Annotated in this window: 43 protein-coding genes and 1 pseudogene (1 of these 44 running past the window's edge); 30 read left to right on the forward strand and 14 right to left on the reverse strand. The window is 55.9% G+C overall.

Annotated features, from left to right (window positions below; all coding sequences use genetic code 11):
• Nucleotides 1-149: 149 nt before the first annotated feature.
• Nucleotides 150-2,051 (reverse strand): selenocysteine-specific translation elongation factor, encoded by a 1,902-nt coding sequence (gene selB, locus ABWQ15_RS09735; RefSeq protein ID WP_353908581.1) that lies wholly within the window; start codon nucleotides 2,049-2,051, stop codon nucleotides 150-152.
• Between the two features lie 398 nt (nucleotides 2,052-2,449).
• Here selB and ABWQ15_RS09740 point away from each other — a divergent pair, with 398 nt between their 5' ends.
• From ABWQ15_RS09740 to ABWQ15_RS09765, 6 genes are all read left to right on the forward strand, one after another.
• Nucleotides 2,450-3,493, forward strand: a complete 1,044-nt coding sequence (locus ABWQ15_RS09740) for a proline racemase family protein (protein ID WP_353908582.1) — start codon at nucleotides 2,450-2,452, stop codon at nucleotides 3,491-3,493.
• Between the two features lie 259 nt (nucleotides 3,494-3,752).
• A complete protein-coding gene (locus ABWQ15_RS09745) occupies nucleotides 3,753-4,205 on the forward strand; it encodes a C-GCAxxG-C-C family (seleno)protein (RefSeq protein ID WP_353908583.1) in 453 nt (150 codons plus the stop codon).
• Nucleotides 4,206-4,702: 497 nt separating this feature from the next.
• Nucleotides 4,703-5,587 (forward strand): proline iminopeptidase, encoded by an 885-nt coding sequence (pepI, locus tag ABWQ15_RS09750; RefSeq protein ID WP_353908584.1) that lies wholly within the window; start codon nucleotides 4,703-4,705, stop codon nucleotides 5,585-5,587.
• Between the two features lie 41 nt (nucleotides 5,588-5,628).
• Nucleotides 5,629-7,410: a sensor histidine kinase gene (locus ABWQ15_RS09755; protein ID WP_353908585.1), complete on the forward strand. Its 1,782-nt coding sequence runs from the start codon at nucleotides 5,629-5,631 to the stop codon at nucleotides 7,408-7,410.
• Between the two features lie 21 nt (nucleotides 7,411-7,431).
• Nucleotides 7,432-8,241, forward strand: coding sequence for a response regulator (locus tag ABWQ15_RS09760; protein ID WP_353908586.1), 810 nt, complete (start codon nucleotides 7,432-7,434; stop codon nucleotides 8,239-8,241).
• 259 nt (nucleotides 8,242-8,500) lie between these two features.
• A complete protein-coding gene (locus ABWQ15_RS09765; RefSeq protein WP_353908587.1) occupies nucleotides 8,501-9,583 on the forward strand; it encodes an NAD(P)H-dependent flavin oxidoreductase in 1,083 nt (360 codons plus the stop codon).
• A 26-nt stretch (nucleotides 9,584-9,609) separates the two neighbouring features.
• Here ABWQ15_RS09765 and ABWQ15_RS09770 read toward each other — a convergent pair whose 3' ends face one another.
• On the reverse strand, nucleotides 9,610-10,059 hold the full coding sequence (locus ABWQ15_RS09770) for a DMT family transporter (RefSeq protein WP_353908650.1): 450 nt from the start codon (nucleotides 10,057-10,059) through the stop codon (nucleotides 9,610-9,612).
• Nucleotides 10,060-10,358: 299 nt separating this feature from the next.
• Between ABWQ15_RS09770 and ABWQ15_RS09775 the strand changes: the two genes are divergently transcribed.
• The 3 genes from ABWQ15_RS09775 (at nucleotide 10,359) to ABWQ15_RS09785 (ending at nucleotide 13,901) form a co-directional block, all read left to right on the forward strand.
• On the forward strand, nucleotides 10,359-11,435 hold the full coding sequence (locus ABWQ15_RS09775) for a M24 family metallopeptidase (RefSeq protein WP_353908588.1): 1,077 nt from the start codon (nucleotides 10,359-10,361) through the stop codon (nucleotides 11,433-11,435).
• Nucleotides 11,436-11,460: 25 nt separating this feature from the next.
• Complete coding sequence (locus tag ABWQ15_RS09780) at nucleotides 11,461-12,873, forward strand: APC family permease (protein ID WP_353908589.1); 1,413 nt, start codon at nucleotides 11,461-11,463, stop codon at nucleotides 12,871-12,873.
• A gap of 131 nt (nucleotides 12,874-13,004) precedes the next feature.
• A complete protein-coding gene (locus tag ABWQ15_RS09785) occupies nucleotides 13,005-13,901 on the forward strand; it encodes a LysR family transcriptional regulator (protein ID WP_353908590.1) in 897 nt (298 codons plus the stop codon).
• A gap of 103 nt (nucleotides 13,902-14,004) precedes the next feature.
• On the opposite strand, the gene ABWQ15_RS09790 is transcribed toward ABWQ15_RS09785, so the two are convergent.
• Both ABWQ15_RS09790 and ABWQ15_RS09795 read right to left on the reverse strand, forming a co-directional pair.
• Nucleotides 14,005-15,798, reverse strand: a complete 1,794-nt coding sequence (locus ABWQ15_RS09790; protein ID WP_353908591.1) for an aminopeptidase P family protein — start codon at nucleotides 15,796-15,798, stop codon at nucleotides 14,005-14,007.
• Between the two features lie 105 nt (nucleotides 15,799-15,903).
• Nucleotides 15,904-17,232, reverse strand: a complete 1,329-nt coding sequence (locus tag ABWQ15_RS09795; RefSeq protein ID WP_353908592.1) for a peptide MFS transporter — start codon at nucleotides 17,230-17,232, stop codon at nucleotides 15,904-15,906.
• Nucleotides 17,233-17,583: 351 nt separating this feature from the next.
• Here ABWQ15_RS09795 and ABWQ15_RS09800 point away from each other — a divergent pair, with 351 nt between their 5' ends.
• Entirely contained in the window at nucleotides 17,584-18,735 is a 1,152-nt protein-coding gene (locus tag ABWQ15_RS09800) for a double-cubane-cluster-containing anaerobic reductase (protein ID WP_353908593.1), read from the forward strand.
• 236 nt (nucleotides 18,736-18,971) lie between these two features.
• Complete coding sequence (dapB, locus tag ABWQ15_RS09805) at nucleotides 18,972-19,781, forward strand: 4-hydroxy-tetrahydrodipicolinate reductase (protein WP_353908594.1); 810 nt, start codon at nucleotides 18,972-18,974, stop codon at nucleotides 19,779-19,781.
• A gap of 198 nt (nucleotides 19,782-19,979) precedes the next feature.
• Here the strand turns inward: dapB and ABWQ15_RS09810 are convergent.
• Both ABWQ15_RS09810 and ABWQ15_RS09815 read right to left on the reverse strand, forming a co-directional pair.
• Nucleotides 19,980-20,078, reverse strand: a pseudogene (locus tag ABWQ15_RS09810) (AbrB/MazE/SpoVT family DNA-binding domain-containing protein); the annotation flags it as partial.
• 267 nt (nucleotides 20,079-20,345) lie between these two features.
• Nucleotides 20,346-22,004, reverse strand: coding sequence for a ribonuclease J (locus tag ABWQ15_RS09815; RefSeq protein WP_353908595.1), 1,659 nt, complete (start codon nucleotides 22,002-22,004; stop codon nucleotides 20,346-20,348).
• A 640-nt stretch (nucleotides 22,005-22,644) separates the two neighbouring features.
• On the opposite strand from ABWQ15_RS09815, the gene ABWQ15_RS09820 reads away from it, so the two are divergent.
• From ABWQ15_RS09820 to ABWQ15_RS09860, 9 genes are all read left to right on the forward strand, one after another.
• Entirely contained in the window at nucleotides 22,645-22,983 is a 339-nt protein-coding gene (locus ABWQ15_RS09820; protein ID WP_353908596.1) for a hypothetical protein, read from the forward strand.
• Nucleotides 22,984-23,551: 568 nt separating this feature from the next.
• Nucleotides 23,552-24,742, forward strand: coding sequence for a M20 metallopeptidase family protein (locus ABWQ15_RS09825; protein WP_353908597.1), 1,191 nt, complete (start codon nucleotides 23,552-23,554; stop codon nucleotides 24,740-24,742).
• Nucleotides 24,743-24,859: 117 nt separating this feature from the next.
• Entirely contained in the window at nucleotides 24,860-26,074 is a 1,215-nt protein-coding gene (locus ABWQ15_RS09830; protein WP_353908598.1) for a hypothetical protein, read from the forward strand.
• A 20-nt stretch (nucleotides 26,075-26,094) separates the two neighbouring features.
• A complete protein-coding gene (locus ABWQ15_RS09835) occupies nucleotides 26,095-27,261 on the forward strand; it encodes a M20 metallopeptidase family protein (RefSeq protein WP_353908599.1) in 1,167 nt (388 codons plus the stop codon).
• Nucleotides 27,262-27,308: 47 nt separating this feature from the next.
• Nucleotides 27,309-27,560: a hypothetical protein gene (locus ABWQ15_RS09840; protein ID WP_353908600.1), complete on the forward strand. Its 252-nt coding sequence runs from the start codon at nucleotides 27,309-27,311 to the stop codon at nucleotides 27,558-27,560.
• A 264-nt stretch (nucleotides 27,561-27,824) separates the two neighbouring features.
• Nucleotides 27,825-28,385 (forward strand): CarD family transcriptional regulator, encoded by a 561-nt coding sequence (locus ABWQ15_RS09845; protein WP_353908601.1) that lies wholly within the window; start codon nucleotides 27,825-27,827, stop codon nucleotides 28,383-28,385.
• Between the two features lie 306 nt (nucleotides 28,386-28,691).
• Entirely contained in the window at nucleotides 28,692-29,804 is a 1,113-nt protein-coding gene (locus ABWQ15_RS09850) for a GGDEF domain-containing protein (protein WP_353908602.1), read from the forward strand.
• A gap of 341 nt (nucleotides 29,805-30,145) precedes the next feature.
• Nucleotides 30,146-30,610, forward strand: coding sequence for a GNAT family N-acetyltransferase (locus ABWQ15_RS09855; protein WP_353908603.1), 465 nt, complete (start codon nucleotides 30,146-30,148; stop codon nucleotides 30,608-30,610).
• 79 nt (nucleotides 30,611-30,689) lie between these two features.
• Nucleotides 30,690-31,637, forward strand: a complete 948-nt coding sequence (locus ABWQ15_RS09860) for a 3-hydroxyacyl-CoA dehydrogenase family protein (RefSeq protein ID WP_353908604.1) — start codon at nucleotides 30,690-30,692, stop codon at nucleotides 31,635-31,637.
• Nucleotides 31,638-31,649: 12 nt separating this feature from the next.
• Here the strand turns inward: ABWQ15_RS09860 and ABWQ15_RS09865 are convergent, their stop codons facing one another.
• From ABWQ15_RS09865 to glnA, 7 genes are all read right to left on the reverse strand, one after another.
• Nucleotides 31,650-34,754: a M56 family metallopeptidase gene (locus ABWQ15_RS09865; protein WP_353908605.1), complete on the reverse strand. Its 3,105-nt coding sequence runs from the start codon at nucleotides 34,752-34,754 to the stop codon at nucleotides 31,650-31,652.
• Nucleotides 34,751-35,116, reverse strand: coding sequence for a BlaI/MecI/CopY family transcriptional regulator (locus tag ABWQ15_RS09870; protein ID WP_353908606.1), 366 nt, complete (start codon nucleotides 35,114-35,116; stop codon nucleotides 34,751-34,753). The genes ABWQ15_RS09865 and ABWQ15_RS09870 overlap by 4 nt, the downstream gene beginning before the upstream one ends.
• Before the next feature lie 245 nt (nucleotides 35,117-35,361).
• Complete coding sequence (locus ABWQ15_RS09875) at nucleotides 35,362-37,122, reverse strand: ammonium transporter (protein ID WP_353908607.1); 1,761 nt, start codon at nucleotides 37,120-37,122, stop codon at nucleotides 35,362-35,364.
• Between the two features lie 184 nt (nucleotides 37,123-37,306).
• Nucleotides 37,307-38,710 carry a glutamate synthase subunit beta gene (locus ABWQ15_RS09880; RefSeq protein WP_353908608.1) on the reverse strand — a complete coding sequence of 468 codons (1,404 nt, stop codon included), beginning with the start codon at nucleotides 38,708-38,710 and terminating at the stop codon, nucleotides 37,307-37,309.
• 14 nt (nucleotides 38,711-38,724) lie between these two features.
• Entirely contained in the window at nucleotides 38,725-43,257 is a 4,533-nt protein-coding gene (gene gltB, locus ABWQ15_RS09885) for a glutamate synthase large subunit (protein ID WP_353908609.1), read from the reverse strand.
• 151 nt (nucleotides 43,258-43,408) lie between these two features.
• Complete coding sequence (locus ABWQ15_RS09890) at nucleotides 43,409-43,957, reverse strand: ANTAR domain-containing response regulator (RefSeq protein ID WP_353908610.1); 549 nt, start codon at nucleotides 43,955-43,957, stop codon at nucleotides 43,409-43,411.
• 149 nt (nucleotides 43,958-44,106) lie between these two features.
• Nucleotides 44,107-45,438 (reverse strand): type I glutamate--ammonia ligase, encoded by a 1,332-nt coding sequence (glnA, locus tag ABWQ15_RS09895; protein WP_353908611.1) that lies wholly within the window; start codon nucleotides 45,436-45,438, stop codon nucleotides 44,107-44,109.
• A 452-nt stretch (nucleotides 45,439-45,890) separates the two neighbouring features.
• Between glnA and ABWQ15_RS09900 the strand changes: the two genes are divergently transcribed.
• Nucleotides 45,891-46,478, forward strand: a complete 588-nt coding sequence (locus tag ABWQ15_RS09900; RefSeq protein WP_353908612.1) for an FMN-dependent NADH-azoreductase — start codon at nucleotides 45,891-45,893, stop codon at nucleotides 46,476-46,478.
• A gap of 149 nt (nucleotides 46,479-46,627) precedes the next feature.
• Nucleotides 46,628-47,095, forward strand: a complete 468-nt coding sequence (locus tag ABWQ15_RS09905) for an HAD family hydrolase (RefSeq protein ID WP_353908613.1) — start codon at nucleotides 46,628-46,630, stop codon at nucleotides 47,093-47,095.
• Nucleotides 47,096-47,232: 137 nt separating this feature from the next.
• Here the strand turns inward: ABWQ15_RS09905 and rpoN are convergent, their stop codons facing one another.
• Nucleotides 47,233-48,576, reverse strand: a complete 1,344-nt coding sequence (gene rpoN, locus ABWQ15_RS09910) for an RNA polymerase factor sigma-54 (protein ID WP_353908614.1) — start codon at nucleotides 48,574-48,576, stop codon at nucleotides 47,233-47,235.
• Nucleotides 48,577-48,764: 188 nt separating this feature from the next.
• Between rpoN and ABWQ15_RS09915 the strand changes: the two genes are divergently transcribed.
• The 8 genes from ABWQ15_RS09915 to ABWQ15_RS09950 form a co-directional block, all read left to right on the forward strand.
• Nucleotides 48,765-50,225, forward strand: a complete 1,461-nt coding sequence (locus ABWQ15_RS09915) for a sodium:solute symporter family protein (protein WP_353908615.1) — start codon at nucleotides 48,765-48,767, stop codon at nucleotides 50,223-50,225.
• Nucleotides 50,222-51,901 (forward strand): sensor histidine kinase, encoded by a 1,680-nt coding sequence (locus tag ABWQ15_RS09920; protein WP_353908616.1) that lies wholly within the window; start codon nucleotides 50,222-50,224, stop codon nucleotides 51,899-51,901. The genes ABWQ15_RS09915 and ABWQ15_RS09920 overlap by 4 nt, the downstream gene beginning before the upstream one ends.
• Nucleotides 51,898-53,250, forward strand: a complete 1,353-nt coding sequence (locus ABWQ15_RS09925; RefSeq protein WP_353908617.1) for a sigma-54-dependent transcriptional regulator — start codon at nucleotides 51,898-51,900, stop codon at nucleotides 53,248-53,250. The genes ABWQ15_RS09920 and ABWQ15_RS09925 overlap by 4 nt, the downstream gene beginning before the upstream one ends.
• Nucleotides 53,251-53,519: 269 nt before the next feature.
• Nucleotides 53,520-54,287: a LamB/YcsF family protein gene (locus tag ABWQ15_RS09930; RefSeq protein WP_353908618.1), complete on the forward strand. Its 768-nt coding sequence runs from the start codon at nucleotides 53,520-53,522 to the stop codon at nucleotides 54,285-54,287.
• 40 nt (nucleotides 54,288-54,327) lie between these two features.
• Nucleotides 54,328-55,560: an NRAMP family divalent metal transporter gene (locus ABWQ15_RS09935; protein WP_353908619.1), complete on the forward strand. Its 1,233-nt coding sequence runs from the start codon at nucleotides 54,328-54,330 to the stop codon at nucleotides 55,558-55,560.
• A 60-nt stretch (nucleotides 55,561-55,620) separates the two neighbouring features.
• The gene (gene pxpB, locus ABWQ15_RS09940; protein ID WP_353908620.1) at nucleotides 55,621-56,358 is read left to right on the forward strand and encodes a 5-oxoprolinase subunit PxpB; all 738 of its coding nucleotides are present in this window, start codon (nucleotides 55,621-55,623) and stop codon (nucleotides 56,356-56,358) included.
• Complete coding sequence (locus ABWQ15_RS09945; RefSeq protein ID WP_353908621.1) at nucleotides 56,355-57,299, forward strand: 5-oxoprolinase subunit C family protein; 945 nt, start codon at nucleotides 56,355-56,357, stop codon at nucleotides 57,297-57,299. Before pxpB ends, ABWQ15_RS09945 begins: the two co-directional genes overlap by 4 nt.
• Before the next feature lie 74 nt (nucleotides 57,300-57,373).
• A protein-coding gene (locus tag ABWQ15_RS09950) for a putative hydro-lyase (RefSeq protein WP_353908622.1) crosses the window boundary here: on the forward strand, nucleotides 57,374-57,671 show its 5' end (the start). The gene runs 524 nt beyond the window's last position; 298 of the gene's 822 nt are visible here — the first part of the coding sequence; it begins with the start codon at nucleotides 57,374-57,376; its stop codon lies beyond the right edge, outside the window.

A 57,671-nucleotide genomic window follows, 5' to 3' on the forward strand; every position in this document is an offset into this window, starting at 1 on the left:
AGAACCGACGGGCTTTTCTGCGGAGGGGCAGGAACTGATCACGATTACCCGATTGCGGGAGAGCATAAAGGACGGCGTTCAGGCCCTCTGCATTTTCAGTAGGAATCAAAATGGAATCCGGCTCTCAGTTTGAAAGGGAGACCGGGCAATTACTTCTGCTTGAGCAAAACGCGCGTGTTGCCCTCTGTACGGCGGGTAATTCCGTTTCCGTCCCAGTGCTCCAAAAAGGCCCGGGCAAATTTGAGGGAGATACCAAGCGCATCCCGAAATTCCGTCAGTCCCAATTCAGGCTTTTGCGCAAACAGCTCCAGCATGGTCTGCCTGGCAAGATCATAATGGGCGCGATCCACCAGAAGCTGCGGGGAAAGGGAGACCAGTTCCCCGTCGAACCGCATCCGCGCAATCACATGGGACAGCACTTTCGGGTCAACGCCCAGCGCCGCTTCCACGTGCTCCGCGGTGTCCGGCTGGAGACCGTAACCGTCGTACAGGGCCAGCACCTGTGCCCGGATGGCGGTGGATTCCGGCGTATAGGCCGCCTCAAAGTCCGGCAGCGCCACCACGCTGTTTTCCAGCCTCAGCCTGCCATCACGCGTAAAACAGGAAATTAAGTCATCCGTAATATAAACGGGACTTTTAGACCCAAGACGGCTCCTCATCTCGTTCAGATTCATACCGACTTGCAGCGGATATTGCTGATGATAAGCCTTCAGAATCTCTCGCGTATAATTCCACAGCGCCTCCACCGAAGAAAGGAGCAGGTACCGCTGGCCCAGCTTCAGCACCGTGCCCCTCTCCAGGATCGGCGACAGCACTGCGTCCAGGTCCTCTTCGGTCAGAGCGCAGGCCTGCGCCAACTCCTTGTGCTTCGGCGCGGTTCCTTTTTCCAATACCCGCAGCACAACCTCGTCCGGAGAGCCTGAAGCGCGGGCGCGCAGATTGTCCAGTACAGCCGAGCTTCGGCGCTTGTGGAGGGCGGCGTCCACGTCCAGCAGCACGCCGCCGCCAATCGTTACCGTGGGAGAAAAAAACCGCAGAATAAAGTGGTCTCCGTTTCTTACCGCCAGCGGCTGGTCGAATAAAAGCTGAGCAAAGCCCTGCTGCCCCGCCTCTAAAGTCTCCGCATCCAGCAGGCGCGCTTTGCACAAAAGCTCCGATGTGTCATGATAAAAATGAACTTTCGTCCCGCTTTTCAAAGCGAAAGGTGCGTCATTCAGCATGTTGATCTGCACGTCCAGGCAAGAGGAAAGCGTCATGCTGTCCGGCTTCGCCACCGTGTCGCCCCGCCTGATCCCGTGTCGATCAAGCCCAATCAGATTCAGCGCCGCGCGCATTCCCGCTGCTGCCTGGTCTATGGACCGGTCATGGCTTTGAATACCGCGAACCCGGGCCTTTTCCCCACAAGGATAGATGGTCACCGTCTCTCCTGTTTTGACAGTACCCTCCACCACTGTGCCGGTGACTACCGTGCCAAAGCCGTCTACCGTGAAAACCCGGTCTACCGGAAGCCGGAACGGGCGGACGTGGCTTTTTTCTTCCGCGCCGTCCACCAAAGAGATAATCTGTGCCTTCAGCTCATCAATTCCCTGACCGGTGTACGCAGAGACGGGAATCATGGGCGCCTTTTCCAGAAACGTTCCCTTCACATTTTCCCGGATTTCCTCCAGCATGGCCTCCAGCCATTCCTCCTCCACCATGTCGGTCTTTGTGACCACGATGATTCCGCTCTTGACGCCCAGCAGCGACAAAATTCCGAGGTGCTCCCTGGTCTGCGGCATAAATCCCTCGTCCGCTGCCACTACCAGCAGCACAACGTCCATTCCGGACGCGCCCACCAGCATATTCCGGATGAAGCGTTCATGCCCTGGGACATCTACGATGCTGGCTTCCTGTCCATTTGGCAGCGTCAGCTGCGCAAAGCCGTTTTCAATGGTAATCCCACGCTTTTGCTCTTCTTTCAGGCGGTCGGTATTGATTCCGGTCAGGGCCTTTGTCAAGCAGGTTTTTCCGTGATCCACATGCCCTGCGGTTCCGATGATGATATGCTTCATATCTGTCCTCTGCCTTTCGTCTGTGCCCTATGGCATGTCACTGTCCGGTCCGCTTTGCGCGAGCAGGGTAAAAAAACCAAATTCAGAAGGTTTCCCGGATTTATCACGGAACGCCGATGTCTGCGCCTTGCCCGATTGCGTGGACGCCGGCGTAAAACTCCTTGCTTTTGTTATTGTATAGAGTTCACAAGTTCTTGTCAAGAAACAGAACAAATTAGCGGAATTTTCTGTGCATGATTACAGCCTGCCTCAAGGAGCTACGGTGTATTTGACTTATAAATGCCGTGTATAAAATCAAAAATATGGTTGATTTTCACAAAGCGATACGCCATAATGAAAGCGAGATCTCCCCCGAATTTAAAAAACGAGAATATTACGGAAAGGGATGTTAGTTTTTCATGAAGACATTTGAACCAAAACCAGTCCTGAATACCAAGCGTTTTGAAGCCTGCTTCAAAGCAATCGACGCGCACACGGAGGGTGAATTCTGCCGCGTTGTGTACGAGGGATTCCCCGAGGGGAAAGGTGACACGATTCTGGAGCGCAAGTATTATCTGCAAAAGCATTACGATGAATATCGCAAGGCGCTTATGCTGGAGCCCCGCGGGCATCACGATATGTTTGGCGCAATTCTCTGCCAGCCCGTCCATGAAGAAGCGGATTTCGGAATTTACTTCATTGATACCGGCGGATGGCTGAACATGTGCGGTCACTGCACCATCGGTGCCGTTACCGTTGCGCTGGAGACCGGTATGGTTCCTATGACCGAGCCGGTGAGCCATGTGACGCTGGACGCGCCGGCGGGGCTGATTCACACCGAGGCCCAGTGCAAGGACGGCAAGGTTCTCAATGTCACTTTGACAAATGTCCCCGCTTTCCTGTATAAAGAAAATCTGGAAACCGAAGTCATGGGCAAAAAAATCAAATACGATATCTCCTTTGGCGGCTCCTTCTTTGCTCTGGTGGACACCCAGCAGCCCAGCCTGCAAATCGACATCAACTCCAAGACCGTTCCCGAACTGACGGTACTGGGCATGGCGCTGATGAATAAGATCAACGAGACGGTTGAGATCAAGCATCCCGAGCTGGATATCACCACCGTGGATCTGGTCGAGTTTTACGGCCCCGCCGTCACGCAGGGCGCCGATAAGCGCAATGTCGTGATTTTCGGAGAGGCGCAGGCGGACCGAAGCCCATGCGGTACCGGCACCAGCGCAAAATTGGCCACACTGTACGCGCACAAGCAGATTGAAATCGGACAGCCCTTTATCTACGAGAGCTTTATGGGTACCATGTTTAAGGGCGTCATAAAGGAAGAGGCAAAAATGGGGCCATTCGATGCCGTGATCCCCATGGTTACCGGCAGCGCTTACCTGACCGGCGAAGCTACTTATGTAATTGATCCGACAGACAAGCTGGGCAAGGGCTTTATTGTCGGCTGATCCGCAGGAACCGCTGATTTCAGCGCAGGGCGGAAAGGCGGACTTGTTTCTTGGGATCATCGGGTATCTCTTGTACCCGATGATCCCGGCACAGCACAAGGGCATAATCCCTAAAATTTAGTAACAGCCGGGGAGGCGCCGCTGGTTCCGGCTCCTTCTCGGCTTTTTGCGGAAAGGTCTTGCATGTGCTCCGCTGCTAAAATTGAGCTTGAGGATTTCTACACTTGCGAGCAACCAAAAATTTCGGAGGAATGTCTGAATGGAACAAAAGATTGATTATGCACAATTGCAGGCGGACGCGCTGGATGTGTTCCATCACGGCTTTGCCTGCTCGGAATCCGTGATCTATGCACTTCGCAAAAATTTCGGTTGGACGAATCTTTCAGATGATGCCATTGCTATGAGCACAGGTTTTCCATGGGGACTCGGCGGAGCGGGCTGCCTCTGCGGCGCGGTAGCAGGCGGTACGATGTGCATCGGTTATGTGTTTGGAAGACGGACACAGGGCGATTCTTGCGCCAACAAATGCCACAAGCTGACCTGCGAGCTTGCCGAGGCGGTGCGTGAACGCTTCGGTGCCACCTGCTGCGGCAAGCTGATTCAGGAATTTCCGAATCGGGAGATGGAGTCCCGCAAAGCAAAATGCGCGGAGATTGTCTCCTTCTGTGTAGAGATGACGGCGCACATAATTGAGCGGGAGATGGGGAATTAAGAACAGAACAAAGCATTACTGCTCTTTTTATACAGCTGGTTTTTCGGAAAGAGCGACCGGAGTAAACAATCTCAAGGGAGCGGCAGGCGTTGGTGCTGTCGCTCCCTTGATGTTTTATTAGTGGCAGAAATGCCTCGTGTTAAAGGCGGCCGCCCATGCGGATGTTTTGCCAAGGTATCGTGGAGAACTTGTGTCCATTCCGTTATTTTGGGACGTTACTCACTTATGGTTGCTTTTTATGAGATTCTTTCATAGGCCTCATCTGTACAATTTCACAAAATTCCGGTATAATAAAGCGCGGAAACGGTGCTTTTTTCCAACGGGAGAAGGCGCCGAATAAGCCTGCAAATAAGAGAATGGCTGACTTACGCACGGGCACAAAGACCCTGGAGGATTTCGTCAGACCCCTTGTCCTCTCATTCGAAACAAGATGGAAAAAGGCACGGCTGGATGCCGTGCCCTCAACCAAATACATAGTAACAGGAGGATGCTGCATCATGAAAATCAAGGAAGGGTATATGCCGTTTCACGGGTACAAAACGTACTACCGAATTGTTGGTGAAAAAACAGGCATGAAAAAGCCGCTGGTACTGCTCCACGGCGGGCCGGGTTCGACCCACAATTATTTTGAGGTGCTCGATGCGCTTGCGCAGGCGGACGGGCGCCAGCTTGTGATGTACGACCAGATTGGCTGCGGCAATTCCTATGTGGATGGACATCCGGAGCTGTGGACGGCGGAAACGTGGGTGGCGGAATTTATTGCGATGCGGGAACATCTGGGACTTGATGAAATACATCTGTTGGGACAGTCCTGGGGCGGCATGCTGCTTTTGGACTATGTGTGCAATTACGAGCATAAGGGCCTCAAAAGTCTGATCCTCTCCAGCACGCTGCCTGCCTCATGGATGTGGGGGGAGGAGCAGCAGAGAATGATCTGCGAGCTGCCTCGTGATATGCAGGATGCCATTGCAAAAGCGACTGCTTCCGGTGATTACAGCGATCCGATTTATGCTGCCGCAGAGGATGAGTACATGCTGCGCCACGCGGCGGGCAAAGTGACGGAGGATTCTCCCGAATGCTTGCGCCGCAAGGTGAAAAAAGGAAAAGAATCCTATGTGGTCGGCTGGGGCCCCAATGAATTCACCCCGCTGGGTACCCTGCGGAATTACGATGTGACCAAGCAGCTGGAAGATATCCGCGAGCCGTCGCTTGTGATCAGCGGAGGAAACGATCTGTGCGCACCTTATATAGCGAAATACATGTATGATCGGATTCCCCATGCAAAATGGGAGCTTTTCCGCGCCTGCCGCCATATGAGCTTTGTGGAGGAGAATGAGCAGTATATCGCTTTGATGCGCCAGTGGCTGAATGCTAACGACTGAGCATTGAGGACGGCAGAAACGGAGCGGAGAGGGCGGTTGTGATGGAAACGAAAAGACGAAACAAATTTTTGACCATCCTGCTGACTGCGATCGCGGTGTCACTGCTGCTGATCTGCAGTTATGCCAACCTTCTGCCGCAGGAACAGCTGACGCGGATGACGCCCTATTCCTTCACCGATGACTGGATGCTCTCCTCTCAAGAGGAGACGCGAATGGTGGCGCTGGGAGAAGATTTTCACGTACAGGGCAACACGCTGCATTTGCTCCGCCGTCTGCCGGGATTTTTGAATGCGGACGATGTGCTGATGTTCCGCACATCGCTGATTGCACTTTCCGCCAAGATCGACGGAAAGGAGATCTATCATTATGACGGAACGGGTACGCTGCAATCGCTGACCATGCCGTATTCCTGGCAGTATGTGGATCTTTCCCCCGCCGATGCGGGAAAGGTCCTGACATTGGACCTTTCGTGGAAGGATAATACCGTTGTCTATATAGGCGACTTGTATCTTGACAGCGGCATTGCTTGCCAGCTATACTCGATTTTAAAGGAGCTTCCGTTCTTCCTCCTGAGCGTATCCAATCTCTTTTATGGCGGATATCTGCTATTAAATTTCAACCTTTTTAAAAACCGTCGTTATTACCGGGCGGATTATCGGCTCTTGACCCTTGGCATGGCGGCCATCCAACTGGGCATATGGGACTTTTATCAGGGGCTTTCCGGCCGTGTGCTGGTTGCCATGCCGGACTGGCTTTCCTGGGTTGGGCTGTCGGCCTTGTGGCTTTTGCCGGTGACGCTGGTTTGCTACTTGAACGAGGCGGCGGAGAATCGCTCCATCGTACGCACGGCGCGGCTGTTGTTTGTTTACTATATTGCCTTTTACGCCGCCGTATTTATCGCAACACTCACGGGTGTTCCCGCCATGTCCTGTATGATCTTGCAGCATTTAAACATGATTGTGCTGTTTGTTTGCATAATGCGCAACCAGTACGCTCAGATTGTAAGTAACGGTGTATCCAGCGGACGGCTGACCTCCTTTGCACTGGTAGTGGTCAATTTGATGGTGTTTGCGGCGGATTTTGTGATCTATCATTATCACACGCCGCTGCGCTTCGGACTTTTATCCACAATGGCCTGCATGGGTTATATATACCATGCTTCCATGCTGATCAACGGCGAGCTGCACGCTAAGGCGGCGGAGGCGGTGGAGCTGCAAATTTCCGCAGAGCAGCAAAAGGCCGCCATGATGCTCAGTCAGATCCGTCCGCACTTTATCTACAATGTACTCAATACCATCCGATGCCTGTGCGTGATTGATGCGGCACAGGCGGAGACCGCCATCGTGGATTTTTCGGAATACCTGCGCAGCGACATGAATTTTCTTGAAAAGCAGGAGCTGATTCCCTTTTCCGAGGAAGCGGCGCATACCCGCAATTATCTGAAGCTGGAGTCAATGCGTTTTGGCAAACGCCTGCGGGTGCGCTGGGTGCTGGAGGAGGAGGACTTTCTCATTCCACCCCTGTCACTTCAGCCGATCGTTGAAAATGCGGTTCGCTATGGGGTAACAAAGAAAACGGCGGGCGGTGAAATCCAAATTCATTCGTTTGGAGACACAAAAAATATTTATGTCACTGTGCGCGACGACGGCAACGGCTTTGACGCGCGGCGGGTGCTGGAGGATCCCGCCTTTGACGGCGAACTGCACATTGGAATTCACAATGTGCGTACCCGTTTGCAAATCAACGCCTCCGGTGACCTGCAAATCAAAAGTACACCTACGGGGACGCTTGTAACTCTTATTCTGCCGCGTAAACGCGGTTGACTGTAAGGAAGGAGGACTGGCATGAATTGTATCGTGATTGATGACGAAAGCCTTTCCTTACAATTTATGACCCGTGCTCTGGGCGCCTATGCTCAGATCACGTCGCTGCACGCATTTGAAAACGCGGCGCAGGCACTGACGTTTGCTCGAGGGAATCCGGTCGATATCGCGTTTTTGGACATTGAAATGGCAGAACTGAACGGCATTGAGTTGGGAAGGCAGCTGCGTGGACTGCACCCTGACCTTTATCTTGTGTTTGTCACCGCACACGCCCAATATGCGGTTGATGCGTTTGGCATACGGGGGAATGGATATCTGCTCAAGCCCGCCCATCCGAACCGTATTCGTGAAGAAGTGGAAGCGGCGCAAAAGCAGCTGGTGGGTACGGTAAAGCGAATACGCGCTACTACATTTGGCAATTTTGATGTGTTTGTGGATGATGTTATGGTCAAATTTCCAAATGCGCGGGCGAAGGAGCTCCTAGCTTATCTGATTGACCGGCGGGGTGCGTCGGTCAGTGCGGAGGAGGCAATTTCCGTTCTGTGGGAGGAGCGGCCCCATGACTCCCTAGCCGGCAGTGTGTACCGCAAGACGCTTACCCAACTGCGCCGGAACCTGATGGATGCGGGGATCGGAGATCTTCTGATTGATATGCGCAATCAGCGCAGTGTCAACGTAAAACTGCTGGACTGTGATTACTATCGCTTTTTAGAGGGCGATCCACGGGCGATCCGAGCCTATAACGGCGAATATATGCGTAATTATAGCTGGGGTGAGGAAACCAATGCCATGCTGACGATGCGCTCAGAAGAACTGAGACAGACACTTTAGCCTGGTGAAAAGAACGACCGATTATTTCGGGAAACGGAACGCGTGCGCCCTGACAATCTGTCGGGGCGCACGCGTGATCGTTCGTTCTTTCGCTGAAGCTCGGCTGACTCGCGCTGGCCATCGTCTGCGCTTTTTCTTCTGTTTTACCATATTTGCATGCTTATTGTACGTTAAATTAGTGGTTCTCCGGATATTTATGCATTGCATAAAAAGCCAAAAAAGGGTATACTCCACTTATCCATATTAAGTGAGGTACAAAATGAATCTTCCCAAAATTGAATTGAACGGGCTCACTGCGACGGTGCCCATTGTTCAAGGAGCCATGGGCATCGGTGTGTCCGGAGCCCGACTTGCCGCAGCGGTTGCAAATGAAGGCGGGATCGGAATGATATCCGGCGTCAACATCGGATATCGGGAACCTGACTTCTCCAATCATACGTTTGAGGTCAATTTGCGGGCGTTGGTGAGCGAGATCCGAAAGGCGAGACAGCTGGCTCCGAAGGGAATTATTGGATTAAACTTACTCGTGGCAATGAATCAGTATCAGGAATTGGCAAAAGCTGCGGTCGAAGAGGGAATTGATCTGATCGTTTCCGGGGCGGGGCTTCCGCTGAGGCTTCCCGGAATTGTGAAGGGGTCTAAAACCCGGATCGCGCCGATTGTATCCTCGGGTAAGGCCGCGGAAGTCATTTTGAAATTTTGGAATCAACATTTCGACGCTACCGCAGATATGGTTGTGGTAGAAGGGACAGAGGCCGGCGGGCATTTGGGGTATTCTCCCGAAGTTTTAGCGGGACCGGATAAGCCCAAGCTGCTTGATACGGTAAAAGAAGTGATCGAAGCTGTAAAACCGTTTGGGGAGAAATTTAAAAAGCATATTCCCGTGATCGCGGGCGGCGGAATTTTTGACGGCTCGGATATTGCCGAATGCATTCGCTCTGGCGCAGACGGCGTCCAGATGGCAACCCGTTTTGTGGCGACCGACGAATGCGATGCGGATCGTGCCTATAAGGAAGCATATGTCAACGCGAAGGAAGAAGATATAGTCATCATCAAAAGCCCAGTGGGTATGCCGGGCAGAGCGCTGAACAATGCGTTCATAAAGAGAGTGGCGGAATGCGGAGACGATATAAAGGGCTGCTTCAGCTGCCTGAAGGGCTGTAATCCAAAGGTGGCACCATACTGTATCTCAAAGGCTCTGATCAATGCGGTGACGGGAAAGGTAGATGACGGGCTGATTTTTGTGGGCAGTAATGTGCACAGGGTTAAAGAAATTGTCCCCGTCCGGGAATTGATTGCAGAACTGAAAAGCGAAGCCGAAGCCGCACTGGCGATCTGCTGACAAGCAGCTCCCTGCGGCGACGGTTTTCATCGTATAACCAGATTGGCTCCCAGCAGCAGGAATGCGACGCCGAATATTTTGTAAATATCAATACCGATGTGATTGACCAGCGTATCAATTACAACACCGGTGATGATCTGGGCGGAGAGAATCAGCGTGAGTGTTTTTGAAACGCCCAGCACAGGGATGGATTTTGAGGATAAATAGATAATCATGGCGCCGAAAAGTCCTCCGATCAGCCAGATCGGATTTATATGAAGAACTCGGATATAGCGGGTATAAGAGCCTCTGAGAATGCTGATGGCGGCCATGAGGACAGCTCCGGTAACAAGGCTGTGCAGCGTTGCAATGCTGGGTGTGAGCTGTTTTGCCAGCTGAGAGTTGACGCTGGATTCCAGAGCGGTAAAAATACCGGCCAGGATTGCGCCTAAGATTGCCTGATACAGTATGACCGCCTCCGTTCCGCACTCCTGTATTTCATAACCGTATGCCGATTGGCAACGGAATTATGACGCCCGTTTGAACAGAGAAACATCGCCTGGGAAGTTTCCTAGGCGATGTTTTTGTCAGGCGTCCATGAGTTTCTATAAGTTGGTTATTTGCGTTTTTAACAAAATATTTGAAAACAATTGAATCAAATGGGAGAAATTCACAAGTGGAACGCGGTTATAACGCGGTTTTTACGCGCTATTTCTTCGGTAAACGGCATAATCTGTAAAGAAGGATGTTACGGATCGAAGCGGCATCACTATTTTATTGATTGCGGAGGTTTACTATGGAAAATACGAGACTTGCAAAAATTATGAAAGCCATGGAAGAAAACCAAGTGGAACAGATGATTATTTCTGATCCTGCCTCCATTTACTATTTGACAGGCTGCTGGATTCATCCGGGAGAACGCCTGATGACCCTGTTCCTGAACATTGACGGCAAGGTGCAGATGGTTCTGAACAAGCTGTTTCCGCAGGGCAACAAATTCACCTTCGATATTGAGTATTACGATGATGTCGACGACTGCGTCGCAGTTCTTGCCAAGTACGTGAAAGACGGAAAGACCTTCGGCGTTGACAAAGTCTGGCCCGCAAAATTCCTGCTGCGTCTGATGGAGCTGCGCCCGGGCTGTCGTTTTGTTAACAGCTCGGTGCTTGTGGATCATATCCGCCAGATAAAAGATGAAAAGGAGCAGGAACTGATGCGTGTATCTTCTCAGGTGAACGACATGGTTATGGAAAAACTGTATCGCCACGTTGCCGACGGCCTGACCGAGCAGGGCGTTGCAGATATTCTTTTGGACGAGTATGAAAAGGCCGGCTGCGAAGGAGTTTCCTTTGATCCAATCGTTGGCTACGGTGCGAACGCTGCCGATCCGCACCATGCCACCGACAAGGTGACGCTGGGAAAGCGCGGTGATGCCGTCGTGCTCGATATCGGCGGTGTAAAGGATGGCTATTGCTCGGATATGACCCGCACGGTGTTCCTTGGCGAGGCGTCCGAAAAGGCGCGTGAGGTTTATCATGTGGTCCTGGAGGCGAACCTGCGGGGCATTGCTGCCGCAAAACCCGGCAATCGCTTCTGCGATGTGGATAACGCTTGCCGCGATTATATCACCGAAAAGGGATACGGTCAGTATTTCACCCATCGCACCGGTCATAATATCGGAATCGAGGATCACGAATTCGGAGATGTCTCCTCTGTCAACGAAGAAGTCATCAAGCCGGGTATGGTCTTTTCCGTGGAGCCGGGCATTTATATCCCCGGTGAGGTCGGCGTTCGGATTGAGGATCTGGTTCTGATTACCAAAGACGGCTGCGAAGTCCTGAACCGCTTTACGAAGGATTTGCTGGTGGTGTGATCTTTAATCGGCATAGGGGGATATGATGGAAGAAAAGGCAACCATTAAATTTTGGGATCTTGTGTTCATCAATGTCACGGCCCAATATGGCATTCGCTGGATTGCAAAGTCCACGGCGGCAAGCTTCGGATTTGGCGTCGGCGCGATACCGATGTGGGTGCTGTGCGTGGTTGTCTTTTTCATCCCGGAGTCGCTGATCTGTGCCGAGCTTGCATCCACATACCCCACCGACGGCGGGCTCTATGCGTGGGTGAGGGAGGCGTTTGGCGAAAAAACGGGCTTTTTGGCAGCATGGCTCAACTGGACAGGCAAAGCCTTCTGGTACGCCGGTTTTTTGACATTCTTCGTGATCAATATGACCTATGTATTCGGTCATAAAGAATTGTCGGAAAACAAATGGCTGGTGCTGAGCGTTTCCGTGGTGATGTTTTGGATACTGTCTTTTATCAGCACAAAGGGGCTGGCGCGGGCGAAAATGTTCACCACTGCCAGCGCCATGGGCTCCACCATTCCGACGGTGGTGATGATCGCGCTTGCCGCTTCCTCCGTGTTGCTTCTGAAGACCTTGCCCTGTGTCGCCGATTACCGGACGGAGCTTTGGCCAAACATTGATATGGACGCGATGGTTGCCTATTCAACCTTGATGTTTGCCCTGTCTGGCACGGAGGTCTGCGCGAACTTTGTCACCTCCATTGACCGACCGCAAAAGACAATCCCACGGGCGATTTTTACGGCGGCAGCTATTATCGCGGGGTTTTACATTTTTGGCTCAATCGGCATTACCATGGTGATGCCGACGGAGGAAATTACCGGAACCACCGGCATTCTTGACGCCATCGCCCGCGCGGGGGCGTCACTGGGGATTGGCATGTGGTTCGTGCGGCTGATGGCGGTGGGAATTGCAGTGTCCGTTGCAGGCAGTGTGGTGCTGTATGTGGCCTCGCCGGTCAAGATGCTGTTCGGCAGTGTCAGCCGCGGCGTTTTTTCCGATAAGATCATGGAGTGTAACGCCGAGGGAATGCCGACCCGCGCCGTTTATGGGCAGGCGATCTTTGTCACCGTGATTCTGCTGGGGACGTCGTTGCTGCCGGCAGTAGAGTACATTTATAACATTTTGGTCAACATTACGGCCTTGACAGGGATGATTCCCTATGTGTTGCTGTTTGCCGCTTATATCAAGCTGCGCAGTGATCGTCCGGATGAGGTGCGTCCGTATGCAATGTGCCGCAACACGCAGAGCGCCGTGGTGATTGCAACGATTGCGCTGATTGCCTGTGCGCTGAGCGTGGTACTTTCCGCCGCGCCAGCCATGAAAACGCAGGCGGACAATCTTGCCTATGAGGCGGAGCTGATCGGAGGCGGGATGCTGGTGGTCTTACTGGGGCTGTTTATTTGGCGAGTCTCTCAGCCTCGCCGGCTACAGGCAAGGCAGGAGTAAATGCAGCCTGCTCCAAAAGGACTGTGTCCTTTTGGAGCAGTGGCTGTTTTTTCGACCTGCTTTCAAACCGCGCAAGGATTATTTTATGCGCGACAAAGCGGTCTGAAGAAACGTGAAAGGAAGGGCTTTCCTTGAACCTGACAAAGTATTACGCACTCTTGTACGCCATGGAAGTGGGAAACCTTTCCAAGGCCGCAAAGCAGATGAACTATACGCAATCCAATTTGAGCCGCATGATCACCTCATTGGAGGGTGAGTTCGGATTTCCCTTGCTGGTGCGGGAGAAAGATGGTGTGCGCCCCACCGCGGAGGCAAAAAAGATCGAGCCATACCTACGCATTCTGCTGCGAGATGCGGATGATTTCAATGAAATCGTCCACCGAATAAAGTATAGAGCCTCAGACCGGCTCTGCATTGCCTGCTCGGAGAGCTTTTCCCGGCGTTTTCTGCCGAATGTGATGCAGTCCATGCTGGAAAAATATCCTCAGCTTGAATATCAGATCATTGTTGCCGACCATGGCGAGATTGAGTTTTTGGCGAAGCAGGGTGTGATCGATGTTGCATTCACTTCGCCGCCCTATCCTGTGATCGAGGCGCAGATCGTAGAACTTTTGCGCGAGCCGATCATGGCGGTACTGCCGCCAAAGCACCCCCTTGCTGCGCAAGAGGCGGTGGAGCCTATGCAGCTTTTGCAATATCCCTATATTTTGCAGGAAAGCGGAACGGACGAGTACATCACGCAGGTGCTTGGAAATACCGGACTGACTCCGCCCAAGCGGTTTCGGGTACGCGGCGACGATTGTATTCTCTCCATGGTCGCCAGAGGCATGGGGGTTTCCATGGGAACGGAAATGACGCTGCGGGGCAGCAGTGCGAATGTTGTGGCGCGCCCTTTTTTGCCGGAACAAACGCGTATGCTGTCCATGGTCATTCCCAGGCAGAACCAGCGGCAGAAACGAAGTCGTATGATTCAGGATTTGACGGCCTTTGCCCGTGGGGAGGCACAGCAGGTTAACGAAGTGCGCTGAAATAAAAAGTTAAAGCTCCAAAGCAAGCAGCAGAAAGGATCAAGGACCCTTCCTGCTGTTTGCTTTTTCCATACGCCTGCTCGCCGCTTCGGGTTGTTTCGGATTAGATGGCGCGCGTATACCGAGCCAGCCACTCCCGTTCATCGGCAGTCATGCGGGGAGCTAGTTTATTGTAGACAGAGCGGTGATACTTGTTCAGCCATGCGCGCTCCTGCTCATTCATCAACGCGGGATCAATGGCGTCAAGGTCAATGGGAACGAAGGTCAGCGTCTCGAAATGCATGAACTGTCCGTATTCGTTGGCGTCACCCTTTTGGACCACCATCTCGTTTTCTATACGGATACCGTGAGAGCCTTCCACGTAAATGCCCGGCTCATCGGTCAGCACCATACCTTCCTCCAGCGGATGTGTTTCGTTTTTGGCGGGTACAACGTACCAGCGGAAGCCGGTGGGGGGTTCGTGGATACTGAGCATGTAACCGACGCCGTGTCCCGTACCGCAGCGGAAGTCGATGCCGAGATCCCACACAGGGCCGCGCGCCAGAATGTCCAAGTTATAGCCGGTACAGCCATAGAGGAAGTTGGCCGAGGCCAGGCGCAGCATAGCGCGCAGCACGGCGGTAAAGTGAACCTTTAGTTCCTGCGAAACGGAGCCGATCGCAAAGGTGCGGGTGATATCGGTGGACCCTTCGCTGTAGTTTCCGCCGGTGTCGTTGAGGAACAGTGCGCCGGGTTTCATGACGACATCTGTCTCCAGTGTAGAGGTATAATGCATCATGGCGGCGTGATCGCGGTATGCGCAGATGGGTTCAAAGCTGTCCCAGTAATAGCCATCCTGCTCTTTGCGGAAAGCGATCAGCTGGTCGGTGGCGGAAAGCTCGGTCAGAGTATCCTTGCCCGCGTGCTGTTTGACCCAGCGCATGAAACGGGTGACGGCAACGCCGTCCTTGATATGGGCCTCACGGATGTTGGACAGCTCCACCTGGTTCTTCATTGCCTTCATCAGAATGGTGGGATTGGGACGCTCCACTTTGCGAACATTGTCAGGAATACTTTTGTAAAGGGCAAAATTCAGCTTCATGGGATCAAGGAGAATCGTCTCCTGCTTTGCAAGAAAAGTGATCTCTTTGTAAATATCATTGTAGGGGCGCAGAGTAAAGCCGCTTTCATTCACATAGGCGCGGCACTCGGCATTGAGCTTGCACTCATCCATGAAAAGCAGTGCCTTATCCATATCAATCAATGCGTAGGACAACAGCAGGGGCGAATATTCAATATCGTTACCGCGTAGATTGATGAGCCACGAAACATCATCCAGAGATGCCAGCACATGGACGGTTGCACCGACTTGACGCATTTTCTCGCGGACGCGGGCAAGCTTGTGAGCGGCGCTTTCGCCGGTGTACTTTTCCGCCAGCAGAAACGCGGGTTCTTCAGAAAGGGGCGGACGATCCGTCCAGACCTTGCCGACCAAATCCTCTTCAAAGGCAAAACGGATGTTTTTATAGGAAAGAGCGGCTTCAAAATCCTTGCCCTCCTCCACGGAAAGCACACGCCCGTCAAAACCCAGCACACCGTTTTCCGGAAGCTCTGCCGTCAAAAATTCTTCCACTGTGGGAACGCCGGGCTCGCGCATGCGGTACAGCTCAAGGCCGCTTCCGGCGAGCTGACGCTCCGCCTGCTCAAAGTAGCGGCCGTCCGTCCAAAGCCCTGCCTTGTTCTGCGTGAAGACGGCAGTGCCGGCAGAGCCGGTGAAGCCGGTAATAAAGCGGCGGCACTTAAAATGTTCGCCCACATACTCGCTTTGATGGTTGTCGGCAGAGGGAACGACATATGCGTCCATGCCCGCTTGTGCCATCAACGTACGCAGCTTGACAATCCGTTCTGCAACATTCATTTGCTGAACCTCCCTGACCATTATATTTTGGAAACGGGGCGTCTCAGTCAAACTGCTGAGACGCCCCGTCAGCGCCGGAGAAAAAAGACGCCAGATGATTTGAAATTAGTCCTCTGCGGTGAGCAGCTTATTGAGCTTCTTGTCGGCGAACCACAGAACAACGCCGCAGGCAAGAACGATCAAGCCAACCGTGCCGTAACCGGCAACAAAGTTTTGCTTTTCCAGAATCGCGAACAAATAGCCGTAAGACTTTGCAGGAATAAAAATGGCGAATGCCCAGAAGCCCAGCAGCAGACCCAGCAGCTCCTTGGGTGCGAACTTGGTGATAAAGGAGTTGCCCAGGGGGCTGAACACCATCTCACCCAAAGACATCAAAAGGCCGACAGCCAGAATCCACAGGAGGCTTGCCTGGTTTTCGCCGCGGATGATATCTGCAAAGCACATCACCATGAAAGCAAGGCCCATGAAGACCATGCCCAGACCGGTCTTTTTGAACATGCTCAGGTCGCCCTTGGGAGTCTGTGCCTTCTTGGACCAGAACGCGGCCAGCACCGGCCCGAGGAGAATGCAGGCAAGACCGTTGACGGAATCGAACCAGGAAGAGGGAACGGTGAAGCTGCCGATCATCCAGTTGGCGTGATTCAGGCAGCCTGAATCGGGACCCCAGTAATAGTAGACGGGCATGTAGGTCAGATACCAGACCAGCCAGAAGATGATGGAGAAAATGGTAACCATGATGATCGCGAATACCTTGTTCCGCTGGGAGTGGGTCAGAGGAGCTCTGGCAGCGACCGCGGTACTCTCCTTGACCTGGCCCTGCTTAAAGGGATACTTGCCGCACTCGCCCAGATGCTTTTTGCCGAGAATGCCGAACCAGGCGGCATCCAGAAACAGCAGAACTCCGCAGACCAGAAAGCAGAAATTGTAGCTCACGGCGCGGGCGACAAAAGCGACGAACGTGGTGCCGATCAAAGAGCCGATGTTGACAAAGGAGTACTGAATGGTAAAAGCGGAGTCCAGAATTTCTTTGTCGCTGAACTGCTGGCCGTTGACGCCGGACAGGTTGCCCTTGAAAAGGCCGGTGCCGATGGAGACCAGGATAATCATCATCCACACCATGGCGGAGCCGGTGGCAAAATAGCCGCAAACGTAACCGGCGCCCATCAAAATTGCGCCGACGGTGACACAGATGCGGGGACTGATCCAGTGGTCTGCAATATAGCCGCCGATCATGGGGGTGATGTAGGTGAACGCCACAAAGTTGGCAGACATCATAGCGCCCTGTGCGGGTTCCAAGCCCAGACCGCCTTTCGCGGTTGCGGCAACGATCCAGATGGCGATCAGCCATTTGGAGGAGTAAAACGCCATACGCTCCAGCGTAAAGGTGAAGGAGCAGACGTAGAACCCGAAAGGATACTTCTTTTTGTTTTCCATGTTCTTCCCTCATTTTCTTTCAAAATAGGCCAAAACCGCAAAAAAGTTCTGCCATGCACCGCTTTGGATGGCTTGCAGTATCCGAAGCTGGAACATTAAAATGTTAACATTTATTGAACGTACAGGCAATGGATTGCGGCATGAAGAAAACGCATTCTGCTATGCATTTTTGTTACGCTTGGCCCGGGCGGTTCTCATAAACGCACAGCTCTTGACAGTACTGAGTTCTCTGGTATGATGGGGATAAAAATTGACGGCAGGCGGCACGGCTTGCGCAAAAGTCCTGCCGTAATATAGAAGAGCAAACGGGCTGAGCATCCTATTTCGGAAATTTGAAAGGTGAGGTATGCTATGGTAAAAAGTCTTCCCGAGCAATTTGAAGAATTTTCAGAGGCTAGGCGCAACGGATTTCTTCAGGTCAAGCAGATTAAGGAGGAAGGCGGCCTGATTGCGGGTATCTTCTGTACGTTCACACCCTGCGAAATTCTGGACGCAGCCGGAATTATCCCGGTGAGCCTCTGCGGCATGAGCAATGAGACGGTGGGTGCCGCCGAGGCTCATCTTCCAAAGAACTTGTGCCCATTAATCAAATCAAGCTACGGTTTTGCTGTGACGGACAAGTGTCCCTACACCTATTTTTCCGATTTGATCGTGGGGGAGACGACCTGTGACGGGAAAAAGAAGATGTATGAGCTTTTGGGCCGGATCAAAGAGGTCTATGTACTCCATCTTCCCCAAGGCTCCGACTGCGATTATGCACAGGAAATGTGGACGCAGGAGCTGCGCCGTTTTATCTCCTATCTGGAGGATCGGTTTCAAGCAGACATCACCGAGGAAAAACTGCGCCAGGCTGCTCATATTCGCAACCAGGAACGCGCATTGCGCTGTTCCTTGATGGAATTACAGCGGCTGGACCCGCCTCCCATGTGGGGTTACCAGTTATACAAGGCCTTGGAGGGTGCCGGATTCCGGCTGCATCGGGAGGAAATCCTGCAGTCGCTGGAACAGCTGAAAGGCGAGGTTGTGAAAGCCTATCAGCGGGGAGAGTGTCCGGTGCCTTCCGGCGCCAAGAGAATTTTGATTACCGGGTGCCCAATCGGCGGGGTTTTGGAAAAGACCGTGGGGGTCATCGAGGATCTGGGAGGCGTAGTGGTCTGCTTTGAAAACTGCAGCGGAATTAAGGCCGCCTGGCAGATGGTGGATGAGGGGGCGGAAGACATTGTGGGGGCTATTGCCCGGCGCTATCTTAACATTGGCTGCTCGGTTATGACGCCAAACCGCCACCGTATGGAGCTGCTGGCAAAACTGGCGGAGGACTATCGTGCGGACGCCATCGTCGAAATTGTTTTACAGGCGTGTCACACCTATGCGGTGGAAGCAGACAGTGTTTGTTCCCTGGCGGATGAATTAAAAATACCGTATCTGAAAATCGAAGCGGATTATTCTACTTCGGATTTGGAACAGCTGCGTACCCGCATGGAGGCGCTACTGGAGATGCTGTGATTATTCCAAAACAGCCATTTGCATGTTTCGGGATCTGTATATCGATTAAAAAGTAGAAATCCGCATTGCAGCAGCATAAACGGGACGGGGACCGGATGGGACGTTTAATAGGAGCAATGAGAGAAGTTTGAGACACGTTGCCAGGAGCTTGGCAAATTTAGACAAGCTGCGTTTGAGACACTGCGTTTCTTCTCTTTTTTTGTCTTGCAGCGCAGCGGAAAGGTGTGGTCATAAATATGAAACTGGTTGTTATCGCGCCAAGAGGAAAGATGGGAAGTGCCATTGTACGTGTGGCTGCTGCACGGGAGGGGCTGGAGTTAGCCGCCGGCGTGGGAGCTCCGGGCGGCGACTATATAGGCCGTGACTTGGGCGAGGTTGCCTTGGTCGGAAGAGCCCTGGGTGTGCCTGTGGTGGAGAATCTGGAAACGGTGATTGAAGGCTGCGATGCGGTCATCGACTTTTCCGTCAGAAAGATGGCTCCCATGGTGCTGGAGTCTGCCCTTCGGCACCGAAAGGCTCTGGTCTGTGGGACAACCGGCCTGAACGAGGAGGAAAACAACCTCTTCCAGGCGGCGGCAAAGCAGATTCCAATTGTGCGCGCCGCCAACACCTCCCGAATGGTATTTCTGATGAACCGGTTCCTTAAAATGGTCTCAGGTGAACTGGGCGACCAGGTGGACGTAGAAATTTTGGACATGCACGACCGCTGGAAGCTGGACGCGCCCAGTGGAACCGCGCTGGAGTTGGGCAGGACGATCGCCAAGGGGCAGGGAGTCGCCCTGGAGAACGTGGCCGAATTTGGCCGCCGTGGGCATGGCGCGAGAAGCTCCGGTTCCATTGGCTTCCACTCCCTGCGTGCCGGAGATATTCCCAGCAGCCACATTGTTTTTCTCGGAGGTATGGGGGAGCGGCTTGAGATTGCGCAGCACTCCTACAATATGGATTGCTTTGCCCATGGAGCCTGCGATTGCGCGGCATTTCTGGCAGGTAAGCCGGCGGGCCTTTATTCGGTGGAAAATGTATTTGGGAGTACACAAGAGGAATGAACGAGGCCATCCGCCTCCTAAAAGGAGAGTCTGCAACACAATCTGTTGCAGACTCTCCTCAGTTTGCAGAAGAACCCGACTGCCAAATCAGGCACCGGCCGGAAAGTGTCTCCTCTATGTATATTGCCAACCCGTGCGCTTTGCCAAATCCAACATCCCATAGCAAAACCGCGCCCACTGTGTCAATGTCATATGTGACGGGTCGCCCTCGCGGATACGCATGGTGCGGCGGATTTCCTTGGGAATGACCACTCGGCCAAGGTCGTCGATGCGGCGTACAATTCCAGTGGCTTTCATCTATAACTTCCTCCTAAGGTATCATTTGGTTCGGTGGATGTAGTATCCGCAGGATTTGTTTTCCTATGCGGCTGGTTACGCTGGAACTGTATGGAAATAAGCCGTCGGTCTGCTCTGACCAAAATCTCAAAAAGAGACGATTTACCACTTAAACCGCTTTTGAGAATATCTATTTTTCCTAGTTGTGCGGTCAATATAGCATCTGCGCCGGATCCCCAGCTTCGCTGAGGGGAAAAAACGCCTCCGGCTTAGCCGGAGGCGTTGATATTATAGCTTTGTGACCACGGAAATGACCATGGGGTTGCGCTGGGTACTTTTGAAGAGATAATTGCTGACGGCGGTTTTTACCGCGCTGCGCAGCTCACTGTCGTCCCGGCCTTTTTGGCGGGGAGCGTTGGAGGCCGCCGTCATGGCGATATTCTGCAGTTCCCGCATCATATCGTCGGACTCCTTCACGTAGATAAAGCCCCGGGTGACAATTTCAGGTTTGGAGAGCAGCTGCCCGTCGTGAGAGGAGATGGGCAGGATGACCACCACCATACCGTCCTCTGCGAGACGTTTGCGGTCTCGCATGACCACGGCGCCCACATCGCCCACGCCGGAGCCGTCTATATACACCTCGCCGGAGGGGACGGTTCCGTTGAGCTTCATGCTCTTTCCTGTGATCTCAATGACGGAGCCGTTTTCCGCGATGGCAATGTGATTGCGATCCATACCCATGGACTGGGCCAGATTGGAGTGGATTTGGAGCATTCGCTGCTCACCGTGGACCGGGATGAAGAAACGGGGCTTCGTCAGCGCGTGGACAATTTTCAGCTCCTCCTGGCAGGCGTGGCCGGAGACATGGAGCATATCCGCCCGATCATAGATCACATTGACACCCTTACGGAACAGCTCATTGATGACCCGGCCCACCGTGACCTCGTTGCCGGGGATGGCGGAGGCGGAGATGATGACCTTGTCCCCCGCGCCCAGCTCTACCTGCCGGTGGGTGGAAAACGCCATGCGGTACAGCGCGCTCATTTCCTCACCCTGGGAGCCGGTGGTGACGATGACCTGCTTGTTTTTCGGAAGACCCTTGATCTTGTTGAGATCCAAAAGCGTGTTTTTGGGTACCTTCATATAGCCCAGCTCTGTGGAGACTTTCATCATGTTTTCCATGCTCCGGCCTGTAACGGCCACCTTCCTCTCTGTGGCGGCGGCGGCGTCCAGCACCTGTTGGATGCGGTGGACATTGGAGGCGAAGGTGGTGACAATGATACGCTCGTTGCATCCGGTGAACTGACGCATAAAGGTGGCTCCAACGGTCTTTTCCGAAGGGGTAAAACCGGGACGCTCCACATTGGTGGAGTCGGCGCACAGGGCCAGCACGCCCTCTTTCCCCAGCGCACCCAGACGGGCCAGATCCATGAACTCGCCGTCAATGGGGGTGGAATCGATCTTGAAGTCGCCGGTGTGGACGACCGTCCCCATGTGGGTGTGGATAGCAAAGGCCACAGAATCCGCGATGGAGTGGTTCACATGGATAAATTCCACATTGAATTTGCCCACCCGGACGGTTTCACCCGATTCAACGGTGATGAGCTTGGTGGATTTTATAAGCCCGTGCTCCTCCAGCTTCAGCTTGATAAGACCGGCGGTGAACCGGGTGCAGTAGATGGGGAGGTTAATCTGCTTTAGCACGTAGGGGATGGCCCCGATGTGGTCCTCGTGCCCGTGCGTGATGAATAGGCCGCGGACTCGTGCACGATTTTTAATGAGGTACGTTACGTCTGGTATCACAAGATCGATGCCATACATGTCATCTCCGGGAAAGGCCATGCCGCAGTCCACGACGATCATCTCGCCGCCGCACTCATAGACGGTCATGTTTTTGCCGATCTCGTCCAGTCCCCCGAGAGGGATAATTTTCAGTTTTTCTGCCATAGATAGAGAACTCCTTTATTATTTAAGTATGTAAAAATACGGAGATCTCCCGGAATGCCCGGCGAAAAAACGCATACCAAAATGAGGCGCAAAAGCTCCTTGCATCGCAAAAAGCCGCACCAAATCATGGACGACCCGCCTCCGTCCGACCCCGTTTCGCCGGCGGAAAGGCGCGCTGCGTCCACGCTGCACCCTGTGAGATTGTCCGTTTATTAAACCGGAATGGAACCGCAGTTCTGCCCGGTGAAATACAAAAACCAACGTTCTGCGGCGGCGGAGCGGCAAATATTCGCTGCTCAACGCGCTGCACACAAAACTCTGTGTGATAATACTCAGCATAGTATACCACGTTCTGCGTGATTTGTATACATTTTTTTCGGTTTTGATCGTCGAAGAGACACCGCGTTGTTTCTGAACCGTGCTTTTTCGCCGGGCTTTACACGCCTGAACGATCTGGCAAAAAAGCCGATAGCGCAGACGTACGCCAAAAGCGCGCAAGCCAACAAGAATTTTATAGTTATTATCAATCATTGAAGGATACACTGAGCCCGCCAGGCAAAAGAAGCCTATATAAGGAAATGATCTGGTGTCTCAGCGAAAATTTGCGTTGATTCCAGCTTACGAACCGGGAGAAACACTTGTGCCTATGGTCCGTTCGCTCTTGTTGAGGGGCTTTGCCGTCGTCGTGACGGAAGCGGCGCTTCGTTGGCCGGAGGCCCTGACGCTGGGCGTCCGTACTTTCGGACCGTGGACTCCCACCCGGAGCCGGTTTGGAAACGCCGTAACCTGCGGGGTTTACCGATGCCTGTGGGCCTGCGCCATGGCGACGCTGAGCGTTGGGTGCTGTCTTTCTGGGGTGCTTGAAACCTATGGAACGGTTTCATCCCTGCTTGTCTTCTATTGGGCGGCGGGAGGAGGACTGACTGTGTGCGGACTCGGCCATTACCTGCTTTCGGACGTCCGCCGCGGCTTTGCATAAAATGCAAATAAAAAGCGGTTTTTATTCCAAACGGCGAGACTCTTTTTAAAAGCGGACAAGAATCTGCCAACTTTCCAATATGTACATATTTTTGCAACATTGTCGCTCTACGGGGGACTTTTTCAAAAGATAAAGCACATGAAAACGCCAAACCTGCAATGCAACTTCTGGGCAAAAAGACCATAAAATACGAGAATTCCTTAAAAAATTTGGATAAATTTTCGCTGACAGCTATTGACTGTTTATGCGTTTTACGTCATAATACAATTTAAATAGCTAAACTAACTGTTTGCTCGACAAAAAACGCTTGATTGGGAAAGTAAACAGCAGAGCAAAGACGTCTGTGCGAACTGGTCTAAGAGGGACTTTTGTGGATGTTTTACAAAAGCCCCTCTTTAATTTATAGACCGCAGCGGGAAATCAAGATTCGTTCTGCAGTTCTCTCAACACAGAAAATCTGAAAATACTCGGTGGGAAAGCTCGCAGCCAATTTCGATAAACCGCCCGCTTTTGCAGGCATTTTGCATGACGTATCAGCGGTGATAGAAGAGAAAGGAGCCTGATGAACATGAGCGCGATTCAAACTGGCGCGGAAGCATGTATCGACGAAATCGTCGCTATCCGCAGAGACATTCACCGGTATCCGGAGATCGGCCGGTCGGAGGTGCGGACCTCCGCGCTGATTCGGGAAAAGCTGGCGGAATACGGGGTGGACAAAATCGAGCAGCCCGTCCCCACGGCTGTGGTGGCCCTGATCCATGGCACTGCGGGGCCGGGTAAATGCGTCGCCCTGCGGGCCGACATCGACGCGCTGCCGGTGTACGAGGATACCGGACTGCCCTTTGCCAGCGAGACGCCCGGGATGATGCACGCCTGCGGGCACGACATGCACGCGTCCATGCTGCTGGGTGTGGCGAAGGTGCTGTGCGGCATGAGGGACCAGTTTCGCGGAACGGTGAAGCTGATCTTCCAGCACAGCGAGGATACGCTTCCTGGCGGCGCCATGGAGCTGGTGGAAAAGGGCGTTTTGGAAAATCCCCATGTGGATGCCATCTATGCCATCCACATGCTGCCGGATAAAGAGCGCATGGGTAAGATCGGTATGCGGGCGGGGTCCATGACTACCTCCGTGGACCTGTACGACGTGACGGTGACTGGCCGGGGCGGACACGGCTCCGAGCCGCAGAAAACGGACGACCCTATTCTGGCAGCCTGCCAGATGATCGTGGATATGCAGCAGATCGTCGCCCGCAGGATCGACCCGTTGGAGACGGGGATCCTTTCCATCGGCAGCATACACAGCGGCGACGCACCCAATGTGATTCCCAGTGAGGTGAAATTCGGCGGCGTATCCCGGGCCTTTTCCGAGGAGGTACGGGAGACCATCCGCCAGCAGATGTTTGCCATTGGCAAGGGTATGGAGTCCGTTTCCGGCTGCAAGGTGGATATCTATCACTACTACGGCTATCCCGCCGCCTACAATGACGCGGACCTGGTGGACTGCGCCAGAAAGGCGGTCGCGGCCGAGTTGGGCGGCGACGCCATCGTGGAGCTGGAACGGCCCATGGGCTTCAGCGAGGATTTTGCCTATTTTTATCAGATGACCGGCACACCGTCCGCCTACTTCATGCTCTTTGGCGGACAGGGAGGGGAGGAGCTGTATCCGCTCCACAGTCCCAAGGTCGTCCTTCGGGAGGAAGCCATGCCCTGCGGTATCCGGGCCATGGCCAGCATCGCCATCGAATATCTGAACCGTTAACAGGGGTATTCCGGACCCGGGAACGGATGGCGGGATAAATGCCTTGGACAAAAGGTATTCCGGCGTCGTGCGGTCGGGTTTTGAATAGAAATAAGCAAGACAGAAAGAGGAGAGGACATGTACAATTTTGCACTCGCATTCGTCATCTGCGCAGCCGCTTTCATCATCGGTGAGGTAGTTTCCACCGCGACGAAAGCATGGATCCCCTCAGTCTTTGTCACCGCAGTGGTGATGCTGATCGGATACTGGACCGTATTCCCCGCCACCCTGGTCAGCGACAGCATGCTGATCCCCTTCGGCAGCACCATCGGCATCTATCTGCTGATTACCCACATGGGCACGGTCATCAGCCTCAAGCAGCTGAAAGAGCAGTGGAGGACCATTGTGGTCTGCCTGATGGGCCTGGCCGGTATGTGCGCGCTGTCCCTGCTGGTGGCGCCTTTGCTGATGGACCGTGAGCTGGTCATCGCCGGCCTGCCTCCGCTGACCGGCGGCATTGTGGCTGCCTCCATCATGCGTGATGCCGCCAAGGCTGCCGGACTTCAGACCGCCGCTGTCTTTGCCATTACCATGTACTGCATTCAGGGCTTTGCCGGTTATCCCATCACCGCCGTCTGCCTTCAGATGGAGGGTAAGCGCCTGCTGAAGGAGTACCGCTCCGGAACGGTCACCATGACCGCAGCCGACAGGGAAGCCGTCAACAAGGCCCAGTCCGCCACCGCCGCGGCAGCCGCCAAAAAGAAGCTGGTTCCCGCGATTCCCAAGAGATTTGACTCCGCCGTGGTGGTCCTGATCAAGCTGGCCTTTGTGGGCTGGGTCGCCACGCAGCTGGGCAGCATCGTCTTCCCTGGCATCGGCAAGATCAGCGGCGCTATCTGGGCGCTGGTTTTGGGCATCCTCTTCACCACCATCGGCTTTTTGGATGCCAACTCCCTGAACAAAGCCAATTCTTATGGGATCATTATGTTCGCGCTGATGATGTATGTGTTCGACGGCCTGAAGGACTGCACGCCCGACATGCTGAAGTCCATCATCCTTCCGATGATCGTCCTGATTGTCATCGGCGTCATCGGCATGGCGGTCATGTCCTTTATTGTGTCCAAGATTTTACGGATGTCCTTCCCCATGGCCTTTGCAAACGGACTCACGGCGCTATACGGCTTCCCCTGCGACGCCATCATCACCGAGTCCACCTGCACGGCTCTGTCACAGACCCCGGAAGAGAAGGAATATCTGATGAGCAAGATGTTCCCGTCCATGATCGTGGGCGGCTTCGTCACGGTTACCATTACGTCGGTCTTCATCGCCGGCGCGTTCGCAAAAATGCTTTAATGAACAAGGAGTGCTGAGAGTTGAACCTCAAAGAAGCTGCCGCAAAATACGGCGATTACCTCATCGAGATGCGGCGCTATTTTCACGCGCATCCGGAAATCAGCGGAAAAGAGTATGAAACCAGCAAGCGGGTCAAGGCGGAACTGGACAAGTTTGGAATTTCCTGGCGTCCCTGCGGCCTGGAGACCGGCATTCTGGCCACGATCCAGGGCGCGAAGCCCGGTAAGACCATTCTGATCCGGGGCGACATGGACGCACTGACGGTCCAGGAGGAAACCGAACTGCCCTTTGCCAGCGAGAATCCGGGCGTGATGCATGCCTGCGGCCACGACTGCCACATCTCCACGCTGCTGACCGCGGCGCGCGTGCTGAACGACATGAAGGCGGACCTGTGCGGTACCGTCCGTCTTGCATTCCAGCCGGCGGAGGAAACGGCCCAGGGAGCGAAATCCATGATTGAAAACGGCGCTCTGGACGGTGTGGATGGCTGCTTTGGCATTCATGTGTGGTCCAATGTGCCCGCCGGAAAAGTGGCGCTGGCGCCGGGACCCCGGATGGCTGCCGCAGATATGTTTACCATCGATGTCAAGGGAAAGGGCGGTCACGGCTCTGCACCCCAACAGTGTGTGGATGCCGCCGTCGTTGCCAGCGCGATTGTGACCAACCTGCAAACCATCGTCAGCCGGGAAATTGATCCCGGCGACCCGGCGGTGCTGACCGTCGGGCGCATTGAGGCGGGTACCCGCTGGAACGTGGTGGCGGAATACGGCAGGCTGGAGGGCACCACCCGCTATTTCACCCGGGACCTGTATCAGCGCTTCCCGGAGATGATGGAGCGGGTCGTGACGCAGACTGCTCAGACCTTCCGGGCTGAGGCAAAGCTGAATTACGACCACATTGTTCCACCCACCATCAACGACGATCAAATGACGCAGGTGGCCATTGGGGCAGCGGTCAAGGCGATCTCTCCCGATGCGGTGATCACGATTGACCGAATTACCGGCGGTGAGGACTTTTCCTATTTCATGGAGAAGGTTCCCGGCGCGATCGCGCTGATGGGCGTTGGCGGAGAGGCCTGCGGCGCCATCTGGCCCCAGCACTCCGGCAAGTACCGGGTGGATGAGAACGCGCTGATCAACAGTGTGTTGCTCTACGCGCAGGTCGCAATGGACTTTAACGCGGGCTGATCCTGCATTCCCGCGCTGCGTTCGCGGCTGCCTTAGCAAACCAAGAGATGCTGTTCACCAAATCGGTTTTGGATTTTGTATCTTCTTGGAGTCACCAAGTTGAAGATCATGAATTAGATACCCGCAATTTTTCTGCCGAACCTGCTGTGCCTGTTCCTGTAAAAAATGCGCCGGGTCACGCTCACCTGCGTGACCCGGCGTGCTGCTGTTTGCAGCCCTGTGGTTCCGGATGGATTTCACAGGACGGCAATGCGGGAACCCGAGCAAAAGAAAAACTGCCGCTCAAAACCGATGGATAATGTCACATTATTTACTATATTTTGAAAATTTGCTAATATAGATTATTTTTTTGAAAAATACCCTTACATTTTTGCAAAAAATGTGTTAAAATATAAATTGTAGATATGCAGTTCAGCAGCCGAAAAGTCGGTCGTTGGACTGGTACGCTTTTATTTTAAAGCAATAAAGGCGGGTTTGAGGCCGTGCGCCCCGTCGTGGAGTTACGTCGGGTGCACGGCGTATTTTGGCGGATGGACCGTCCGTCATCGGGAAGCGGAGGAGATATGTTTCAAAAAAACGATCTGGTAGTTTATGGGCGCACAGGGGTTTGCCGGGTAATGGACATTACCACACCGGACTTCTTCCGGGCGAAACCCGGTGAGGAGAAAAAACTCTACTATATGCTCAAGCCTCTGTATCAGGGCGGGACAATCTATGCGCCGATGGACAACCCCAAGGTGCTCATTCGCCCGATTCTGACGGCGGCGGAGGCAAGACGGCTGGTGGATATGATTCCCACCATTGGGGTGCAGGCCTATTACGGCGGCAGTACCCAGGAACTGCGGAACCACTATCAGACCTTGATGCAGACCAGCGACTGTGCCGATCTGATGGAGCTTGTGATGTCCATCTACGCGAAAAAGGTGTATGTGGAGCAGACAAAGCGAAAGTTCGGGGCTGTGGATGAGCACTTTATGAAGGAAGCCGAGCAGCTTCTAAACGGTGAATTGGCCGCATCACTGGACATCCCGATGAACGAGGTTTCGGACTATATTGCTGCGAAGGTGAAGGCGCGGAAAGCCGTGCCTGCCCGCGGGGCGGATGCTCCGGCGCAGGAGGTATAAGGACCGTGAGACCTAACGTCCGGGAAAAGGGAACAATTGCAAGGAAAAACGGTACTTTTTAGCACGGATTTGAGTAGATGAAATGGAGCCACGATGACTAACATGGTCATTGTGGCTCTGCTTGCTTTTATATTATAAATTTATAAATATTTTCTAGTATTGTGTCGGGGGTGTGTGGTATATTCAATAGTAGAAAGAATATTCCAATATTGTATCCACTATAGTTGCCTTTAAAATTCATTCAAGGTATTAAGACATTTTGTAAAAGACATATGTCGGAAATAAAGGGAAATTTGGATGACAGAAATGTACATTGCAACATATTCTGTAGATGTTGTTGCGCTCCTTTTACTGCTTGGTATGTTGTGCGGAAGCAATCTGATGGAGAACCACTACAGGAAGCCGTTTCTCTTGAGCATAGTGCTCACCTTGGTCATCATTCTGTCCGAAGCCGGAACGATGCTGACGGAAGGTGGAGATCCGGGATTGCGCGGTATCAGCATCCTCTTCAATATTTTGGGATTCGCACTGACTCCGGTTCTTCCATTATCCTTTGTCACTATTTCTGATATAAGAATTCTCAGAGAGCATAAATGGTTGTTGATTCCAACATGGATCAATATGGCTGCCACTGTCCTATCGCCCACTTTTAGATGGGTCTTCTATATTAATGCAGACAATCAGTACAGCAGAGGAAACTGCTTTTTTATTTTCGTGACGGCGTATATCATCAATTTACTGCTGCTTGTTATCAGCATGCTGCGTATCGGTAAAAAGTATCGTTATCCGATTCAGGGGAAAATGACTGCGCTATGCATTTTTACAGTTGTCGGTACAAGCATTCAACTTGTTGATTCCTCGGTTCACTTATCCTGGCACTGTGTCACAGTGTCCATTCTTCTGTATTTCATTTTGCTTTCCGAATTTGACAGCAGTTTTGATGCCTTGACTGGCCTTTACAATCGGGCGGCTTTTGAGAAAATGGCAAGACAGAAAGAAAATCAAAAGGCGTTTTCGATGATTGTGCTTGATATCAATGACTTCAAAAGTGTTAACGATACGTTTGGCCATGATTATGGAGACATCGTAATCAAAACGGTGGCGGGTGTCATTCGAGAATCTTTGGATAACGGCTATTCCTGCTATCGTGTCGGTGGAGATGAATTTTATATCATCGGCAACGAGACCGATTCGGAGAAAATTCAATATCAGCTTCAGAGTTTAACAAATTCCCTCTCGGAAAAACAGGGGATCAATGGTCGGTTGCCTACGGTCGCTTACGGATTCAGTATTTTCAAGGGTGGGGGAACGCCGGATCTTCAAAAAATACTCAAAGAGGCTGACGGTCAAATGTATCAGTACAAAAAGCTGATGAAATCCGAATCTACTACAACCTTGCATTCCAACCATAATAAGTAAGTAGACAGAGGCTCTATTAAGAGCCTCTGCCTATAAGCTGGTATTTAATTGTTCATGGGAAAATGGAGTTTATCAGCCTAATTTTCTCCCGTTAATCTTTCAGCTAAACAGCTCGAATCATAATAGGTTCAAAGATAGATCGATTCAACTCAATCATCTCCTGATTCCAAACTAAATATCTGCTGGGTACTTTTGTACCCAAGCAATATTATGGCCCTTATTTAAAAAAATATCCTGTAATAAATTGGAATTTAATACTGCCCCGGCGCATCTCAGATGCGTGGGTGCTGCTTATTGAAATCATAAGGCTAAGCGACAACAGAAAGGTGGACTTACAAGATATGAGCCATATTGTCATTGAAACCGAAAAATTATATATTTCTCCGAAAAGCATAGAAGAAATGGAGACTCTATGCAATATGGAAGCGGACCCTGAACTGAAGAAAGCATACGCGGAGATGCTGGATGCAATGCTGAGACTGAATGGGCACGAAGAGTGGGGGGCGGTTTGGAAGATCAATTTAAAAACAGGGGTTTCAGTAGGGGGCATCTGCTTTAAAGGTGCTCCGGATGCGGGGGGAACCGTCGAAATCGGATACGGAATAGACGAAGCATACCGGCGAAAGGGCTATGCGACGGAAGCAGTAGGCGGAATTGTAAAATGGGCGTTGGCACAAGATGGTGTACGGCATATTACCGCGCAGACTGAACCGGACAACACGATTTCACAAACAGTATTACTAAAAAACAGCTTTTTTCGCGATGGATATGGGGATGAGGGCCCGCTTTATAAAGTCGAGAGGTAATTATTTGTTCCCTTTCGGTCAAGTGTTCTCTGCCGATTCGGAAATCGAAAATCATTTTAAAACAAGGGGAGAGGTTCAAATGAAGGCTGCAGAAATATCCAGCGTCGTCGTGGCCGGCGCCGGAACCATGGGGGCGTCGCTTGTGCAGATTTTTGCCCAGCGCGGTCTGCGCGTGACGCTTTGGAACCGGAGCCGGGAAGGACTCAACCGAGCGCAGGCTCTCATCAAAAACAACCAGACCGCGCTGGTGAGCGCCGGCCGCCTGACCGAAGCCGGATCGCAGGAGCTGATCGGGCGTATCACCGCCCAAACGGACGAGAGCTGCTTTTCGAAAACTGATTTTGTCATTGAGAGCATCGCGGAGAATCTCGAGGTTAAACAGGCGTTTTTCCGCCATGTCAGCCCGCTGGTGCGTGAGGACTGCGTCCTTGCAACCAATACCTCGGGCCTGTCAATCAGCGCATTGGGTACTTCCGTTTATAAGCCGGAGAGGTTTGCCGGTATGCACTGGATTAACCCGCCGCATCTGATTCCGCTGGTGGAAGTCATCAGCGGCGGGGAAACCGCAAAGGAGACCGCCGACTTTGTTTACGACCTGGCCCTTCGGCTCGGCAAAAAACCGATCAGGGTCAAGGACATTCCCGGCTTTGTGCTCAACCGGCTTCAACTCGCCGTATTCAGGGAAGCACTGTCCATAGTGGAGAGCGGGGCCGCCGACCTTGAAGACATTGACGGCGCTATGAAGTACGGCCTTGGGCTGCGCTATGCCTGTCTGGGACCGTTTGAGACGGTGGACCTTGGAGGCATCGATGTTTTTTATAAGATTGCCTCCTATCTGTTTGACGATTTGGAGAACCGCGGAGATGTCCCGGACCTGCTGAAGTCTCTCTATGAAAACGGCTGCTTGGGCGTGAAAAGCGGACGTGGCTTTTATGACTACACGGGAGGAAAGGCCGAGGCGGCTGTTAAAGACCGCGATAAAAAGGTCATCCGAGTCACTGACGCCCTGTTTGAAGGCGAAGAATGACCCGGAAGGAGTTTACCCCCGTTCAGGCACGCTTGCCCGCTGGCCGGAACTCTCCGAGCAGACATAGGGCGAGAAGGTCAAATGCGTCATGTCCAGAGGATAAGTTTTAAACTGTGGGTACTCTTCCCCCTCCGTGTAATAGGAAAAGTCCACTGTATTATCCCCGGCATGATAGGACTCGCCAGGCGGATTGTTCTCCTGGTCTCGATAGGGGACGTCCAGCAGCTCCAGCGGGTCGGCGCACTCCACAGACCCGTCGGCCGCCAGACGGTAGACCACCACCCCGCTATCTACCACCCCCGATGAGTCGTCCGCCAGGTGACCTACGTTGCACACAAGTTCCTTCACTCCGTCCCCGTCCAAATCAACAGCGGTGTCGTCCTGCTGTGCAATGCCCCAGCTCTCGGCAATGCAGGTCTCCCGGCCGCCGATGTTGGCAATATAATGATTGGTAAAAGAGGAGGTATCTGCGCTGCATTCCCGGCGGATAAAACCGGATTGGCCCAAAATGTTGGTGAAGATGGTTTGGACGCCCGCAATCTCCGCTGTCCCGGCAGGCTGGGTATCATCGTCCAAGCCCACGTAATTCAACAGGTTTTGCAATTCCGCCGGGGACGCGCCGCAGTCCTTGATGCCCATTCCTGTGGGCTTGAGTGCGTTGGCTTCATCGAAGTAATAAATTAAGAACTTGGGGATGCCGTCTTTCGTCTGGGGATAGGTCCAGCGGACCTCGTCCAGATTGCCGATCAGAGCCAGAAGTATGGTGGCCCTGCTGCCCATGGCGTTGTTCAGCGCGTACGGGTCCTCTGGTTCATTTTGAAAATCAATTTGGAGGATATAGGGCTGCTGGCTGGTGAACAATTCCAGTTTATATGCCCCCAAGTCTGCAACGTTCAGCGCACTCAGCAGCTTTCCGTCCGCCACCATATCACCCACGTAGGGATTCTTCAGAGAATAGAGCTGCAAAGCGCTGCGCCCCGGGGAGCCTTCTGCGCTCTCCACGGAGGTCACCAGCCGGAACTGCACTGCGGCGTCGTTAATTAAGGCGCTGTTATTTTCCTTCGATGCAAAAAAAGTGGCGCCCTTATTTTTGGTATCCGAGAAGGCATAGGTCAGCAGGACAGTCTGATGAACGTCGGACAAAGAGACCGTTCCGCCTTTGCCGACGGCCGTGCCGCCGATGGCCATGCCCGCCCCGCTGTAGCCTTCAGACGGCAGTTGCACCGACCAATTTGCCATGGCGGGGGAGCCCGTATCACCATAGCTGCAATCCAGTTTTCCGTCAAAGCGTCCACCACTGCTGGAGACTTTGCACAGCAGCGTCCCGGAAAACTGCCGGGATGTGACGCCGGTGCCGTCCTCCGAAAAGCCGTCGGAGATACGGGGCGTGCTGGAGACCAGAACGCCGTGGTCGTACACGTCCTCGTAAATAGCCCAGGACCGCACCGGTTTTACCAGCTCCGCACGGAAGTCCACGCCCACGCCTTGGGAACCATGTTCCCCTTTGGAGGCGCCCTTCAACGTAACCTGATTGCCGTCTTGAGCAGTTCCGGTTCCCGGCCCGCCCAACAGAAATTGCTGCTGCAGATCCTCGGCGCTGAGACGGGAGAACTCCACCCGCAGAACCGCCGCCACATCGGTAAAACCGTCTGCGAACAGATCGCCAGGGAAGAAATCCTGAGAGGAGAAATTGTACGAACTCAATCTGCCGTTGTCATCGGAGAGAAACAGGACCGCCACCGCGTCCAGCTCGTTGAGGGTGCGGCGGGTTTGATCCCCGTTTTGTCCCGCATATGCAAGACTGCTGGCACAATAGGAGCGCTGAGGAATATAGGACGGATGGCTAAAGCCGCTTTTGTTGCCGTCTTCATTCGTCCGGCTAAAGTACCAGCCGCCGCTTTCAAAGTCGCTGTCCACATAGCCGGACAGTCCGGCGGTTCCCCGGCGGTTCACATGATTCCAGTCTCCGCTGAAATCAAAATAGGCCATCGGATTTCGGGCGATCAGCTTGCCGTGTTCATAGACGTCCTCGTAAAAGAGGCAGGAGTTGATATCTTTGGGCACGGAGTAGGAAAAACGCAGCTCCATCCGGCCCCCGGCACTGACGGTTCCGGTGCTCTGAACCCAACCGTGGCCTGTGGGTGCGTCGGTGCCGCAGATCACAGCGGCCAGAATGCACAGCGCCGCCGCCAAAAACGCTGCGGCGGGGGCCGCCCGCTTCCAGCGGAGAATATTTTTCACCCGGGACTTTGCGTCGTTCTCCACAAAAGCCAGGGGGCCGGCGGCGGGAAAGTGCCGTCCGGCGGCGAAGGAGACCAGAGACAGGCTGTAGGACTGTTTCACCTCCGGCCCCATTTCCCGCAGGACCGCCTCGTCGCAGCTCATCTCCATATCCCGACAGAACAAAAAGTGGCACAGCCAGACCGCAGGATTCCACCAGTAGACCGCCAGAATCCCAAACCCCAGCAGCTTCCACCAGGGATCCAGACGGCGCAGGTGGGTCCGTTCGTGGAGCAGCACATGAGCGAGTTCCTCCGCCTCCATGCGGAAGGGCACATAGATTTTTGGGCGGAAACAGCCTAGTACGAACGGCGTCTTCAGCCCGTCGCATTGGAAAACGCCGTCCTCCAGACGCACCCCCTGCCGCACGCTCCGGCGGACCCGCAGATAAGAGACCACCGCCCAGATCAGCATCGCCGCCAGTCCTACAGCCCAGATCACCGCCAGAATTTCCATGGCGGAGAGGCCGGACGGAGCGCCAAGGGACAAGTTTCCGACAGGGGCAGACCCGGCGGCGTTCCCGCCGACAATCCCGGCGACGCCCTCGGCGGCGGGAGGGGCATACGAGTTTCCAGAAGCCATCTTTCCCCACTGCTGCACCGCAATTCGAGCGCTTTCTTGGGAGGTCTGCACCGGTGCGGAATTAAAAAGGCTCATAGGAGAGGGAAGACTCACGGAGCAGAGGAGCCGGAACCCCACTACGGCCCAGAGGGCGTAGCTGTACTTTTTTGGCGCGCGGCGCAGGCACAGCCGCGCAAGCAGCACTGCCGCCATTACCGGCAGCGCCGTCAGGCTCAGATTCAGCAGGGTTTGAAAGACCGCTGTCAAAGTCGTCATTCCGCGTCCTCCCTGTGGGCGTCGATCAGCCGTTTCAGTTTTTCCGCCTCTTCGGCGGAGAGGGTGCGACTGCCCATGAACGCGGTCAAAAACGACGGTAAACTCCCGGAAAACGTTTTTTCCATGAATTCCTCCACCGCCGCCGCCGTCACTGCCTCCCGGGGGGCCAACACGGATACCAGCGTGTCTTCGTTTTTCAGAAGTCCCTTGTCACACAGCTTTTTCAGCACCGTGTAGGTGGTGGACTTCTTCCACCCCAGCTTTTCCAGACATAGTTCTACCAGCGCGGGAGAAGGAACCGGCGCGGTGTCCCACACCACCTGCATGAACCGGTATTCACTGTCGCAGAGCTTATATGTCATAACGCCCTCCTTGGTCTATAATTATAAACTCCATATAGTTTATAATTGTAGACTGGATTTGTCAAGAGGAGGATGCACCCCTGCGGATCGTTTATTCTTCGCCTTCTTCGGATGCCACAATCACATAGCGCTGTGGCTTCGCTGCTCAAAACACTTTTGCCGAAAAGGGAGACACCCGGAGTATTGCTCCGGGTGTCTCCCCTTTTAAGAAGGAAAAACAGGTGTATCTTCCGCGGGAGGAAGGTTCAGCAGACGTCGTCCTGCAAGGCGTCATAGCCCTCCTCACCGGTGCGGACCTTGATGACATTCTCCACATCGTAGACAAAGATCTTGCCGTCGCCGATATGGCCGGTGTACAGTGCCTTTTTCGCGGTGGAAACCACCAGTGATACCGGCAGCTTGCATACCACGATATCCACCTTCAGCTTGGGACGGACGGTGGCTTCCATCATGACGCCGCGATAATACTCGCTGGCGCCGCGCTGCTCGCCGCAGCCCAGAACATTGGTGCAGGTCATGCCGGTGATGCCGATATCAAACATGGCGGACTTAAGCGTATCGAATTTGCCCTGACTGCAGATAATCTCAATTTTCGTCAACTTTATTCCGGCGGGAGCCACAGGGACCGCGTCCTGCGCGGTGGGGGTAACCAGCTCCACGGGAACCGCTTCCCGAACGGGAACGCTGCCCGTGGGGGCGTCTTCGTCGTCGTAGTCGTTGCGGGTGAAGGTAAAATCGGCGTAGGCGCTGAGCAGGCCGTGCTCGGTGGAGTCCAGACCCTCCAGCTCCTCCTCACGGGGGACCCGCAGGCCGATGGTATGCTTGATGATCTGGAACACACAGGTCATTGTGACGGTGACCCAGGCGGCCACGGCCAACACGCCGATAAGCTGCACGATCAGCTGGGCAAAGCCGCCGCCATAGACAAGGCCGAGGCCGGAGCCCTTGGTCAGAACATCCGCGTCGGTATATGGATCGAAGTAGGCAAACACACCGACCAGCAGCGTGCCCATCGCGCCGCAGCAGCCATGGACGCCCACCGCACCGACGGGATCATCGACTTTCAGCTTCTGGTCAATGAACTCCACGCCGAACACCACGGTGAATCCGGCGATGATGCCGATGATGGCGGAACCGGTGACGGTGACGGTGGAGCAACCGGCGGTGATAGCGACAAGACCGGCGAGAGAACCGTTCAGCGTCATGGACACGTCGGGTTTCCCGTACCTTACCCAAGTGATAATCATGGCGGTGAGTGTGGCGGTGGCAGCCGCCATATTGGTGGTGATGAAGATGCGGCTCACATTGTTGGTCAGTCCGTCGATTGCCAGGGAGGAGGCCGGGTTGAAGCCGAACCATCCAAACCACAGGATGAACACACCCAGGCAGCCCAGCGTGATGGAGTGGCCGGGAATGGCGCGGGGCTTTCCGTCCTTGCCGTATTTACCGATGCGGGGCCCCAAAATCAGCGCGCCGATAAATGCACTGATTCCGCCCACCATGTGAACGGCGGTGGAGCCGGCGAAATCGTGGAAGCCGTAAGCGCCTAGGTTGGGAAGAAGGCCGCCCGCGGTGCCCAGGGTACTGAGCCAGCCGCCGCCCCAGATCCAATGACCGGAGACGGGATAGACAAACAGGGAAATGACGACTGAGTATACGAGATAGCTCTTGAATTTTGTCCGCTCAGCCATAGCCCCGGAGACGATGGTGGCGGAGGTGGCGCAGAACACTGTCTGGAAAATCAGGGAGGTCCAGTCCGTATCCGCCGCGGCGGCCACAGAAGGCGTTCCCATGATGCCGGGAATCAGCTCCGGCCCAAACATAATGCCAAAGCCGATCAGCCAGTAGACGATGGTGCCGCAGACGAAATCCATCAGATTCTTCATGCAGATATTGCCTGCGTTTTTCGCTCGGGTGAAGCCTGTCTCCACCATAGCGAAGCCTGCCTGCATGAAGAAGACCAGCGTAGCCCCTAGCAGGACCCATAATGTGTTGATTGCACTCATTTTCCTCTCCTCCTGTTTATGCCCAAAATAAACACGCAAAAAATGGCAAAGGCGCTGGAGAGCGATTTGCTCTCTCCAGCGCCTTTGCCAGATACGATGGTATGACTTTACCATGGAAACGGATATACGTCAACCGGCGGATTCCCCAAGAAAGTTGCAGTTCTGCACAAAATAATTCGGCCTATTAGACATTTCCCACAAGATTTGTATAGCCGATCAGGAATCGGTCTACCTCCGCAGCAGCGGCCCGGCCCTCTGCGATGGCCCAGACCACCAGCGACGCGCCCCGGCGCATATCCCCGGCGGCAAAGACCTTTTCCACGTTGGTGCAAAAGCGGCCCTTTTCCGTCAGGACGGTTTTGTCTTTTTCCACGCCGAAGGCTTTGCAGACATTTTCTGCGCAGCCGGAGAAGCCGGTGGCCCCAACCAAGAGCTGACAGGGAAGGGTGTCGCCCTCCGTGGTGACGACGCCGGTCAGCGCTCCGTCCTCTCCGGTGGCGAGACTTTGGACCTGAACGCCGAAGCGCCGGGGGTCCGCACCGGAGATGGCGACGGCTTCCTCGTGGGCGTAGTCCGTGGGGAGATTCCCATTGACGTCCAGATAGTCTTTCCTTGGACGCCGCACGAGCTGGGTGACGGAATTGCAGCCCTGCCGCAGAGCGGTCGCCACGCAGTCCGAGGCGGTGTCTCCGGTGCCGATAACTACCACATCCCTGCCCTTGGCAGAGGAAGCGGGAGCGATTTCCATGCCAAAAACCTGCTGTTCCACGGCGGATTTCAGGTACTCCGTGCCATAATACACGCCGGTGACACCCTTGGTATCAAAGTCCATGGGCCTGGGACGCTCCGCGCCGCAGCAGAGAATCACCGCGTCATACTCATCCATGAGCCGCATGGCGGTCTTTGGCTGGGCGGCATCCACACCGGTGACAAAGGAAACTCCCTCGTCGGTCATCAGGTCAATTCGCCGCTTGACCACGGATTTCGGCAGCTTCATGCCGGGGATACCATAGGTCAGCAGTCCGCCCGGGTGAGCCTCCCGCTCAATGACGGTGACAGAGTGACCTCGGTGATTCAGCTGGTCCGCCGCGGCCAGTCCTGCCGGGCCGGAGCCGACGACGGCAATCTTTTTTCCAGACCATTGGGGCGGGCGGCGGCGCTTTACCCTGCCGGAGGAAAACGCGTCCTCAATGATGCATAGCTCGTTATCCCGGATGGCGACGGCGCTGCCATACTGCCCGCAGATGCAGGCCTGTTCACAGGGGGCGGGGCAGACCCGCCCGGTGAATTCCGGGAAGTTGTTTGTTTTTAACAGGCGACTCAGCGCGTGGCCGCGGTTGCCCGACCAGATCATGTCGTTCCACTCCGGGATCAGATTATGGAGAGGGCAACCAAAGACCTTCCCCTCATAGATCATTCCCGCCTGGCAGTAGGGAACGCCGCAGTTCATGCACCGCCCGCCCTGCTGGGCGCGGGCGCCGTCAGACAGAGGAATATGAAATTCGTCCCAGTTTCCCACCCGTTCCAGAGGGGGACGCTGAGGGTCATCCTTGCGAAGATATTCCAAAAATCCGGTGATTTTACCCATAGTTCTGTCTCCCTTCATGCCCGCGCGTGGGCGTAAAACGCCTCAATTTCCGCCTGCTGGCGGTTCATTCCCTTCTCCTCCCACTGGGCGATGGCTCGGAGCATCCGATCATAGTCGATGGGCATGACCTTTTTAAAGCAGGGAATATAGGACTGAAACGCGGCCAGAATCTTTTTGCCCCGGGGGGACCCGGTGGCGGCCACGTGCTCTTCGATCAGGGAGCGAAGCTCCTGAATGTCGTGCGTCTCGGTCAGCGTGTCCGTCAACACCTGTTCCTTGTTCAGGCGCAGGTACAGATCGTGCTTTTCGTCCAGCACATAGGCGATGCCGCCGGACATGCCCGCCGCAAAATTTTTCCCGGTGGGGCCGAGAATGACCACCCGGCCGCCGGTCATATACTCGCAGCCGTGGTCTCCCACGCCCTCAACCACGGCGACGGCTCCGGAATTGCGGACACAGAACCGCTCACCGGCCATTCCGTTGATGAATGCCCGGCCAGCCGTGGCGCCGTAGAGCGCCACGTTGCCCACGATGATGTTCTCGCCCGGCTTGAAGACGCTGCTTTTCGGCGGGTAGAGGAACAGCTTGCCGCCGGAAAGCCCCTTGCCGAAGCCGTCGTTGCAGTCGCCCTCCAGAGCCAGAGTCAGCCCTCTGGGAATGAATGCGCCGAAGGACTGCCCACCGCCGCCGTGACAGGTGACGACATAGCTGTCATCCGTCAGGGAATTGCCGCATAGATTGGTGATTTCGGAGCCGAACAGAGTGCCGAAGGCGCGGTCAGTGGACGAAACATTCAACTCCAGTTTTCCTGACTTTTTGCCTTTTAGGGATTTCCCCAGCTTTTCCAGCAAAACGCTCATGTCCACGGTCTTCTCAAGCTGGAAGTCATAGACTTCGGCGGGGGCGAAATGGGGCACATGGTCTCCGTGGGGATTGTACAAAAGCCCGCTGAGATCCAGCGTTTCCGCCCGATGGGTGACCAGTTTGTCCCGCACTCGCAGCAGATCGCTGCGGCCCACCAGCTGGTCCACGGTGCGTATGCCCAGCTTTGCCATAAATTCCCGCAGCTCCCGGGCCACGAAGTACATGAAATTGACCACATACTCCGGCTTTCCCGCAAACCGTTTGCGAAGCTGGGGGTTCTGGGTGGCAATGCCTGCGGGGCAGGTGTCCAGATTACATACCCGCATCATGCAACAGCCCATGGTAACCAGCGGAGCGGTAGCAAAGCCGAATTCTTCGGCGCCCAGCATACAGGCGATGGCCACATCCCGGCCAGTCATCAGCTTGCCGTCGGTTTCGATGACCACCCGGCCCCGGAGGCCGTTCTGGATCAGCGCCTGGTGCGCCTCGGCAACGCCCAGCTCCCAGGGAAGGCCGGCCCCCTGAATGGAGCTTTTGGAGGCCGCGCCGGTCCCGCCGTCGTGGCCGGAGATGAGGACCACCTGTGCGCCCGCCTTGGCAACGCCCGCGGCGATGGTTCCGACGCCTGCTTCCGAGCAAAGCTTCACGCTGATGCGGGCGCGGTGGTTGGCATTTTTCAGGTCGAAGATCAGCTGCGCGAGATCCTCAATGGAATAGATGTCATGGTGAGGCGGGGGAGAGATCAGCGTCACGCCGGGGGTGGAATACCGGGTCTTGGCGACCCAGGGGTAGACCTTTGCGCCGGACAGGTGTCCGCCCTCCCCGGGCTTGGCTCCCTGAGCCATTTTGATTTGAATTTCCTGCGCGCTGCAAAGATATTCACTGGTGACGCCGAACCGGGCGGAGGAAACCTGCTTTGTGGCGGAATTCCGTTCCGAGCCGAAGCGCTCCGGGTCCTCGCCGCCTTCACCGGAGTTGGATTTTCCGCCGATGCGGTTCATGGCGATGGCCATGCACTCATGGGCTTCCTGAGAGATGGAGCCATAGCTCATGGCCCCGGTCTTAAAGCGCTTCACGATGGATTCCGCACTCTCCACTTCCTCCAGCGGGATGCCGCTGCTTTCGTCGAACCGAAAGTCCAGCAGGCCCCGCAGCGTGTGGGGCTTGTCGGCAAAATCCACCAGTGAGGCATACTCCTTGAACACATCGTAGTTATCTTCCCGCACGGCCTTTTGCAGCAGCAAAATGGTGCGGGGATTATACATGTGATCCTCTTTGTCGGGGCCGGAGCGCAGCTTGTGGGCGCCGGTGGAGTCCAACGTGGTGTCATAGCCAAGGCCCAGAGGGTCAAACGCCTGATTGTGATTCCACTCCACACCCTCGCCAATCTCAGAGAGGCCAACACCCTCCACCCGGCTGGTGGTGTTTGTAAAGTATTTGTCGATGACAGAGCGGTTAATACCCACGCACTCAAAGATCTGGGCGGACTGGTAGGACTGGATCGTGGAGATGCCCATTTTAGAGGCAATTTTCACGATGCCGTGGAGGATGGCGCTGTCGTAATCGTTCACCGCCGCACCGGGATCCTTATCCAAAAGACCCACCGTCACCAGCTCCGCCACGCACTCCTGTGCGAGATAGGGATTAATGGCCTGCGCGCCGTAGCCCAGAAGCGCTGCGAAGTGGTGTACGTCCCGGGGCTCCGCACTCTCCAGAATCATGGAGACGGCAGTCCGTTTTTTGGTACGCACCAGATACTGCTGCAAGGCGGAGACCGCCAGAAGGGAGGGGATGGCCATGTGGTTTTCATCCACGCCCCGGTCGGACAGGATCAGGATATTGGCCCCGTGGCGGTATGCCCGGTCACAGTTGACAAACAAACGGTCCAGCGCGTGCTCCAGAGGCATACCGGGGTAGTACAGCAGGGAGATGGTCTCCACGCGGAAGCCGGGGCTGTCCATATAGCGTATTTTCATCAGGTCCACGGAGGTCAGAATGGGATTGCGAATCTCCAGCACCGTGCAGTTTTCCGCCTGCTCCTGAAGCAGGTTGCCGCCCGCGCCCACGTAGACCGTGGTGTCGGTGACGATCTCCTCCCGGATGGCGTCCATGGGCGGATTGGTCACCTGAGCGAACAGCTGCTTAAAATAGTTGAACAGGGGCTGGTGCTTTTCACTGAGCACCGCAAGCGGCGTGTCCACGCCCATGGCGGAGGTGGGCTCCGCCCCGTCCCGGGCCATGGGGAGCAGGGAGTCCTTGACCTCCTCATAGGTATAGCCGAAGGCCTTGTACAGCCGGTCCCGCAGCTCCTGGGTGTGGGTCTCCACCTGCCGGTTGGGGATGGGCAGATCCTTCAGCTGGACCAGATGCTGGTCCAGCCATTCGCCATAGGGCCGACGGCGGGCATAATTTTCCTTGATCTCCCCGTCGTCCACCAGCCGCCCCAGGGTCAGGTCCGCCAGCAGCATCCGCCCCGGCTGAAGCCGGGATTTTTTCACAATCTTTTCCGGCGGAATGTCCAGTACGCCCACCTCGGAGGAGAGAATCAGGGTCTGGTCGTCGGTGAGATACCAGCGGCAGGGCCGAAGGCCGTTCCGGTCCAGAATGGCGCCTACCGTGTCTCCGTCAGAGAAGACGATGGCGGCGGGGCCGTCCCAGGGTTCCATCATGGTGGCGTAATAGTGATAGAAATCCCGCTTCTCCCGGTTCATCCTCCGGTCGTTGGCCCAAGGCTCCGGAATGCACATCATAACGGCCTGAGGCAGGGGAATGCCGTTCATCATCAAAAATTCCAGAGTGTTGTCCAGCATGGAGGAATCGGACCCGCTCTGGTCTACCACAGGGAGAATTTTATCCATGTCCTCCTCCATGACGGCGGAGAGCATGGTCTCCTCCCGGGCCAGCATGCGGTCTACGTTGCCCCGGATGGTGTTGATCTCACCGTTGTGCAGGATGTACCGGTTGGGGTGGGCGCGCTCCCAGCTGGGATTTGTGTTGGTGGAAAAACGGGAGTGGACCAGGGCAATGGCACTCTCACAGTCAGGGTCGGAGAGGTCGGGATAAAACTCCCGCAGCTGTCCCACCAGGAACATGCCCTTGTAAACGACGGTTCGGCTGGAAAACGAGGGAACGTAGGTGATGACGTTGGACTGTTCAAATACCCGCCGGGCAACATACAGCTTGCGGTCAAAATCCAGTCCCCGGGCACAGCCTACCGGGCGCTTCACAAAGCATTGGCAGATGTGGGGCATACAGAATCGGGCCTTCTCCCCCAAAACCTCCGGACGGGTGGGAACGTCCCGCCAGCCCAAAAATTCCATGCCCTCCTTGGCCACGATGATCTCCAGCATTTTCTGCGCCTGGGCGCGCTTCAGCCCGTCGGCGGGGAAGAAAAACATCCCCACGCCGTAGTCCCGCTCGCCGCCCAGGGCGAAGCCCTCCGCTGCAGCCACTTTCGTCATGAGCTTATGGGGAATCTGGAGCATCAGACCAACGCCGTCGCCGGTCTCTCCGGCGGCGTCCTTGCCGGCGCGGTGCTCCAGCTTTTCCACGATTTTCAGCGCGTCGTCTACTGTCCGCCAAGTTTTTTCACCCCGCAGGCTCACCACGGCGCCAATGCCGCAGGCGTCGTGTTCCATGTGGGGGTCGTAAAGAGGTGTATGCTGCTGGTGAGGGTCATCCATGGGAAACAGCTCCAATCTATTAGTAAATTTCACCGCAGGGCGGAAAGTCCTCCCTGCGGCAGTATTTCAAAAACGCCCCGTGCAGGCGGGACCGTAATCGTGCGCAGAATGAGATGCGTGCAGCGGCAGCTCCGCCTGGGAACACGCCCTGTCAGACGGCTCCGTGGGTATAGGAGTCCACGATCAATCGCGCGGTCTCCGTCAGCTTCAGGCCGGTATCCATGCTCCGCTTCTGCAAAAAACGGTGTGCTTCGGCCTCGGTCATGCGGTTGATGTCCATCATCAGCTCCTTGGCCCGGCGGATAAGACGCTGCTCATCCTCCTGACGGGGCGGAGCGGGATGACGGAAATTTTTGGCCTCGAATCTTCGCAGCAGATCCAGTGAGGCGAAAAAGTCTGCCCTATGGGTGGGAGTGGGCAGCTTAAAGAGATTTTCTCCCTCGCAGAAGTCCAGGTTCGCGGCGGTGGATATCACCAGCAGCGCGGCAGTGTCCCGGAGAGAGGCGGCCAGCTCGTTTGCGGTCATGTCCCGCAGATGGAAGCTGCAGATGATCACGGCACTGCCCAGCTTCCGGGCGGCGCGAATTGCCTCCGCACCCGCCGCACAGCAGCAGGCCGGCACATAGCCGTCGGTTTCCAGCAGCTTTATGATACGCCGCTGCGCTTCCGCATTGGGAAATGCGACGATGATCCGGTCCATGACCTCTCCCCCTGTCCTGCGCTGTTTGCTAATCCGATTTCCCGTGCGGGAAATCAACACCGTCGTGCGCCTGCCCGCAACCCGGCGGGATGGTTGAAAAAGTGCGGTTGTAACGCTCCTTCTGCCTTAAATGCGGACTGTGGGAGATGTCAATACGTGACCAGATACTTCCCCAGCTCCCAGGGTGTGACCTGCGAGCGGTATTCGTCCCACTCCCGCAGCTTGCCGGTGACGTATTGCCCGGTGACGTGGGGACCCAGGGCGTCGGTGATGACGCGGTCCGCCTCCAGTGCGAAGATCGCGGTCTCCAGCGTATCGGGCAGACTGGCGATGCCGTGTCTGCGGAGACTTTCCACGTCCATGGTGTAAAGGTTTTCCACAGTTTCTTCGGGTGGCGTCAATTTCCGCTCAATTCCGTCCAGTCCCGCCGCTAGACACGCGGCAAAGGCCAGATACGGATTGCATGCGGGGTCGGGGCTGCGCAGCTCCACCCGTGTATCCTGCCCACGGGGGGCCGGAATGCGAATGAGCGCGGAACGATTGGAGGACGACCAAGCAAGGCAGCTGGGGGCCTCGTATCCCGACACCAGCCGCTTATAGGAGTTCACCAGTGGATTGGTCACCGCACAAAAGCCCTGCGCGTGCTCCAGAAGACCGGCGATAAAGCTGTAGGCCAGGGGAGAGAGCTTCCTGGGGTCGGATTCATCATAAAAGGTATTCTTCCCGTCCTGAAACAGCGACATGTTCACGTGCATTCCGTTACCTGCCGCACCGAAAACAGGCTTTGGCATGAAGGTAGCGTGGAGGCCATTTTTCTGGGCCAGGGTTTTTACAGCCAGCTTGAAAGTCATGATATTATCGGCGGCTTTCAGAGCATCGACGTATTTTATGTCAATCTCATGCTGCCCGGCGGAGACCTCGTGGTGGCTGGCCTCAATTTCAAAGCCCATTTCCTCAAGAGTCAGGCAGATCTCCCGGCGGGTCCCTTCGCCGTGGTCCAGAGGCCCCAGATCGAAGTACCCCGCCTGATCGGCGGTGGCGGTGGTGGGGTTGCCTTCATCATCGGTCTGAAACAGGAAAAATTCCACCTCCGGCCCCACATTGAAGGTGAAACCCAAATCCGACGCCCGCTTTACCGCCCGTTTCAGCACATTTCGCGGGTCGCCCAGGAAGGGTGCGCCATCCGGGTTGTAGACGTCGCAGATCAGCCGGGCCACCTTCCCGTATTGGGGCCGCCAGGGCAGCACCGCGAAGGTGTCCAGATCCGGCCACAGGTACTGGTCGGACTCCTCAATGCGGACGAAGCCCTCAATGGAGCTGCCGTCCAGCATGATTTGATTGTTCAGCGCCCGTTCGATCTGCGAGGCGGAGATGGCCACGTTTTTCATCTGCCCAAAGATGTCTGTGAACTGCATCCGAATGAATTGAATGTCCTCATCCTGTACCATGCGGAGGATGTCTTCCTTGTTGTACTTGCTCATATAACAGTCTCCTTTCGGCTGGAAGCCTGTGATTTATTATTCCGCTTAGTTTTACACAATAACGTAATAAAGCGATAGGTAAAAAAAGGGCGCGACGAAACCTTCGAGGGGGCTCCGTTGCGCTCTCTTGCGTGAAATTATAGCGTTGAAAGGCCGTGTTGTCAACGCTTTTCAGGGATTCGGTCCGGCGGACGGGCGGATTTCATGGCTTTCTCTAAAACCGGCAGTTTCCACAAAAAAACTTTGTGCAATTTACATACCCCCTGAAACCGTTTTCGTATGAAAAACATTTATTTCCATAGGACGCACAAGCGGGAGCGCAATGGACTGTGCGCTTGACGTTGGTTCCCTGGGGCCGTATACTATAACAATTATGAGGAAAAACCTCCCAAAGCGGAGTGCTTCCGCCTTTTCAGGGGCGAAATGAACGGAGAAACAGGAGGAAGAGTTTTATGAAACAGGCATTGTATATCGACTGCTGCATCCGGGGCAGACAGTCCCGCACAAGGAAACTGGCCGAGGCGTTTTTTGCCGCGCTGCCGAAAACATGGAAGGTCACGACGGTAAATCTGATGTTGGAGGACCTGCGTCCTCTCAGCGGGGAATTTTTTGCCGGGCGGGAGGCTCTGCTTCAGGCCGGAAAGACCGACGACTCCCGGTTCGACCGGGCGCGGCAGCTTGCGGCGGCGGATCTTGTGGTGATTGCCGCGCCGTTTTGGGACATGAGCTTTCCGTCCCTGCTGAAGATTTATATTGAGAACGTGTCGGTGGAAGGCATTACCTTCCGCAGTACGGAGAAGGGCTTGAAGGGCCTGTGCACGGCGGAGCGGTGCGTGTTTCTCACCACCCGCGGCGCTGCGTATGCGCCCGGTGACCCCATGGAGCAGGCCATGCCTTATCTTCAGGCCATCCGAGTATTTTTTGGGTTTGGAGAACTGGACTGCGTAGCGGCAGACGGCCTGGATCTGGACGGTGCGGACGTGGAAGCCCTTGTGGCGGACGCCTGTACCCGCGCGGCCGCGCTGGCGCAGACCCTGTAAAGCTCCGAAACTGAAAAGGACGTTCCGGACGGCAAAGCCGGGACGCACAAAGGCCTCCGAAAAAGTCCGTGGGACTTTTCGGAGGAGACAAAGAATCTCTCTCCGGCAGCCTCGGCTGACCGGACGATGCCGATCATGGAGGACTGCTTATGCTGACCATTGAAATCCCCGGCCGTCCAGCTTTGAAGCTGGACCATCTGGTTCTGGATTACAACGGGACCGTTGCCGTGGACGGCGCTTTGCTGGAGAGCGTGCGCCGCCGCATTCCGCAATTGAAGGAACAACTGACCATCCATGTTCTCACCGCCGATACCTACGGCACGGTGGCTGCGGAGTGCCGTCCCTTGGGCGTGGAGGTGGAAACCTTCCCCCGGGAGGGCGCGGCGCTGTGCAAGGAACGCATTGTGAAAGCGCTTGTGGGAGGCAAAGTGTGTTTTGGAAACGGCTTTAACGACATTCAGATGTTTGACGCGGCGGATCTTTCTGTCGCCGTGTTGGAGGGAGAGGGCCTTTGCGCCGAACTCCTGACCCACGCGGACGTAGCCGTGGCCAGCGCCGCCGATGCGCTGGACCTGCTGCTGAAGCCGGACCGCCTGCGGGCGACCCTGCGAACTTGAAGAGGCTGTATCTAAATCCGGAAAACAACTTGAGCAGTACACAGCAAGAGAAGCCTCTGCCTGCTGCTGGAAACGGGTTCAGGCCCTCCCCACGGGGAGGGCCTGAACCCGTTTTGAAAATTGACTTTCACGGAGCGCTATGCTTTTCGGCGGCGCTGAGCGGCCGGGGGAATGGACAATTCGCCCCGGTATTTCGCCACAGTGCGGCGCGACAGCGAGAATCCAACTCCGGCCAGCGCCTGAGACAGAGCCTCGTCGGAGAGAGGATGCTCCGGGGGCTCGGCCTCCACAAAGCGGCGGAGCTGGCGGCGGGCCGCCTCGGCGGAACCGCCCGTAGGGAGCGCGGCGGAAAACAGCACCCGCAGGGGAAAGACCCGGCCGTCGAACTGAATGTATTTATCCTTCACCGCCCGGCTGACGGTGGAGACGTTCAGCGAAAGCTGCTCCGCCATCTGTCCCATCGTCATGGGCAGCAGGTCCTCCCGGCGGAGGAAGTAGCCCTCCTGGCAATGAACGAGGGCTGAGAGAAGGCGAAACAGGGTTTCGTGTCGGTTTTCCAGATTGCTCACAAGGCTTTTTGCCTCAGTCAGCTTTTCCTTCAAATAAAGCTGGGCCTCCTGACAGCCGGGATCGCCTACCAGGGCGCAGTATTCTCGGTTTAGGGAGACGCGGGGGATGAGTCCCTCGTTCATCTCAATGACCAGTCCGCCGCCCGTTCGGCGGATCACGGCCTCCGGAGCAATCATTGCCGCAGTATGCTCGGAGCTGAATCCCCGGGAGGGGATGGGATTCAGGGCGCGAATTACATCGCCGGCCCGCCGGGCCTCCGCCGGACGAACGGACAGCAGCCGGGCAAGGCCCGCATAGTCGTTGTCCGCCAGGAGTGGGAGACCGAAGCGAATGAGGTGAATGTTCACCTCGGTAAATTCTTTCCCCTGGGCCAGCTGGAGCAGCAGACATTCGGACAGACTCCGGGCGCCCACACCCGGCGGGTCCAGCGCCTGTACCGCAAAGAGCGCCTGTTCCAACTCCGATGCGGGGACGTTCAGCTCCTCCGCAAGCTCCGAGAGTTCACAATCCAAATACCCGGCGGAATTGAGACATCCCACCAGGTAGCCGCACAGAAACAGCATCCGCCCGTCCAGCGGCGCAGACTGCCCCAACTGGGCGGTCAAATATTCGCTGAAGGTTTGGGGTCGGGACAGGCTGGATGTGAAATCCGATTCCGCGCCGCTCCCGTCCCAGATCAACTGCTCGCGCCGTTCGATGGGAACATCTGTGACGGGAGCCGGTTCCATTGCCTCCGGCAGCGGACCGTCGTGGGGCGCGTCCTCTACCTCCAGAAGAGGGTTGGACAAAGCGGCCTCCTGAAGAAATTCCAGCAGCTCTACGGAGGGCATCTGCAAACAGTGCAGAGACTGCAACATCGCCTGTGTCATGACCTGCTTTTGCACCTGTTCCAATCGCTGCTGAAAAGCCATGGCTTTCCTCCTTGCTGTGAGTGTTATTTTTCTTATTATAGCATATTTTGTGTCGAATAAAAGAGGAAATGTTTTCGCTCCGTTAATGGAAGTCCGGCGTCGGGGGTTTTCAAATCCGGCGGGGTATGATAGGATGATGTGCGGTAAAAAGGAAAGCCGCCGCAGGCGCATGGAGGGGAAAATCTGCTATGAACAAAACTCTGCTCTATCTCATCTATTTTGCGGTCTATTCCGCCATCCTGCTGGTTATCGGCAAAAGCAGTCTGCGGGACAGTGACAGCGTCAGCAAATTTTTCATGTGCGACCGTCGGCTACCCCTGTGGCGGTGTGTGTGTACCTTCGTTGGAACGTGGGTCTCCGCCGCCAGTATCCTCAGTCTCACCGGGTCCGTGTATGAGAGCGGGCTGTCCGCGCTGACGTTCAGCGTGGTGCCCTGGTTTTTGGGCGCGCTGCTGATCGTGCTGATCAGCGGGCGGCTGTACGCCGCAGGGGTTACCACAGTGCCGGAGCTGTTTCGCGTCCGATACGGGTCCAGGGGACTTCAGGCCGCTTACGGAGCGTTGCTGGCGGCTGTGTACGTGCTGTATCTGGTGATCCAGATCAAGGGCTTCGGCATTGTGGCGTCAACACTGTTCGGGATTCCGTACAGTGTTGCGATTCTGCTCGTATACCTTTTTATTTTGTATACTTCCTTCGGCGGCTACCAGTCGGTGACCCGCAGCGACGTGTTCAACCTGATTTTGATGATTGTGGGTCTGGGCGTTCTGCTGGTGATCGTCGTGGCCAGGGTGGGAAGCTTTGGCGGTATCTACTCCGGCGCGGCGGAGGTGACGGGATATGCCCACGCGGGCATGGAGTATGCAACGGAGGCTGGCGATCTTCTCAGGCCCTTCGGGCAGGGTGACTTTGCGCCCCTTATGAGCATCAGCATGTTTTTCGGTTGGGGACTGGGCCTTGCGGTGAACCCGCAGTACGCCGTGCGGATTCTGGCCTCCCGGGACTCCCGTTCCGCCAGACGGATGATCTGGATCTCTCTGGGGCTGCTGGCGGGGATCTACTTTACCCTGAGCAGCATCGGCCTTGGTATGCGGGTGCTGATCCCCACGGTGAACGCATCCTTATCCACCGACGAAATCTTTACCTATATCCTCAATAACGATCTGTATAGCGGCTGGAGCGGCTTTTTGCTCTTTGCCATTATCGGCGCGTGCGTCTCCACTGCCAATTCTCAGCTGCTGTTGATCGCGTCCAGCTGCTCCTGCGATATCGTGGGGGCGTTGTGGCCCAAACCGCTGAAGGAGAGCACCCTGGTCAATTTAAGCCGGGGGGCGGTGATGGCGGGGGGAACGCTGTCGCTGCTGCTGGCCCTGTCACCGCCGGCGTCCCTTCTGACTTATGGCGGGGATGTCTGGGGCGTATTCAGCGTGACGCTGCTGGCCCCGGTGTTTGGAACACTTCTGTGGAAAGGTACCACGCGGACCGGAGTATATGCCGCGCTGGGCTCCGGCCTTGCGGCGCTGGCGGTGTTTTATCCCCTTTACTATCGGGGAGCGCTTCCCCTGCATCCCGCCCTGCCGGGAACGCTGATTTCCGCCGCGGCGCTGTGGCTGGGATCGGTGCTGAGCCGGAAAAAGGAGGCGGCGGCATGAAGCGGAGACGGTCGCTGACCATAGAGAATAAAATTCTTATGGCCGTTGTGGGCATCTGTGTTCTCTCCGTGCTGTGCTTCGGATTTCTGATGCTCCGGGAGGGCTATCAAAACAAGCTGACGCAGGAGCGGGGCAAGGGGGAGGAACTGCTGGCCTATATCAGCTGGGACATCCGCCAGTTTGGGGACGACGTGGGTCAGGACGCCATCCTGGCTGGCTGCGCGGCGCTTGAGAACAGCGGCCTCGTCATCCTCGACGGACAGGGCGCCCGTCTGCTGGGGACGGAACAGGGGGCCGCTCTGGTGGACGAGGGGAGTATTCTGGCGGAGCGGAGCGACAATCATTTTGGTTGGCGGCTCTGCTATACTCTGGATCCGACGGAGTTTCAAAGCAGCCTGGTGGAGGAACAAAAATACGCGATACTTGCCACCATTGCCCTGCTGATTGTTACCATTCAGGTGGGCGTTTTCGTGTCCTACGGCATTTCGGAGCCGGTGCGGCGGCTGGCGGCGGCCTGCGCCGCCATTGGAGAGCGGCCTCAAGAGGCGGCGCCGGAGCTGATTCCCACGGATGTGGGCAGCGCGGAAACCCGACAGCTGGCTGATGCGTTCGGCAGGATGCTGGAGGAGCTGCGGCGGTACAACGCGGCTCTGGCGGAGCAAAAAGCGCTGAACGAGAGCATCGTGGAAAATCTGCCCCTGGGTGTGGTGGCCTATGGCGCAGACGGGCAGGTTCTGTGCGTCAACGACCGGGCAAGCGCCATGCTGGCGGATGAGAATTTTTCGGCTGCCGGACAGACGCTGCGGCTCGTGCTGGAGCGCCATCTCACCCAGGGCAGTGTTCCGCTCCAGGCCATTCGGCTGGAAAACGGGCAGGGGGACATGCGGGCCTATCAGATCGGCGTCTGGCGGCTTCGGCGCGGCGGCCCTGAGACGCAGCCCGGGACCCTTTGCACCATCGACGATGTAACCTATGACAAGATCATGGAGGAAAAGGTAGGCGAGAGCGAGAAGCTGGCCTACATTGGAAAGCTGGCGGCCATGCTGGCCCATGAGATCCGCAATCCTCTGGCGGGCATCCGCGCGTCCATTCAGGTGGTGGGCCGGGGGCTGGAGAGGGAGCGGGACCGGACGCTGTGCGCCAGCGTCATCAAAGAGGTGGACCGCATCAACGAGCTGATCGAGAGCCTTTTGAACCTCTCCCGTAAGCGGGAGAGCCACAAAGCTATGGTGGAGCTGAGACCGCTTCTGGGCGAGGTGGCGATGCTCTATTCAAAGCTTGCCGGAAATCACGGCGTTACCATGAGAACGGCGGCGGAGCCGGGCCTTGCCGTCTATGCCGATGAGGCGGAGATGAAGCAGGTTCTGGTAAATCTTGTGAGCAACGGCCTAAAGGCCGTGGGTCCGGGTGGGCACATCGAGCTGCGGGCGGAGAGCGGGCCTGCGGGCGTGCTTTTATCCGTGACGGACGACGGTGCGGGGATGGACGGCGAAAAGCTGCACTCCGTGGAAAAGGGCATTGCTTCCGGCGGCACCGGGAGGTACGGCCTTGCCATCGTCAGCCGTCTGCTGGAGCAAAACGGCGGCGAAATGAAAATCTGCAGCAGCCCCGGCGGCGGCACCCGCATCGAAATGCGGTTCCACCGGGCGGATACAGGCGAAAAGGAGACGTTATGAAGGAACGGGTATTGGTCATCGACGATGAAAGTCTTATCCGCATTTCTCTGGAGGCGGGCCTGTCGGATCTGGGCTACGAGGTGAAAACGGCGGGGAACATCACCGAAGGACTCGCGGCGGCGGAGCGGATACGGCCAAACGTGGTGTTGCTTGACAACCGTCTGGGCAGCGACGTGGGGACCGATTATATCGAGGCCATCCGCCGTCTGGACGAGGACGTCCGCATCATCATGGTCACGGCTTACGGGACGGTGTCCCAGGCGGTGGAGGCCATCCGACGGGGAGCCTATGACTTTGTGCAAAAGCCCTTTGATCTGGACGAGCTGAATCTCACCATCCGCCGCAGTCTGGACGAACTGAAAAAGGACCGGAGCCTGAAGGCGGTGAAGGGCAAGCAGCGGGAGCTGATCGGCAGCAGTCCCGCAACTGAGGCCATCCGGTCCCAGATCCGTCTGCTGGCGAAAAACGACAATGTTGACCTGCTGATCCGGGGAGAGACCGGCACCGGTAAGGAGGTAGTGGTGAACATGATCCACTATGCGTCCGCCCGGCAGGCGGGCCCCATGGTGAAGATCAATTGCAGCGCCATCCCGGACAGCCTCCTGGAGGCGGAATTGTTCGGCTATGAAAAGGGGGCGTTTACCGGGGCCGTCAAAACGAAAAAGGGCCTGTTCGAGCTGGCGGACGGCGGTACGGTATTTCTCGACGAGATTGGCGAAATGCCTCTTTCCATGCAGGCAAAGCTCCTGACATTTTTGGAAGACCGCTGCTTCAAGCGGGTGGGCGGCCTCACGGATATCCCTGTGGATGTGCGGGTGGTGGCGGCCACCAACCGCCGTCTGGAGGACGAGATCGCCAAAGGAACGTTCCGGGAGGACCTGTTTTACCGCCTGAACGTCATGCAGATATTGATTCCGCCTCTGCGGGAGCGAGTGGAGGACATTGCCGTCATCGCGGATTATTACCTGCGCCACTTCAACCGGAAATTTTCCAAGGAGATCGAAGCCATCGACCCGGCCTATCTGGACGAGATGCGCCGCTACTACTGGAAGGGCAATGTGCGGGAGCTGAGAAACGTTTTGGAGCGGGAAGTGCTGTTTTGCGAGGGCAGGACCCTTCGGGGCGCGCCCCTTCAGCCGACTGCCGGAGCGCCCATCTCCGGAGGGGGACTGAAGGACCTTTCCAAAGGCCCCATCGACCTGGAGGCGGAGACGGCGGCGTTTCAGCGGGCTTATATCCGCCGGGCGCTGGCGCAGTGCGGGGGAAACGGCACAGCCGCGGCGGAGCTGCTGGGCATCAGCCGGTTTACCCTGAAGCGTCGGCTGGAAGATGACGACGTGCAGAATTGAACACCAGATTGTGCAAAATCGCACGTCTGTATGGGGAAACGATTGGATTCCCCATACAGACGTGTTTTTTACTGAAAGAGTATCAATGTGTAAAATGCAAAAAATGGAAAGCTAAAATCAGTAAAGTTAAACAAAATATTGACGCGGAACAGGGAGCAACTGCATATATCCGTAGATTTTCGGGGTGTTTGGCACGGGGTTTGCTATGAATATAGCAGATACATTTGGCATTGCGCCCCACGGGGCGAAAAAAGGAAGGAGCTTGCATTATGAATCAGGTGGATCTGAACAGCGACTTGGGAGAGAGCTTTGGCGCGTATACCATCGGTCTGGATAGCGAAGTAATCCGGCATGTATCCTCCGTCAACGTTGCCTGCGGCTATCATGCGGGGGACCCGCTGGTAATGTCTCAGACCGTGGCCATGGCGAAAGAGGCGGGGGTGGCCATCGGCGCACATCCGGGCTTTCCGGATCTGATGGGCTTCGGTCGGCGGAACATGGTGTGTTCGCCCAAGGAGGCCAAGGCCTATGTCCAGTATCAGATGGGTGCCCTGATGGCGTTCACCGCTGCGGCGGGCGTGAAGCTTCAGCATGTGAAGCCACACGGCGCACTCTATAACATGGCGGGCAAGGATATGGAGCTGGCGTCCGCTATCGCGGAGGGCATCGCGGAGGTGGACAAGGACGTGATTTTGCTGGGCCTTGCAGGAAGCAAAATGATTGAGGCGGGCCGCGCTGCGGGCTTGCGGGTGGCCAGCGAGGTATTTGCCGACCGTGCCTATCAGGCGGACGGCTCTCTGGTTCCCCGCAAGCTGCCCGGTGCCGTGATCCACGACAAGGACGAGGCCATCCGCCGCACGGTCCGCATGGTGACGGAGGGGAAGGTCACCGCCATCACCGGCGAGGAGGTCACGATCTGCGCCGACTCCATCTGCGTCCACGGGGACAATCCCTCCGCGGTGGAATTCGTGAAAAATATCCGGGCTGCGCTGGAGGCCCAGGGCGTGAAGATCGCCCCCATTGCCGCCATTGTGTAAGCACAGCCCAGTTTCAAATTTAATTGAGTGAGGGAATCTGATGAATACAAGTGAGACAAAAAAGAGCAAATCCGTTCTGCTGGGCGCAGCGTTCCTGATGGCGACCTCCGCCATCGGCCCCGGCTTTTTGACCCAGACCTCGAAGTTTACCGCACAATACGGCCCCGCGCTGATTCTCGTTGTCCTGCTGGCAATCCTGATGGATATTACCGCGCAAATGAATATCTGGTCCATCGTCAGCGTGTCCAAGATGCGGGCGCAGGACGTGGCAAACAAGGTGCTGCCCGGCCTGGGCGTCGTGCTTGCCGTTTTGGTGGCAATCGGCGGTTTGGCATTCAACGTGGGCAATGTGGGCGGCGTGGCGCTGGGCTTTAACGCCATGTTCGGCCTGAATGAAAAGGCGGGCGCCGTGGTTGCCGGCTGCCTTGGCATCATCATCTTTGTCAACAAAAACGCCAAGACCATCATGGATAAGGTTGCCACCATCCTGGCTGCCATCATTCTGATCACTGTGCTGGCGGTGGCGATTATCTCTAAGCCCCCGCTGGGCGTGGTGGCGTCCAGCCTGACCAAGATCAATGAAATTCCCTCCATGTTTGTGGCTCTGACCACCTTGCTGGGCGGCTCCTGCGGCGGCTACATCGCTTTCTCCGGCGCTCACCGGCTGCTGGATGCGGGTATTTCCGGTCCCGAAAATGTGAGCCATGTGCGCAAGAGCGTACTGCAGGGCTGCGGAACCTCCGGAACCGTGCGTATCCTATTGTTCCTGGCCGTACTGGGTACCTGCATGGTCGGAACCCAGTGGAATGCCGCCAATGCCGACTCCATTATCAACGCCGCCAACCCTGCCGCCGAGGCGTTTCGCCTGTCTGCCGGCAATCTGGGCTATCGGCTGTTTGGCCTGTGCCTGTTCTCTGCCGGCGTCTCCTCTGTGGTGGGCGCGGCGTTCACCTCCGTCTCCTTCCTCAAGACGCTGCACCCCGTCATTGCCAAGTATGAGCGCCAGTTCGTGGTGGGCTTTATCACCTTCTCCACGCTGATGATGGTACTGGTTGGCAACGCTGCCCAACTGCTGATCATTGCGGGTGCATTTAATGGCTTGATTCTGCCGGTCAGCCTCGGTGTGATGCTGCTGGCGTGCCGCAATAAAAAAATCGTAGGCGATGACTACAAGCATCCCACTTGGATGATCGTGTTGGGTGTAATCGTGGTCTGCATCTCCCTCTATGCCGGTGTAAAGGCCGTTCCCGGCATTTTGAAGCTCTTCGCCTGATCGAAGGCGTATCATTGACGTTGGGAGCGGCACTGCCGCTCTCAACGGAAAGGAACAAACATGGATGAAGTCAGATTTTTAAATGCCGGCGACACCGCCGTGACGGTGGAATTCGGCAACGAGATCAGCGAGGCGATCAACGGGCGCATTCGGGCGTTCAATATCGCGCTGCAAGACAGCGGCATTGCGGGAATCGTTGAGACCGTGCCAACCTATCGCTCCCTGATGGTGCACTATGATCCCGGCGTTATCCGCTATGCTGCGCTGGAAAAGAAACTGAAGGGACTGCTCAGCAGTCTCGACAAGGTGCGGATCCCCCCCAGCGAGGTATTGGAGATTCCCGTGCTGTACGGCGGGGAGGAGGGGCCGGACCTCCCGTTCGTGGCGGAGCACAGCGGCAGATCCGCGGACGAAGTCGTCGCCATTCACAGCGCCCCGGAGTATCTCATCTATATGCTGGGCTTTACCCCGGGATTTACGTATCTGGGCGGCATGGACGAGACCATTGCCACGCCCCGGCTGAAAACGCCCCGGGTCAAAATTCCCGCCGGCAGCGTGGGAATCGCGGGGGCGCAGACCGGCGTGTATCCCATTGACTCCCCGGGAGGCTGGCAGCTCATCGGCCGCACACCGGTGCGGATGTATGCCCCGGAGCGGGAGAAGCCCATTTTGCCGGAGGCCGGACAGTATATCCGGTTTTATCCCATCGACCGGGCGGAATATGATCGTATAGCAGAGCAGGAGGCCGCCGGGATGTATGTCTGTAAGCGTCACTCCAGAGAGGAGGGAGCAAAATGAGTATCACGGTTTTGCATCCCGGTATGCTGACAACGATTCAGGACCAGGGCCGGATAGGCTATCAGCAGTTCGGCGTGCCGGTTTCCGGCACGGTGGACCCCCGCTCCGCCGCCGTGGCCAATATTCTTGTGGGAAATGAAGAAAGCGAGGCCGTTCTGGAGTGCACGGTGATGGGTCCCCAGCTCCGGTTTGACGAACCCGCCGTCATCGCCATCGCCGGGGCGGATCTGGGTCCCACGCTGGACGGTGTTTCCATGGATAACTATCGTGCCGTCCGAGTGAGGGCGGGACAGGTGCTGCGCTTCACCGGACCCAGATGCGGCTGCCGGGCTTTTATCGCCGTGGCGGGCGGAATGGACGTTCCGGAGGTCATGGGGAGCCGCTCCACCTATATGAAGGCGAAGATCGGAGGCTTTAAGGGGCGAAAGCTGGAAAAAGAGGACGTTCTGAATCTCCGCGCGTCGGGGAAGGAGCCAAAGGCGCTGGAGGCTCGCTCCATCGCGCCGGAATTCCGCGCACGGACGGAGTATACGCTTCGGGTGGTGCTTGGGCCCCAGAACGATGCCTTTACCGCCGCAGGAATCGAGACGTTCCTCACCGGAGTCTACACCGTCACCGCCGAGTTCGACCGGATGGGCTGCCGTTTGGAAGGCCCGGAGATCGCCCATGAGACCTCCGGCGACATCATCTCGGACGGCATCGCCTTCGGAGCAATTCAGGTGCCCTCCTCAGGACAGCCCATCGTTATGCTCGCCGACCGGCAGACCACCGGCGGCTACACCAAGATCGCCAACGTGATCTCCGCCGACTTCCGCGTTCTGGGCCAATTAAAAAGCGGGGACAAAGTCCGCTTTGAAAAGGTCTCTCTGTCCGCCGCGCAGGAGGCCCTGCTGGCCCAGCGGGCGTCGCTGCGGCTGCTGCGGCACGTGCTGGACGGCTGATCCCACAAATAAAAATCGGATTGCGCAACACCGCGTTCGCAATGCGGTGCTGCTATGGAAAAGGAGGACGACCTGTGTCATTCGACATTACCCCCTATATCGACCTCTCTCCCGCCGAGGTGCGGATGAAGATCCGCGCGGGGGAGATTGACTTCCCCACCGCCGGCATGTGCCGGGGCTACGCGCAGGCCAACCTTGTGATCCTGCCGCCGGATTACGCGTCGGATTTCAAAGAGTATACGCGGCGCAACCCGTTTCCCTGCCCGGTTCTGGAGGTGATCGGGGGTACGCCCAAGACCCACGCCATGGGCGAGGGCGGCGACATTACCACCGACATTCCCCGCTACCGCATCTATCGCCGCGGCGTATTCA

The sequence above is a fragment of the Oscillibacter sp. genome, from assembly GCF_040505565.1.
In the GTDB taxonomy this organism is placed as follows: domain Bacteria; phylum Bacillota; class Clostridia; order Oscillospirales; family Oscillospiraceae; genus Oscillibacter.

What these genes read in the sequence shown, in the direction of transcription:
- ABWQ15_RS09890 (WP_353908610.1), bottom strand. Translation starts at nt 43,957, where the DNA reads ATGGACCGGATCATCGTCGCATTTCCCAATGCGGAAGCGCAGCGGCGT.
- ABWQ15_RS09790 (WP_353908591.1), bottom strand. Translation starts at nt 15,798, where the DNA reads ATGAATGTTGCAGAACGGATTGTCAAGCTGCGTACGTTGATGGCACAA.
- ABWQ15_RS09795 (WP_353908592.1), bottom strand. Translation starts at nt 17,232, where the DNA reads ATGGAAAACAAAAAGAAGTATCCTTTCGGGTTCTACGTCTGCTCCTTC.
- ABWQ15_RS09815 (WP_353908595.1), bottom strand. Translation starts at nt 22,004, where the DNA reads ATGGCAGAAAAACTGAAAATTATCCCTCTCGGGGGACTGGACGAGATC.
- ABWQ15_RS09865 (WP_353908605.1), bottom strand. Translation starts at nt 34,754, where the DNA reads ATGACGACTTTGACAGCGGTCTTTCAAACCCTGCTGAATCTGAGCCTG.
- ABWQ15_RS09755 (WP_353908585.1), top strand. Translation starts at nt 5,629, where the DNA reads ATGGAAACGAAAAGACGAAACAAATTTTTGACCATCCTGCTGACTGCG.
- dapB (WP_353908594.1), top strand. Translation starts at nt 18,972, where the DNA reads ATGAAACTGGTTGTTATCGCGCCAAGAGGAAAGATGGGAAGTGCCATT.
- rpoN (WP_353908614.1), bottom strand. Translation starts at nt 48,576, where the DNA reads ATGGCTTTTCAGCAGCGATTGGAACAGGTGCAAAAGCAGGTCATGACA.
- ABWQ15_RS09845 (WP_353908601.1), top strand. Translation starts at nt 27,825, where the DNA reads ATGTTTCAAAAAAACGATCTGGTAGTTTATGGGCGCACAGGGGTTTGC.
- ABWQ15_RS09840 (WP_353908600.1), top strand. Translation starts at nt 27,309, where the DNA reads ATGCTGTTCACCAAATCGGTTTTGGATTTTGTATCTTCTTGGAGTCAC.
- gltB (WP_353908609.1), bottom strand. Translation starts at nt 43,257, where the DNA reads ATGGATGACCCTCACCAGCAGCATACACCTCTTTACGACCCCCACATG.
- ABWQ15_RS09920 (WP_353908616.1), top strand. Translation starts at nt 50,222, where the DNA reads ATGAAGCGGAGACGGTCGCTGACCATAGAGAATAAAATTCTTATGGCC.
- glnA (WP_353908611.1), bottom strand. Translation starts at nt 45,438, where the DNA reads ATGAGCAAGTACAACAAGGAAGACATCCTCCGCATGGTACAGGATGAG.
- ABWQ15_RS09860 (WP_353908604.1), top strand. Translation starts at nt 30,690, where the DNA reads ATGAAGGCTGCAGAAATATCCAGCGTCGTCGTGGCCGGCGCCGGAACC.
- ABWQ15_RS09775 (WP_353908588.1), top strand. Translation starts at nt 10,359, where the DNA reads ATGGAAAATACGAGACTTGCAAAAATTATGAAAGCCATGGAAGAAAAC.
- ABWQ15_RS09830 (WP_353908598.1), top strand. Translation starts at nt 24,860, where the DNA reads ATGTACAATTTTGCACTCGCATTCGTCATCTGCGCAGCCGCTTTCATC.
- ABWQ15_RS09905 (WP_353908613.1), top strand. Translation starts at nt 46,628, where the DNA reads ATGCTGACCATTGAAATCCCCGGCCGTCCAGCTTTGAAGCTGGACCAT.
- ABWQ15_RS09780 (WP_353908589.1), top strand. Translation starts at nt 11,461, where the DNA reads ATGGAAGAAAAGGCAACCATTAAATTTTGGGATCTTGTGTTCATCAAT.
- ABWQ15_RS09935 (WP_353908619.1), top strand. Translation starts at nt 54,328, where the DNA reads ATGAATACAAGTGAGACAAAAAAGAGCAAATCCGTTCTGCTGGGCGCA.
- ABWQ15_RS09930 (WP_353908618.1), top strand. Translation starts at nt 53,520, where the DNA reads ATGAATCAGGTGGATCTGAACAGCGACTTGGGAGAGAGCTTTGGCGCG.
- ABWQ15_RS09740 (WP_353908582.1), top strand. Translation starts at nt 2,450, where the DNA reads ATGAAGACATTTGAACCAAAACCAGTCCTGAATACCAAGCGTTTTGAA.
- selB (WP_353908581.1), bottom strand. Translation starts at nt 2,051, where the DNA reads ATGAAGCATATCATCATCGGAACCGCAGGGCATGTGGATCACGGAAAA.
- ABWQ15_RS09945 (WP_353908621.1), top strand. Translation starts at nt 56,355, where the DNA reads ATGAGTATCACGGTTTTGCATCCCGGTATGCTGACAACGATTCAGGAC.
- ABWQ15_RS09915 (WP_353908615.1), top strand. Translation starts at nt 48,765, where the DNA reads ATGAACAAAACTCTGCTCTATCTCATCTATTTTGCGGTCTATTCCGCC.
- ABWQ15_RS09900 (WP_353908612.1), top strand. Translation starts at nt 45,891, where the DNA reads ATGAAACAGGCATTGTATATCGACTGCTGCATCCGGGGCAGACAGTCC.
- ABWQ15_RS09765 (WP_353908587.1), top strand. Translation starts at nt 8,501, where the DNA reads ATGAATCTTCCCAAAATTGAATTGAACGGGCTCACTGCGACGGTGCCC.
- ABWQ15_RS09760 (WP_353908586.1), top strand. Translation starts at nt 7,432, where the DNA reads ATGAATTGTATCGTGATTGATGACGAAAGCCTTTCCTTACAATTTATG.
- ABWQ15_RS09870 (WP_353908606.1), bottom strand. Translation starts at nt 35,116, where the DNA reads ATGACATATAAGCTCTGCGACAGTGAATACCGGTTCATGCAGGTGGTG.
- pepI (WP_353908584.1), top strand. Translation starts at nt 4,703, where the DNA reads ATGAAAATCAAGGAAGGGTATATGCCGTTTCACGGGTACAAAACGTAC.
- ABWQ15_RS09925 (WP_353908617.1), top strand. Translation starts at nt 51,898, where the DNA reads ATGAAGGAACGGGTATTGGTCATCGACGATGAAAGTCTTATCCGCATT.
- ABWQ15_RS09825 (WP_353908597.1), top strand. Translation starts at nt 23,552, where the DNA reads ATGAGCGCGATTCAAACTGGCGCGGAAGCATGTATCGACGAAATCGTC.
- ABWQ15_RS09855 (WP_353908603.1), top strand. Translation starts at nt 30,146, where the DNA reads ATGAGCCATATTGTCATTGAAACCGAAAAATTATATATTTCTCCGAAA.
- pxpB (WP_353908620.1), top strand. Translation starts at nt 55,621, where the DNA reads ATGGATGAAGTCAGATTTTTAAATGCCGGCGACACCGCCGTGACGGTG.
- ABWQ15_RS09875 (WP_353908607.1), bottom strand. Translation starts at nt 37,122, where the DNA reads ATGAGTGCAATCAACACATTATGGGTCCTGCTAGGGGCTACGCTGGTC.
- ABWQ15_RS09880 (WP_353908608.1), bottom strand. Translation starts at nt 38,710, where the DNA reads ATGGGTAAAATCACCGGATTTTTGGAATATCTTCGCAAGGATGACCCT.
- ABWQ15_RS09745 (WP_353908583.1), top strand. Translation starts at nt 3,753, where the DNA reads ATGGAACAAAAGATTGATTATGCACAATTGCAGGCGGACGCGCTGGAT.
- ABWQ15_RS09850 (WP_353908602.1), top strand. Translation starts at nt 28,692, where the DNA reads ATGTACATTGCAACATATTCTGTAGATGTTGTTGCGCTCCTTTTACTG.
- ABWQ15_RS09800 (WP_353908593.1), top strand. Translation starts at nt 17,584, where the DNA reads ATGGTAAAAAGTCTTCCCGAGCAATTTGAAGAATTTTCAGAGGCTAGG.